We start from the raw sequence: 55,724 nt of genomic DNA on the forward strand, positions 1-55,724 counted from the left end.
ACCGGTCCACGGTCTCCCAAGGGGAAGCGTGGCAGGGCGTCCACCGCCTGTTCCAGCCGCAGCAGATGCAGCAGGTCTTCCGCGCCGTGGCCGAAGCGCTGGGCTGATGCCCGGTAGTGCCGGCCGCTGGCCGGCATCCCTGTGTGGCGGGATCAATGCGGTTGCCGGCCAGCGGCCGGCACTACCGTTCGGCAGTTTCCCAGGGGAAGCGTGGCAGGGCGCCCATCGCCTGTTCCAGCCGCTGCAGATGCAGCTGGTCTTCCGCGCAGCGGCCGAAGCGCAGGGCTGATGCCAGGTAGTGCCGGCCGCTGGCCGGCATCCCAGTGTGGTGGAATCAATGCGGTTGCCGGCCAGCGGCCGGCACTACCGCTCGGCAGTTTCCCAGGGGAAGCGTGGCAGCGCCTGCTCCAGCCGCTGCAGATGCAGCTGGTCTTCCGCGCCGTGGCCGAGGCGCTGGGCTGATGCCCCGGTAGTGCCGGCCGCTGGCCGGCATCCCAGTGTGGTGGAATCAATGCGGTTGCCGGCCAGCGGCCGGCACTACCGTTCGGCAGTTTCCCAGGGGAAGCGTGGCAGGGCGTCCACCGCCTGTTCCAGGCGCCGTGACCAGTTCTGGTGGATGTCCGCATACAACGTTGAATCCGCGCCGAGCCGCAGCTGCTGCCCGATGCGCAGTTCACCATCACGCAGCAGCGCCAGGTCGATCGGCAGGCCTACCGACAGATTGGAGCGAATGGTCGAATCCAGCGACACGATTGCCGTGCGCGCCGCGTCCTCCAGGCGTGTGGCCGGGCTGAGGATGCGGTCCAGGATGGGCTTGCCGTACTTGGACTCACCGATCTGAAGATAGGGCGTCTCCGGCGAAGCGGCGATGGCGTTGCCGAGCGGATAGATCATGTACAGCCCGGGCCGCTCGCCAGCGATCTGGCCACCGAAAATCAGCGTCGCCTGGGTGTTGACCCCGTCATGGCCGTGCTCGCTGTGGCTGCTGTGCACCTGGCTGTCCACCAGCAGCTGGCCGACGTACTCGGCAGCTTCGAACAGATGGGTCATGTCGCGCAGGTTGGGCGTGCGCCGTTCACCGGCGTCGCGCCCCAGGCGTGACACCAGCAGCTGGGTGGTGGCCAGGTTGCCAGCCGCCATCAGCACGTAGGCTGCCTGGCCGGGGTACTCGAACACGTGCAGCTTGCGGTGCACGCGCACATCGTCCAGCGAGGCATTGGTCCGGGTGTCGGCAGCGAAGACCAGGCCTTCGTCCACCTCGATTCCAACGCAATAGGTCATGTCGGTGCCCTATCATGTGCGTCCCGGATTGTAGGCAGGCCGCCGTGACGACGGCATGTCCACGCCCCCCAAGTGCCGTCACCTGAACCGCATGACCACCGTGCTCCTGAGCCTGGGCAGCAACGTCCAGCCCCGCCGCTACCTCCACGCCGCGGTGACGGCCCTGCGCGAGCGCTTTGGCGCACTGCAGGTGTCACCCGCCTACCGTACTGCCGCGGTCGGCTTCGATGGCCCGGCCTTCCTCAACAATGCGGTGGCGATCGAGACCGATCTGCCGCTGCAGGAACTGGACGACTGGCTGCATGCGCTGGAAGACGCGCACGGCCGCGATCGCAGCGGGCCGCGCTTCTCCGACCGGACCCTGGACATCGACGTGGTGTTCTACGGCGACCTGGTGGTGGAAGGCCCCGGCCACCTGCGCATTCCGCGCCCGGAACTGAAGCATGCCTTCGTGCTGAAGCCGCTGGCGGACATCGCGCCGGGCTTCATCGACCCGGTCAGCGGGCAGGACCTGGCCACGCTGTGGCGGGCGCACGCGCAGTTTGGCGAAGCGTTCGAGGTGGTGGACCTGGAATGATGGCGGTTGCCGGCCAGCGGCCGGCACTACCTCAACTGACCGTGCGCCCACCATCCACGCGCAGGGTGTGGCCGGTGACGAAGCTGGCTTCGGCCACCAGCCAGTAGACCGCTTCGGCGATCTCCTCGACCGTGCCGATCCGTGCCAGCGGCGTGCGAGCCAGCAACGCCTCGCGGGCGAAATCGTCCTTGCCCTGCTCCGGCCACAGGATCGCACCCGGGGCCACCGCATTCACACGCACCTTCGGTGCCAGCTCCAGCGCCAGCGCGCGGGTGGCCATCTCCAGCGCGGCCTTGGCCATGGTGTAGGCGATGTGGTCGCGCATCGGGTCGGTGCCGTGCAGGTCGGTCAAATTGACGATGCAGCCCTGCTGGCGGCGCAGGTAGGGCGCCGCCGCCTGTGACAGCAGCAGCGGCGCGCGCGCGTTGACCGCGTACAGCTCGTCCATTGCCTCGGCGGTGACCTGGCCGAGCGGGGTGGGGAAGAAGTTGGAGGCGTTGTTGACCAGCGCGTCCAGTCGGCCGAAGTGGGTGACCGCCTGTTCCACCAGGTCGGCCAGGGCGTCGGCGTCACGCAGGTCGGCCTGCAGGGCCAGCACGCTGCCCGGGCGCACGTTGTCAAAATCGAACGCGGCCTGCTGCAGCTCGGCGCTGGAGGTATTGGCGTGCAGCACCACCGACCAGCCACAGGCGTGGAACTGGCGGGCGATGGCCGCACCGATCCGGCGCGCGCTGCCGGTGATCAGGACCACGGGGTGGGTATCGCTCATCGAGGGTCCTCCAAGGCTCGGCTATCCTGTGCACCATTGTCACCGCATTCGAAGACGCCATGCAGCCCACCTTTCCCCTGCCCGAAGCCGATGCCCTGGCCCATAGCGACCAGCTGGCGGCCGCCCTGCGCGCCGAGATCCTTGCCCAGGGCGGGGCGATGCCGTTCTCGCGCTTCATGGAGCTCTGCCTGTATGCCCCCGGCTGGGGCTATTACAGCGCCGGCGCCAGCAAGTTCGGTGGCAGTGGCGACTTCACCACCGCGCCCGAGCTCGGCAGCCTGTTCGCCGGCAGCGTCGCCAATGCGCTGGCGCCCGTGTTCGCCCAGCTGGGTGCGCAGGCGCGCATGCTGGAACTGGGCGGCGGCACCGGCGCCTTCGCCGAGGCGGTGCTGCTGCGCCTGGCCGAGCTGGACGCGCTGCCGTCGCGCTACGCCATCCTGGAACCCAGCGCCGACCTGCGCGAGCGCCAGCAGCAGCGCCTGCAGCAGAACCTGCCGGCGGAGCTGGCCGCGCGGGTGGACTGGGTCGACCGCCCGTTCGAGGAGGACTGGGAAGGCGTGGTGTTCGCCAACGAGGTGATCGACGCGCTGCCGACCCCGCGCTTCCTGATCCGGGACGGCGAGGTCTACGAGGAAACCGTCGAGCTGGACGCCGAGGGCAACTTCATCCGTGGCGCGCAGCCGGCCGACATCCTGCTCAACGGTGCGGTGCGCCATATCGAGCGCTACCTGGAAAAGCCTTTCGCCGAAGGCTACCGTTCTGAAGTGCTGCCGCAGCTGCCGTACTGGCTGCAGGCGGTGGCCGGTGGCATGCAGCGTGGTGCGATGCTGTTCGTCGACTACGGCTACAGCCGCGGCGAGTTCTACCAGCACGACCGCGACGATGGCACCGTGCGTGCGTTCTACCGCCACCACGTGCACAACGACGTGCACCGCTGGCCGGGGTTGCAGGACATCACCGCGTCGGTGGATTTCACCGCGATGGCCGAGGCCGGCATGCACGGCGGATTCGAGCTGGCCGGCTACTGCAGCCAGGCCAGCTTCCTGCTCGGCAACGGCCTGGACCAGGTGCTGCTGCTGGCCGAGGAACGCACCGATGAGGTCGGCCGCATCCAGCTGCGCGACCAGGTGAAGAAGCTGACCCTGCCGACCGAGATGGGCGAGCGCTTCCAGGCCATCGGCCTGCAGCGTGGCGTCGACTTCGAACCGGCCTTCGAGCTGGGTGACCTGAGCTGGCGCCTGTGAGCGAGGTGTTGCCGGCGATCAAGCCGCTGCGGCGGCCGCGGTTGTGGGCCGGGCTGTGGGCGGCGGCAGTACTGCTGGTGATCGTGGTCTGCCTGATTCCACCGCCGCCGATTCCGTTGCCGGAAAACAGCGACAAGGGCGAGCACTTCCTCGCCTACTTCATCCTGGCCGGCAGCGCGGTGCAGCTGTTCCGTCGGGGCCGCCCGCTGCTGTGGGTGGGCGTGGGCCTGGTGTTGATGGGCATCGGCATCGAATTTGCCCAGGGTGCGCTGACCAGCAACCGCATGGCCGACCCGATGGATGCCATCGCCAACACGGTCGGTGTGCTCGCCGGCATGGCCACCGCACTGACCCCGCTGCGCGACCTGCTGCTGCGCTGGCGCGGGTAAAGGCGTGCCAACCCAGGTTGGCACCTACCCGTAGATCCACGCCATGCGTGGATGCTTTGCCCGAGGTGCCGGCCAAGGCCGGCACCCACCCGGACAGGCCTGCCGTCATTTCCCCAGGGTCATCTCATCCAGCACCCACATCGCCGGGCGCGTGTCGCCGGTGAAGTTGATGCACAGGTCACCGCTGCCCTGCGTGCCCTTCGGCAGCGTTGCCTTCAGCATCACGAAGCCATCGGCATCCGGCTTGGCCGGCAACGGCACTTCCGCCAACACCTTGCCGCTGCAGTCGCCACGACGCACCAGCATCTCACCGTGCGGCCGCTTGGCCTTCTCGAAGCGACGCTTGGATTCATCGTGGGCAAGCTGGAAGTAGTACGGAATACGCCCCGCGCGGACTTCCAGGCTGCCAATGCCGTCCAGCTGCGCCTGCGGCCAGCGCCAGCACGGCTGGAAGATGTCCACGTTGAACACCGCACGGTTGCCTTCGCGTGGGCCATCGTCTTCCAGGCGCAGCACCAGGCCCTTCTTGCCCACGCAGCTGAGCAGCTCATCGCTGCGGCGGCTGAGCAACGACTGTGCGGTGAACGCGGTGATGGTCGGCTTCGCCGCCAGCATCTGGCCCTGGTAGAACGCGGCGGCCTGCACGGTGGTCGGCAGCGTCGCGGTCAGCGGCTGCTGGTACAACGGCGATTGCGCGGTCACCGGCTGGCCATCGGTGCTGTAGCGCACTTCATAGCCCAGCGGGTTGGCCAGCGACACCGTCACCGTGTTGGCCGCGCGATTGTCGGTGTAGTCCACGCCCACTTCGAACGGGGTCTGCGCATAGGCCAGGCCCCAGGCACGGTAGCGCTGCAGCTGGGACGGCAGGCGCGCGAGGAAATCGCGGAAATCGCGATGTTCCGGCGTGCTCCAGCCGGTCTCGGCCACGGCGGCCAGGCGTGGGAACAGGTTGTGCTGCAGGCGTGCGTAGCTGCGCGTGTGCTCGGTGAACATGTTGGCCTGCAGGCCGAGGATGTGCCCGCGCTTGTCAGCGGCCAGCTCGGCCGGCACCGGCTCGAAGTTGTACAGCTTGCCGAGGTTGACCTGGGTCGGGCGGCCGGGCGGTTCGTTCGGCGAGGCCGTCTGCAGGTAATCCAGATAGAGGTAGCCGACCGGCGACATGATCACGTCATGGCCGGCGCTGGCCGCAGCCAGGCCGCCTTCGGTGCCCTGCCAGGACATCACCGTGGCCTGCGGCGGCAGCCCGCCTTCGAGGATCTCATCCCAGCCGATCAGGCGCCGGTCGTGCTCCTCCAGGAAGGTCTCCAGGCGCTTGATGATGTGGCTCTGCATGGCCATTTCATCCTTGATGCCCAGCGCACGCATGCGCTGCTGCACCTGCTTCGACGCTTCCCACTGGTCCTTCACCGCCTCGTCGCCACCGACGTGCACGTACTTGGCCGGGAACAGGTCGATCACTTCTTCCAGCACGTTCTCGAGGAAGGTGACGGTGCTGTCCTCAGTGTTGAACAGGTTGGGGAACACGCCCCATTCGCTGATCGGCTTCAACGGCGTATCGATGGTGCCCAGCTCCGGATACGCAGCAATCGCGGCAGTCGCGTGGCCCGGCACATCGATTTCCGGAATCACCTGGATATGCAGCTTCGCCGCATAGGCGATCACCTCGCGAATCTGGTCCTGCGTGTAGAAGCCGCAATACGGATGCTCCTTGCCAGTGACCGGATCGATGCCACCGTCGCCGGCCGGCAGGCGGCAGCTGCCCACGTCGGTCAGCTTCGGATAGCGCTTGATCTCCATGCGCCAACCCTGGTCATCGGTCAGGTGCCAGTGGAAGGTGTTGAGCTTGTGCGCGGCCATCGCATCGAGCACGCGCTTGATCTCGTCCAGGCTCTGGAAGTGACGTGCGGAATCGAGCATGAAACCGCGCCAGCTGAAGCGCGGCGCGTCCTGGATCTGCACCGCCGGCAGCACGCCATTGCTGCCGCCGGTGGCGAGCTGGGCGAGGGTGGTCGCGCCGTAGAACAGGCCGGTTTCGTTGCCGGCCTGGATCAGCACGCCCTGCGCGGTGCTCTCCAGCGTGTAGCTTTCGCCGCTGTCGCGGAAGGTGGGCACGATCTGGAAGCGGATGCTGCCCGACGTGCCTGCCGCCTTGCCCCTGGCTGGTGCAAGGCGCGGACCACCGCTGCGGGCCAGCAGATCGGCGAACTGGCTGGCGACGCGCTGCGCGGCTTCGCCTTCGGCCTGCAGCACGGTGTCGGCGCGGACGGTGATGCCGCTGCCCTGGCCGCGCTGCACGGTGGCCGGGGCAGGAATCAGCATCAGGTTGCCGGCGCGCAGCAGGGGGCCGGGTGCTTCAGTGGCGGGCGTGGGGTCGGCGGCAAGTGCCGGCAGTGCCGGCAACAGGGCGAGCAGGCTGCCCAGCAGCGCTGCGCTGCGCATCCGGGCGCGGGAAGGCTTGACCATCGGTACGACTCCTTGGATCGGTGCGATGAACGCTATACATGAAAAACGCCGGGCCCGGAATGACCCAGGCCCGGCGTGCGTGCACGACTCGGCGATGTTGCCGCCGCTGGATCAGTACTTGAAGCGGAAGTTGAGGTAGTACTGGCGACCGTTGCTGTAGAACGAGGTCGGGATGGCCGCGGTCTGGTAGTACTTGTAGGTCGGGTTGTTGAGGTTGAGCGCATCGAAGCTGATGCTCAGCCAGTCGGTGGCCTTGTAGCTCAGCGACGCCGACAGGGTGCCGAAGTCATCCTGGTAGTACGGGTTGGCGCCGGACAGGCCGATCAGGAACGACGAACGGCGGGTATAGCTGACGCGTGCACCGAAGGTATCGTTCTCGAAGTAGGCACCGACGTTGTAGGTGTTCTTCGAAGTACCCAGCAGGTTGTCGCTGCCATCGGCCCAGGTGTGGTCGGTGCTGCCATCGGCGTAGGTGTAGTTGGCATTGACACCGAAGTACTCGCCGATCGGCTGCTCATAGGCCACTTCGATACCGCGCACCTTGCCGTCGGCATTGCGCGGGCGGGAGATGTTGTATTCCTCGAGACGGTTGGTCAGCTCGCTGAACAGCATTTCCTTCTCGGTGCTGAAGGCGACGTAGTCCTTCAGGCGCATCGAGTAGGCACCGATCGACAACATGCCGCGCGGCATGAAATACCACTCCAGGTTGGCGTCGAAGTTGGTCGACACCACCGGCTTCAACTTCGGATTGCCGCCACCGCCGGTCCGGTTCAGGTCCGAACCGTACGACGAGGCACCCAGTGCCGAGAAGTCCGGCAGGGTCTGGGTCTGCGATGCGGCCACGCGCAGCACCAGGTCGTCACGCAGGTCGTACTTGAAGTTGGCGCTCGGCAGCACACGGTTGTGCTTGTTCTCGAAAGCTTCGCGGGTCCACGCGCCGAACAGGCTGCTCACGTCCGGCACGGTCGAGCCGGTGGCGGCGGCGTAGGTATCGATATCCTGCTTGATGTTGACGTAGCGCAGGCCGACGTTGCCGCTCCAGCGGTCGCCGCTGAAGTTGCCCTGTACGTAGGCAGCAAAGTTCTTCTCGGACACCTTCCACTCGGCGCCGTAGTTGTGGCGGCCGGTCGGGCCGTCATTGCCGGACAGCCAGGTGGAGTTGTTGGTCACTGCTTCCTTCAGTGCGCCCGGGGTGAAGTACCACAGGTCACGCGGGAAGCTGCCACCGATGCCGTTGGCGAAGCCACCGGGGAAGTTGGCGGTGGCGCCGTTCTTCAGCGCATTCCAGATCGCGCCCGGGGTTGCGCCTTCCGGCGACTTGGCCTCGCGCTTGTGGTCGCCGAAGCGGGCGCCGAAATCAATCGAGTTCAGTACGCCAGCGTCGGCGAAGTACTGGTTGAAATCGAGCGTGGCCCACTTTTCCTTGTCGATCGCGGTGACCTGCTGGTTGCCCCAGGTGCCGAAGTCGGTCACGCCGCTCGGGCCGATGTTGCCCCCGACGTTCCAGTCGATCGGCGAGCCGTTGCCGTGGGTTGCCCAGGTGGCGCCACCACCACGGGCCAGGTTGACTTCGGCGATGTACTGGCGCGGCGTTTCGCCGGTGCCCTTGGTGCTGCCAGCCTGGAATTTCATGCCCAGGTTGTCGCTGATCTGCCAGTCGGCATCGAAGGTGATGTAGTTGGTCTTGGCCTTCGACTCGCGGTAGATCATGTCGTACACCGCGTAGTCGCGGTCGGCCTGGCCGGCGAAGGTGGCGTTGGACAGTACGCCATCCTTGATGACGTAACCCGGATTCGGGGCCTGGCCCGGAATCAGGATCTTGTTGCCATTGGCATCTTCAACGGTGCGGTCATTGAGGATGCGGCCACCCCACAGCATGAAGTTGCGGTTGTAGTTGTTCGCCTTCAGTTCCGAGCTGAAGCCTTCCAGGCCCAGGGTCAGGTTGTCCATCGGCTTGAACTGCAGCGACACCAGGCCGCCCTTGCGCTCGCGGGTCTGTTCGAACAGGGTCGAGCCGAGCAGGCCCGGCGCGTATACACCGGCCAGGTCCGGGTTGGACTTGGCCACGGTGCCATTCGGATCGATCTGGAAGAAACCGCCCGGGATTTCCTGCGCTTCGCGGCGCAGCTCGCGCTTCTGGCTGAAGGCCTGCACCATCACGCCGAAGTTGCCTTCGTCGTTCTTGTAGTTGAACAGTGCCGACAGCTGCGGGTCGTTGGACTTGGCCTGGTCCGAACGCACCATGCCGATGGAGCCTTCCGCAGTGAGCTGCTTGGAGAATTCCAGCGGCTTGCGGGTGAGGATGTTGACGGTACCGGTGGTGCCGCCGTCCTGCAGCTTGGCCTGCGAGGACTTGTTCACTTCCACCGAGCGCACCAGTTCCGACGGCAGCAACGAGTAGCTCACGCTGCGGCCGACGTTGTTGCCCTGGCTGAGCACGAACCAGTCGGCGGTGCCGACGGTGTGGCCGTTGATCAGGGTCTGGGTCAGGCTCGGGCTGGTACCACGCAGGCTGACGCGGTCGGCTTCGTCGAAGCCGCCTTCGTCGGCGCTGGACGAGCTGATGTTCACGCCCGGCAGGCGCTGCAGGGTGTCGGCGACGTTGTGCGCGGGCAGCTTGCCCACGTCTTCGGCGGTGACCACTTCCACGCGCGCATTGGCTTCGCGCTTGGTGTCCAGCGATTTTTCCATCGACCCACGGATGCCGGTGACCTGCACGGTATCCAGGTCGGTGGCGGTCTGGGCGGCCTGCTGCGCATGTGCACTGAAGGCGATGCAGCTGACGATGGCGGCCGAAAGCAGGGTCTTGCGGGTGTTCATGATGTCTCTCCTCATCACTCGATTGGATGCCGGCGGCGGTGTTCGATTACGGTTGCGATGACATGCGCGGGGCGGCGGCGAAGTCCCGTGCGTTGGCGTGCCACGTACTGCGTGCTGCGATTGCGTTGAAGCCTGTTGCGGTGTCAGGCGGCCGACTGCTGCTGCAGGTACCAGCTGGCAGCGCCGACCACGCCCAGCTGGCCGTGCTCGACGACCTTCACCGGGATGCGTGCCAGCGCTTCGCCCATCGGCCCCTTCTGCAGGTAGCGTTCGACGAAGGTGCTGGCGTGCAGGTATTCGCGGATCTGCGGCAGGATGCCGCCGGCCAGGTAGACGCCACCATGGGCGCCGTAGAACAGCGCCATGTCGCCGATGGTGCTGCCGAGCAGGCCGCAGAACACATCCAGCGCTTGGCGCGCATGTGCATCGCTGTCGGCCATGGCCGCAGCGGTGACCGCGTCGGGGCTGGCCAGGGTCGGCGCCTGGCCCTGCAGTGCGCACACCGCGCGGTACAGGTTCATCAGGCCCGGGCCGGAGATCGCATGTTCGATCGACACATGCGCGCGGTCGCGCTGCATGTGGCGGACGATGGCCATTTCCAGTTCGGTGCTGGCGGCCAGGGTCGGTTGGCCGGCTTCGGTCGGGAGCACCACCGGGCCGTGCGCGGTGGGGATCCACAGCGCGGCGCCGAGGCCGGTACCGGGGCCGACCACCAGGGTCGGGCCGCGGGCGGCGGTTTCCGGTCCGCACAGGTGCAGCACGCCACTGGCGTCAACCTGCGCAGCGGCATAGGCCACGGCTTCGAAGTCGTTGACGATGAAGACCCGCTGCAGGCCGACGTCGGCTTCCACCTGGCGCGCCGACAGCGGCCACGGCAGGTTGGCGGTGATCACCGTGCCGTCCTCGCGGGCGTAGCCGGCACTGGCGACCACGCAGTGCGTGGGCCGCGGGCCTTCGCCGAGGAAGTCGGACAGGATCGCGCTGAGGCCTGCATGGTCGGCGTTGCGGTACTTGCGGTACTCCAGCACCTGCACCGGATGGGCGGCATCACCGCTGGCCTGGACCCGGGCCACACGCACATGGGTGCCACCGACGTCGGCGGCCAGGAACGAGGGCGCGATTCGGGACAGGACATGGGCCGGGGCGGGGTGGCTGGCGGTCACGCGGGCTCCTGCTGCAGGTGGGGCCGTCCCCAAGGCTCGAGGGCGGCGATTGGGGCGGAGTCTGTAACCGCGCTGACAACGATGTCAACGAGTTCGTGACACTTTCGTTGCTGCGTCGCAACGAATGCGGCGTGCAGTAAACGTTTACATGGCGTGAGCATGGGTTTCACGCTGGAGCCGTTGCTGCACGGGGCTCAAGGGCTGCGGCGCATTCAGCACGATCCGCTGCCATCGGGTTGCGCAGTGCAGCACGAGGTTCACGCGGCCTCGCGGGGAAGTTGACAAACCGCGGTTGTCCATCGAAAGAATGTGACAACGTTGTTCCCAGCCACTCTCCGACGCCGCGTTCTGCGGCCGTCGCCGCAGGAGCCCTTCCCGATGTCCGCCGTCTCCGCTGCAAGCGTGCGCCCGAACGTGGCCACCTCCATCGCCATCGTCGGCGTGCTGTTCTTCCTGATCGGCTTCTTCACCTGGCTCAACGGCCCGCTGATCACCTTCGTCAGGCTCGCCTTCGAACTCAGCGAGGTCGGCGCCTTCCTGGTGCTGATGGTGTTCTACCTGTCCTACTTCTTCCTGGCCCTGCCGTCATCGTGGATCCTGCGCCGCACCGGCATGAAGAAGGGCCTGAGCCTGAGCCTGCTGGTGATGGCCGGGGGCGCCGCGCTGTTCGGCGAATTCGCCACCCAGCGCTGGTATCCGGGCGCGCTCGGCGGCCTGTTCGTGATCGGCAGCGGCCTGGCCCTGCTGCAGACCGCGATCAACCCCTACATCTCCATCCTTGGGCCCATCGAGACGGCGGCACGCCGCATCGCGTTGATGGGCATCTGCAACAAGATCGCCGGCATGCTCGCGCCGGTGCTGATCGGTACCGTGGTGCTGCATGGCATCGGTGATCTGTCGGCCACGGTGGCCGCTGCCGATGAAGCGACCAAGGCGCAGCTGCTCAACGAATTCGCCGCCAAGATCCATGTGCCGTACCTGGCCATGGCCGGCCTGCTGGTGCTGCTGGCGGTGGCCGTGCTGTTCTCGCCGCTGCCGGAAATCAAGTCGTCCGAAGCCAATGCCACGCCGGTTGCGGCCGGTGCCGCCGAGCGTCGCAGCATCTTCCAGTTCCCGCATCTGTGGCTGGGCGTGCTGTGCCTGTTCGTCTACGTGGGCGTGGAGGTGATGGCCGGCGATGCCATCGGTACCTACGGCCACGGCTTCGACCTGCCGCTGGACCAGACCAAGATGTTCACCTCGCTTACCCTGGGCGCAATGCTGGTCGGTTACGTGGTCGGCCTGCTGCTGATCCCCAAGGTTGTCTCGCAGTCGCGCTACCTGACCATTTCGGCGGTGCTGGGCGTGGTGTTCTGTCTTGGCGCCTGGGCCACCCACGGCTACGTGTCGGTGGCTTTCGTGGCCCTGCTGGGTTTTGCCAACGCCATGATGTGGCCGGCGATCTTCCCGCTGGCGATCCGTGGCCTGGGCCGCTTCACCGAGACCGGTTCGGCGCTGCTGGTGATGGGCATTGCCGGTGGCGCGATCATTCCGCAGCTGTTCGCCGTGCTCAAGCAGCACATCGACTTCCAGCTGGTGTTCGTGCTGCTGATGGTGCCCTGCTACCTGTACATCCTGTTCTATTCGGTGGTCGGGCATCGCGCCGGCCTGCCGCAGGACAAGGCCTGATCGGCGATGATGGACGGCAGCCAACCCCAGGGAAAACCCATGCGCAGAGCGACCATCAAGGACGTTGCGGAGAAGGCCAAGGTCTCGCTGAAGACGGTCTCGCGGGTGATCAACAACGAGCCCTCGGTGATGCAGGCCACCCGTGCGCGGGTGCTGCGTGCCATCGCCGAACTCGATTACGAGCCCGATCCGTCCGCGCGCAACCTGCGCAGCGGCACCACCTTCGTGATCGGGCTGGTCTACGACAACCCGAACCCGTACCACATCATCGGTGTGCAGAACGGCGTGCTGGCCGCATGCCGCGAGACCGGTTTCGGCCTGCAGATCCATCCCTGCGACTCCAGCTCGCCGCTGTTGGCCGATGAGCTGGCCGACTGGGTGCAGCGTTCGCGGCTGGCCGGGCTGGTGCTGACCGCACCGATGTCCGAGCGCCGCGACCTGATCCAGGCGCTGACCGCGCGCGGCATCAAGCTGGTGCGCATCATCGCTGCCACCGAAGACCCGGCCGATGGCGCCTGCGTATTCGTCGACGATCGCGAAGCGGCCTATGAGATCACCGAGCACCTGATCCAGCTGGGTCACCAGCGCATCGGCTTCCTCTGGGGCGGCATCTCGCACCGCTCCTCTGGCGAACGCTATGCCGGTTACGAAGCCGCGCTGAAGGACTACGGCATGACCGTGGACAAGCATCTGGTGGTGCAGGGCGACTACACCTTCGATGACGGTTTCCGCGGTGCGCGCCGCCTGCTGGCGCTGCGCGAGCCACCTACCGCCATCTTCGGTTCCAACGACGAAATCGCCGCCGGCGTACTGGCCGCCGCCAAGTCGGCCGGCATGAACGTGCCCTACGACCTGTCCATTGCCGGGTTCGAGGACAGCCCGTTCTCGCGCCAGTCGTGGCCGCCGCTGACCACCGCCAAGCAGGCCACCGAGGACATCGCCCGCCACGCCGCGCGCCTGCTGATCGCGCAACTGCGCAGCGATGCCTACGACGATGCGCCGGCGCCGCTGCACAACCAGGGCTTCGTGCCGCAGCTGGTGGTGCGTGGTTCGACCGCGCCGATGCGCCCCGCCGGCGCACGCCCCCTTCCTTCCGATCCTGCCTGAGCCTGCCATGTCGCTGTCAGACCCCACGTCCACCCTGATGTTCGCCGAGGCCGCTGAAGCGGCCGACGTGGTCGCGCGCCAGTTCTCGCGCAACCACGCCACCATGGAAACCCTGGCCGCCAGCCTGCGTGCTGAACCGCCGCCGTTCGTGGTCACCTGTGCACGCGGCAGCTCCGACCACGCCGCCACCTATGGCAAGTATCTGCTGGAAACCCAGCTGGGCCTGGTGGTCGCGTCGGCCTCGCCATCGGTGGGGTCGGTCTACGCCGCACCATTGCAGCTGCGCGGCGCACTGTTCATCGTCATCTCGCAGTCGGGCAAGAGCCCGGACCTGCTGCGCAACGCCGAGGCCGCCAAGGCGGCCGGTGCGCGCGTGATCGCGCTGGTCAACGTCGAGGATTCACCGCTGGCGCAGCTGGCCGATACGGTCATTCCGCTCCACGCGGGTGCCGAAAAGAGCGTGGCGGCGACCAAGAGCTACCTGGCGTCGCTGGCCGCGCTGCTGCAGCTGGCCGCGTACTGGAAGCAGGACAGCAGCCTGCGCGCTGCGCTGGACCTGCTGCCCGACGCGTTGCGTGAGGCGTGGCAGTGCGACTGGAGCGCGGTGACCGAAGGCCTGGTCGAGGCCACCAACCTGTTCGTGCTCGGCCGTGGCCTGGGCCTGGGGGCGGCGCAGGAAGCGGCGCTGAAGTTCAAGGAAACCTGCAGCCTGCATGCCGAAGCCTACAGCTCGGCTGAAGTGAAGCACGGCCCGATGGCGCTGGTCGACCGCGGCTTCCCGGTGCTGGCCTTTGCCCAGCCGGATGAAACCGGCGCCGGCACCCGTGCCGTCGTCGAGGAATTCACCGCGCGTGGCGCACAGGTATGGATGGCCGGTGCTGGCGGCAACCTGCCGGTGGCTGCTGCGCCGCACCCGCTGTGCGCACCGCTGCTGACCGTGCAGAGCTTCTACCGCGCGATCAATGCGCTGGCGCTGCGTCGTGGCTTCAACCCGGACCTGCCGCCGCACCTGAACAAGGTGACGGAGACCGTGTAATGGCGACCGTCCTGCGCAATGCCCGCATCCTGGCGGGCGACGACTTCCGTGATGATCTGGCGCTGGTAATCGAGAACGGTCGCATCAGCGCGCTGTTGCCCGACGCCGCACCGCAGCTCGGCCATGCCGCCGAGCAGGTGGACCTGGGTGGCGGCTGGCTGCTGCCCGGCTTCATCGATGTGCAGGTCAATGGTGGCGGTGGTGCACTGTTCAACAACACGCCGGACGTGGCGGCACTGCGCACCATCGCGCAGGCGCACCGCCGTTTCGGCACCACGGCGATGCTGCCGACCCTGATCAGTGATGACGTGGCAGTGATGCGCGAAGCGATCGCTGCGATGCGCGAGGCGATCACGCAGGGTGTACCAGGCGTGATCGGCATCCACCTGGAAGGCCCGTACATCGCACCGGCGCGCAAGGGCACGCACGATGCCAGCAAGTTCCGCGTGCCGGACGAGGGAGAAATCGCGCTGGCGGCATCGCTGGACAACGGTGTGACCGTGCTGACGCTGGCGCCGGAGCGCGTGCCGCTGGAGACCATCCGTGCGCTGGTCGAGCGTGGCGTGATCGTTGCCGCCGGGCACACCGCAGGTACCTACGAAGAGATCCGTGCCGGCCTGGATGCCGGTGTGCGTGGCTTCACCCACCTGTACAACGCGATGTCGCCGCTGCAGGGCCGTGAGCCCGGTGCGGTGGGCGCCGCATTGGAGGACCGCGACAGCTGGATCGGCATCATCGTTGATGGCGTTCACGTGCACCCCGCCAGCCTGCGCGTGGCGCTGGCGGCCAAGCCGCGAGGCCGCCTGCTGCTGGTGACCGATGCGATGCCGCCGGTCGGTGCCGACGATCCCAGCTACGTGCTGTACGGCGAAACCATTACCGCCGTCGACGGCGTGGTGCGCAATGCTGCCGGTTCGCTGGCCGGCTCGGCGCTGGACATGGCCACCGCGGTGCGCAACACCGTGCAGCTGCTTGGCCAGCCGCTGGCCGAAGCGGCGCGCATGGCATCGACGTACCCAGCGCAGTTCCTCAATGTCGATGATCGCCTGGGCCACATCGCCGAGGGCTACCAGGCCGACCTGGTGCTGCTGGACGACGCCCTGCAGGTGCGGGGCACCTGGATTGCCGGGCAGTACGAGGCCGCCTGATGAACAGTTCGCCGCCACGCCGGCTGGGCTCGATCGATGCCCTGCGCGGCATCACCGTGGCGGCGATGCTGCTGGTCAATAACCCGGGTGACTGGAGTGCGGTGTTTGCGCCGCTGCGTCACTCGGAATGGCATGGCTGCACGCCCACCGACCTGGTGTTCCCGTTCTTCCTGTTCCTGGTGGGCGTGTCGATGGCCTTCAGCGTGGCACCGCGCGCGCAGGATGCGGCGGCGCGACCCGCGTTGGCGCGCGGCGTGCTGGAGCGCGCGCTGCGCATCCTGGTGGCCGGTGCGCTGCTGCACCTGCTGATCTGGTGGGCACTGGATACGCATCACTTCCGCATCTGGGGCGTGCTGCAACGCATCGCGGTGTGTGCGGCGTTGGTGGGCGTACTGGCGGTCTACGTGCGACCACGCGTGCAGGTGGGCGCTTTGATCGCGCTGCTGGTGGGGTACACCGTGTTGCTGCTGGGCATCGGCGACCTGGCGCCGTGGACCAACCCGGCCAGCCGCCTGGATACCGCGCTGTTCGCACCGTGGATCTACCAGTGGCATGCCGATACCGGACTGGGCCATGACCCGGAAGGATTGCTGAGCACGCTGGGGGCGCTGGCCAGTACCGTGCTCGGCCTGCTTGCCGGTGGCCTGCTGCGCAACGGGCGTTCGGCGGCATTGGCAGGGCTGGGCATGGCGACCGCTGTGCTGGGCCTGCTGCTGGCCGTGGTTCTGCCGTTGAACAAGCAGCTGTGGACGCCCAGCTACGTGCTGTGGACCGGCGGCCTGGCCGCGCTGGCGCTGTGGCTGGGCCACGTGCTGATCGACCAGAAGGGTTGGCCGGCACTCGGCCGGCGCTTCGGGGTCAATGCGATCACCGCGTACCTGGGGGCATCGGTGATGTCGGTGGTGCTGATGGCCACCGGGATCTGGGGGTGGATCTGGCAGCAGCTGGCCACCGCGATGCCGCAGGCGCTGGAGCTGGCGTCGATGCTGCAGGCGCTGGTGTTCGTCGCACTGTGGTGGGGCGTGGCGTGGTGGCTGGATAAGCGGAAGATCTACCTGAAGATCTGACCCCATCCGCCAACGGCATCCAGGCATGACGTAGATTTACCAGGTGCCATGAGCGAATCGATTGGCGATCCAGGATCAGTAGATCCACGCCATGCATGGATGCTTTGCGCGTGATTCCGGATGCCGGAAAAAATGAACGATTTCAGCCACATCACATCGGCGTGAGGGCTGGGCGATTTCACATCTGAACTGTGATTTCCCGCACGCAAGTTCACCTATCGAAATGGTTCACCACACGGCAGACTGCAAGCGCCGTGCCGCACATACGCAGTTCCTGATTGCCCGCCCAGGAGTGCCCCATGTACCGTGCCGTTCCGCGTGCGTTCCGTCCGCGCCGCCTTGCTGTTTCCGTGTTGCAGGCCCTCGCCGTTCCCTCCCTGCTTCTGACGACCGCCAGCGTTGCCTGGGCCGGCTGCAACAGCCCGGCACCGACTGCCGGCCAGACGGTCACCTGTGATACCAACGCGCCGAATCCGCAGACCACTCCCGTTACCGCAAATGGTGCGGCCGGCATCACCGTCAATGTCGCCGCCGGTGCACAGCTGCAGCAGAGTGGTGGTGGATCGGCCATCGCGCTGGTCGGCGCCGGTGGTCACCTGCTGTCAAACCAGGGCGCGATCAGTTCGGTCGGCGGTGTAACCGTGCAGCTTGGGGGTGGCAGCCGCGTCGACAACACCGGCAGCATCAGCACCGGCAACAACACCGCCCTGCAGTTCGTCGGTGCGGGCGACAGCGTGCTGGTCAATCGAGGAACGATCAGCGGGCGCACCGGCGTACAGTTCGATGCGGGCAATGATCGCCTCGAGATGCAGAGCGGCAGCATCAGCGGCGGCATCCTGCAGGGCGATGGAAACGATGTGCTGCTGCTCAGCGATGGCACGATCGACAGCGTCGACCAGGGCGGCGGCGATGACCAGATGACCGTCACCGGCGGCGCCGTCACCGGCGTGGTGGCGCAGGGCAGTGGCCGCGATGATTTCATCATGAGTGGCGGCACGATAGGCGCGCTGCAGCAGGGCGACAACATCGATACCTTCCGCATGAGCGGTGGCCGCATCATCGGCGCGTTCGAAGATGGCGACCAGGCCTGGATGACCGCTGGCCGCATCGGCCGCGTCAACATGAAGCTGGACAAGAACCTGTGGGACCAGTCTGGCGGTACGGTGGACGGCAACGTGGTGACCGGCTTCGACACCGATACCATCATCATCTCGGGCACGGCCTACATCGGCGGCAACATCAGTGTCAGTGGCGGCAACGACAGCGTGACCATCACCGATGGCACCGTGCGCGGGCAGGTGCTGCTCAGTACCGGCAGCGACACCTTCAACTGGAGTGGCGGTGGCATCGTCTACGGCGCGATCGACATGGGGCCGGACAACGATGTGGCCAACCTCAGCAGCCTCAACCAGGGCAACCTCGGTGCGGTGCCGCTGTTCGACGGCGGCAGTGGCATCGACCAGCTCAACTTCAACAACGTCAAGACCACGGGCGTGGGCCGCTTCCAGAACTGGGAGGCGATCAGCCTGGCCAACAGCACCGAGCTGACCTTTGATGGCGATCTGGTGCTGGGCGACAGCGGAACCGGCACCGGCACGCTCACGGTGGATGACACCAGCACCGTCTACGCGGGCAGTGGCAGCCATGCCGTCCGTCCGTTCAACAGTGGTGGACTGGTGGAGATGGTCAATGCCGGGCGCATCGACCTGACCGGTACTGGCGCCGGCGACGTGTTCACCGTGCGTGGCAACTACCGCGGTGACGGTGGTGGTCTGTACCTGCGCACCGTTCTGGGGGCGGATAATTCAACCAGCGACCGCCTGGTGATCGATGGTGGTGCCGTCACCGGCACGACCGGCATCGGCGTGCTCAATGCCGGCGGCAGCGGCGCTGCCACGTTGGCCGATGGCATCCTGGTGGTGCAGGCCTTGAATGGTGGCCGCACCGCGCCGGGTGCGTTCTCGCTGTTCGCGCCGGTGGCGGCCGGCGCCTACGAGTACTTCCTGTTCAAGGGTGGTGTCAGTGCCGGTACCAGCGAGAACTGGTACCTGCGCTCGACCCTGGTGGCCGGCCCGGCACCAGCGCCAAACGGAAGCGGTATCAATGGCGTGCCGCCGCCGCCGACGCCACCCGTCGCACCACCGCCACCGATCACCCCGGCACCGCCGCCGCCGCCCGAAGGCGCCACCGATCCAGACCTGACTGCCGGCGAGACCGCGCCGCCGCCGCCGCCGCCGGAACCGGCACCTGTGGCGCCGCCCAGTGATCCCGCGGTGCCGGACGTGCCGATGGCCGGCGGTGCGCTGCCCGGAACCGGTACGCCGCCGACGCCGGGCGCACGCCCCGCCGAAGGCGCGGTGGTGCCGCTGTACCGCGTGGAGACTGCTGCCTATGCCGTGGTGCCGCCGCTGCTGCGCGAGACCTCGCTGGCCAGCCTGGGTACCTTCCACGAGCGGCAGGGCGAGCAGCGCCTGCTGTACAGCCAGGGTGCGTTCCGCACCGCCTGGGGCCGTCTGGTGGGGCAGAGCAGCGAGATCCATTGGGAGGGCGATGCGCAGCCCGGCTTCGATGGCGACGTGATTGGCCTGCAGGCCGGCATCGACGTGTGGGCTGCTGCTTCTGACAACCACCGCAACCAGATCGGCGTGTTCGTCGGCCGCACCCGCGCGCAGGGCAAGACCACCGGCCTGGCACTGGGCTGGGAGAACGTGCAGGTAGGCCAGAACCGCCTGGACGACAAGCACGTGGGCCTGTACTGGACCTTCACCGACAGCAGTGGCGGCTACATCGACGCCGTGGCGATGCAGAGCCGCTACGACGGCCGCGTGCGTTCCTCGCGCGGGCTCGGCTTCGGGATCAAGGGTGATGGCACCAGCGTGTCGGTGGAGGCGGGCAAACCGCTGCTGCACTTCGGTCAGTCCGCATGGTGGCTGGAACCGCAGGTGCAGGTGATCTGGCAACGCACCTCGCTGGACGACCGCCGCGATGCGGTGTCGAGCGTACGCTTCGACAACGACAACGCCTGGACCGGCCGCGTCGGCCTGCGCCTTGCCGGCGACTATCAGCTGGCCGACAACGGCTGGCAGCCGTACTTCAAGCTCAACTACTGGCACGGCCGTTCCGGCGAAGACCGTATCCGCTTCGACGATGACGTGATCTTCAATTCGCAGCGCTCGCGTGCACTCGAAGCCGGTGTCGGCGCGGTAGGGCGCTTCAACCGCACCATCAGCGCGTACGCGGTGGCCGACTACACCCGTGAACTGGGTGGCGACCGCAACGAGAAGCGCCGCATCATCGAAGGCAACATCGGCCTGCGCGCGGACTGGTAGCGCGCGGTACGGGTGTCATGACCCGCTCTGGTGGGTGTCGGCCTTGGTCGACACAGGGCCAATCGACGCCATGATCCGCTCTGGTGGGTGCCGACCTTGGTCGGCACGATGCTTTCCACTGCCATGACCTGCTCTGGTAGGTGCCGACCTTGGTCGGCACGAATCCCACCGATGCCATGACCTCCGCGCAGCCCAGCAACGGCTCGGCTCTACAGCAGCGGTGCGCACGCATCCGTTTCCACCAGCGCGCCGGCATGATCGGCCAACACCACCATTGCATGCAGCAGGCCTTCCTCCACCTGCGGCGGACACTGCGCCTGCGCATCGTCCGTCTCGCGCGCAGACTGTGCAGCCAGCAGTACCCCGCCGCACGCAGACAACGCCGCCAGGCAACGCGTCGCCTCGGCCAGTTCCCGACCGCGCCCCTCGCTGAGTTGCCGCTCGCGCCACGCCTGGCCGTCGGCTGCGTGGCTGTGAGCGATGCCGCGCAACCGCGCGAAGAATGCGGAGGGCGGCGCCTGTTCGTTGGCTTCGGCGAGTGCATCTTCCAACGCTTCGGCGGCGGTAGTGGGCAGCTGCAGGCCGGGCAGTGCAGCGCCGAGCAATGCCTGCAGGCGTGGATAGGTGGGGTGGGGCGTGTTCATGGCGGCAACCTCACGAGGCAAGGCCACCTGCGGCGTGCAAGGTGGCGGGCGGTGCGGGTTGGCGTGCCGGTCAAAATCGAAACGAAAAAAAGCCGACGGATCACGAGGATCCCCACGCACCGCCCGCCATGGGCAAGCCGGTGCATTGTCGCGATTGCCGCTGAGGCGGCAACTCGATCGTTTCGATGTTTGATTCAGGACGCCAATCCCGGCCAGCGCAGGAGGCGCCGACGGAGGCAACCTTCTCGCGTTCTACGTGGCAATGACATGGGCAAAGTTGCAATTTACTGATCGCGTGCACGCTGTCTTGCTGCAACCCGCGGCGGGGCCAGATACGACAGTTCGCGCATGGCGAAAGCCATCACCTGCGGGCTATGCTGTGCGCCTGCCTCAACGACAAGGAAACGTCACATGCAGGTTCGCAAGGGAGTGCGTCGCATCGGCGCGCTGATGCTCGTGTTGCTGGCGACCGGCGCCATGGCCGATACGCCAGGCGCGGTCGAGGTGCCCTCGCCGGAGGCCCAGGCCGAGATCCTCAATCTGCTTGAACGCCAGGCGCTGTATCGCGATCGGGTGGACTGGGCCGCCACCCGCGTACGCCTGCAATCGGCGCAGGGCGACCCGGCGCAACGGCTGGCCGTTCTGCGCGAAGCCATTGCGGTCAGCACGGGCAATCATGGCGGATGGACGACGACCCAGCGCCAGAGCGAATCCCTTGCGCGCGCGCAGCAGGCCGGCGCCGCCGCCGTGGACCGGGCCAAGGCGGCCGATGCGGTGGATATGCGCATCGGCTGGGTGGTCATCGAGGGCTATGCCTCCACGCCGGGCGCGACGCCGCAGGAAAAGTTCCGCCAGGACATCCAGCGTGCCGCGCGGTGGCAGCAGGTCATCCGCAGCAAGGACGACGGCGCGCGCTGTGGCTGGATCGTCGACCTGCGTGACAACAGCGGTGGCAACATGTGGCCGATGCTGCTGGGCATGGCACCGCTGCTGCGCACCTCGGTAGTGAACAACGAAGATGTGGGGTCGTTCGAAACTGCACAGGGGCCGGAGCGCTGGACGTTGACCGCGACCGCCGTGCAGCGTGCAGGCAAGTCGGTGCTGGACTTCGGCCAGTCCGGCTATGTGCTGCGGCAGCCCGGCGCGCCGGTGGCGGTGCTGTTCGGGCCGCGCACCGGCAGTTCGGGCGAGGCCTCGGTGCTGGCGTGGCGTGGTCGTCCGCAGACGCGGAGTTTCGGTCAGCCCACTGCGGGTGTCTCCACTGGCAATGTCGTGCAGACGCTTGCCGATGGCAGTCGCCTGCTGCTGACCACCACCGTGATGCGCGACCGCAATGATCGTGGTGATGGCTTGAAGATCGAGCCCGACCAGCGTATCGAGGGTGATGCCGCCACTTTGGCCGCTGCCGAAGCCTGGCTGCTGGCCCAACCCGCCTGCCAGGGCCGCTGATCCATGATCCTGATCGGCCAGCAGGAGCGGGTGGTGGTGGTCGGCCCAACCGAAGCCCACCATTGCCTGCGCTGCCAGACGGAAACCGAGTTCGCCCCGCAACTGCGCTACAAAATGGCGCGCATCGACCTGCTGTTTGGCCTCACCTACCAGCGCCGCTACGAGCTGGCCTGCACCCGGTGCGGGCACGGCTGGGTGCTGGATACCGAGACCATGGACCAGCAGCTGGGCGGGGTGCCGATCCCGTGGCGGCACCGCTTCGGCCTGCCGTTGATGCTGGTCGGCGTGGCCGGGCTGGCCGCGCTGGGCTGGCTGTGGCGGCACGGATTCCTCGGTTGAGGAGCGGGCCTGTTAAAGTCTGCCCTGCAACCACGTACCGGAACCGACCATGGACCACGACACCCCGTTCGAACCCCTCAACGACCTCGAGGTGCGCCTGCTGCAGGCCCAGGACGGCACGCTGACCGCATCGCAGTTCCTCGATGGCCTGCTGACCTCGACGGCGTTCGTGCTGCTGGACAAGGCCATCGGCGAAGACGGTGCCTGGGACGAGAGCATCTCGCCGCTGGTGCTGACCAGCGAGAGCGGCGAGCCGATGTTCGCGGTGTTCACCGCGCCTGAGCGCGCTGGCCTGTGGCATGAGCAGCTGCCGCAGTTCGCCCACGCCATGCCGATCGCGGTGCACGCGCTGCTGGCCGGGATCGGCGACGGCGTCGGCCTGGTGCTGAACCCCGGCCTGGACGTGGGCATGGAGATGATTCCCGATGCCGTGGCCCAGCTGAAGCAGCGGGCGGCGGCGATCACCCGCGGGATGGCGCATTGAAGCCAGCGATATAGGGTTGCCGGCCAGCGGCCGGCACTACCCATGGGAGTCGGTGCGCGGCCGCCACGGCGGTTGCGGATCAGCGGGCGGCGGCGATGGCTTTTACGCGCGCCTTGGCCAACGCTTCACCGATGGCCGGGCCCTTCAGATGGGTGGTATCCAGGTCCCGCGCCTGTACTGACAGTGCCGCCTGGTGCAGGCGCTTGAGCGTTTCGCCCTGCGGGTAGTCGGCGTCCTCGAAGCCGAGCCGGCCGCGTTTGTCGGCCTCGCAGCACAGTGCGATGCGGGCCACGCGCTCCGGCCGGCGCAGCGCATCACAGCGGCCCAGTAGTTCCAACACGGTGGCATCGCGGAGTTCGTCGATGCGGTGCACGTTCAAGTGCTCCCGGCAGACCGCTTCGGCCAGCTGCTGGTGCTCGGAGGGAATCTTCAACCGCGCGCACAGTGCCTTCAGGGGTTTGATGCCGCGCTGTTCGTGCATGATGTGGCGCGGCCACTCCGCCGGCGGGGTCAGGCCCTTGCCGAGATCGTGGGTAAGCGCGGCAAAGCCGACCAGGTCATCGCCGGGGGCCAGCTTCGCCGCCATGTCGCTGACCATTTCCTGGTGGATGCCGGTATCGACTTCCGGGTGGAATTCGGCACGCTGCGGCACGCCATACAGTGCTTCGAGCTCGGGCAAGATCGGGCCCAGTGCATGTGCATCGTGCAGCGTGCGCAGGAAGGCGGAGGGCTGCTCACTGACCAGCGCCTTGCGCAGTTCCTGCCACACTCGCTCCGGCACCAGTGCATCCAGTTCGCCACTGGCGGCGATCTCGCGCATCAGCGCCATGGTCTCTTCGGCGACGGTGAAGCCCAGCGGCGCGAAGCGCGCCATGAAGCGCGCCGCGCGCAGCACGCGCAACGGATCTTCCACGAACGCAGGGCCGACATGGCGCAGCACGCGCTGCTCGATATCACGCACGCCGCCGTAAGGATCGACCAGCGTGCCGGTCTCCTCATCGCAGGCAATCGCATTGATGGTGAAGTCGCGGCGCTGCAGGTCTTCTTCCAGCGTCACTCCCGGGTCGGCATCGACCACAAAGCCGCGATAGCCGCGGCCGGATTTGCGTTCGGTGCGCGCCAGTGCGTACTCCTCACCGGTCTTTGGATGCAGGAATACCGGGAAATCGCGGCCGACCGCGGTGTAGCCCTGCGCTTCCATCTGCGCGGGCGTGGCGCCAACCACCACCCAGTCGTGGTCGCCGGCGGGGCGCTGCAGCAGGCGATCACGTACGGCGCCGCCGACAAGATAGATCTTCATGACTGGAATCATCGCATGCCCGGCGCAGATGCACCGGTAGTGCCGGCCGCTGGCCGGCAACCGCAGTCACCCCGAAGCTGCCGGCCAGCGGCCGGCGCTACCGATACAGCGGCCAGCCTGATCCAGGCCAGCAGGCTCATCGTTTCACTCCCCAGGGCGTGGATACCGGGGAATGCCGACCAGCGGCCGGCACTACCGCAGTGCGATCAATCCCCGCCCTGCTCGGCGTTGGCGGCGCAGCTGAAGTTCTTGCGCTTGTCCACCAGGCGGCCCATCAGGCGGTCGCTCAGCGGCAGCGCATCGCCGTTGAGGCGCCAGTCGTAGATCACGCTGAAGGCCAGCACGCGCGCCACGTACTCGCGGGTTTCCTTGTAGCTGATGGTTTCGATCCACAGGTCCGGGTCAAAGCCCGGGCGCTGGCTCTGCCAGCGCGCGGTCGGGGTCGGGCCGGCGTTGTAGGCGGCGATGGTCACGTACGGCAGGCCGTCGTACTTGTTCATCAGCTGGCGCAGGTAGGCGGTGCCGATGGCGATGTTGGTGTCCGGGTCGTACAGGCTGTCGGCGCCGCCGTAGCCGGTCAGGCCGATCGACTTGGCCACACCGGCACCGGTGGCCGGGAGCACCTGCATCAGGCCCATGGCGTTTGCAGGCGAGCGCGCACGCGGGGTGAACGTGCTCTCGGCGCGGATTTCCGCCGCCACCCAGGCCGGATCGATCGCGTTGCGTGCCGATTCGCGGCGGATGGTGGCGTCGTGGTGCAGCGGGAAGCGCAGGTCGTACAGGCGCTGTTCCTGCGGCTGCTTGCCGAGCGCGAACACGGCGCGGTCGAACCAGCCGTTGTCCTGCGCGACGCGTACCGCGAGGCGGCGCTGGGTGTCATCGAAGCGCGACAGCGCGCTGTTCCATTCGGCCACGGCCCAGCCGGTGCGGTCGATCTGGTACAGCGCCATCGCGCGCTGGATGGCCGGGTCGCGCGCGATCACCGCCTGTGCCTGCGCGCTGTCGTTCGGCTTCCAGGGGCACAGGGTATAGCCCTGCTGCAGCTTGTCGGCAGCCAGGAAACCGTGGAAGGTCGGTGCGCGCGCCGCATCGCGGAACAACGGCTGCGCCTGCTGGGCCTGGCCGGTCTTCTCCAGCATGCGGCCTTCGAAGTAGCGCCAGCGCGGGTCGCTGCGCTGCTTGCTGGCCATCTTGCGGATCGCGGTCAGTGCCGCCGGCCAGTCACCGCGCGACATCGCCTCGCGCACGCGCCATTCATGCAGGCGTTCGTCATACGCCGATTCAGGCACTGCGTTGAGGCGGCGTGCCGAATCGGGCAGGTAGGAAGCCACCGTCCACAGCGCGATCTGGTACAGCACCTGGCCCTGTTGCTCGGCACTCAGGCCGAGCGCCTGGGCGTACTGCGGCAACTGCTGTTCGGTGGCGGCCGGGTCGGCCTTGGCCAGCTTGGCCAGGCCGTCGGTGGCGATGCGCCGGCTGCGCTCGTTGCGCGGCCAGTTCAACGCGCTGGCATTGGGCTTGTCGACGAAGGCGGCGTAGCTGTTGGCCTGCGCCAGGTCCGCGGCGGGCAGGCCGCGTGCGGCGCTGCGCATCACGGCCGGCTGCTGTGCGTCGGCGGCGGCATCGATACGCTCCCAGCGCAGGGCGTCGCTCAGGCCGCCTTGTGCCTGCAGCACTGCGAATACCGCGTCGCAGCCGTCCGGCAGCGACTTGCCGTTCTTGCGCCACAGGTCCTGTGCCTCGCTGATCCACTGCGGATCGACCTTGCCCGTCATCTGGCGCGCGGTCAGCTGCGCACAGCGCAGCCCGACGTTGTCGGTGGGCGCCCAGTTGGCGAGCAGCGTGGGCCAGTCCTGGCGGCGCGCGACCGAGGGCAGCCACACGCTGCGGAAGGTGGCAGCCACGGCCTGGCCGTCATAGCGCTTGAGGAAGGCCTGCGCCTGCGCGGTATCGACGGTGTCGATGTTGCGGCGCAGGTTGGCGTACTCCAGCCAGCCGTAAGCCGGATGGCGGCTGAGTGCGGCGGCCTGGCCGGGATCGAACTGGCCGCGTTCGGCGGCAGCGATCGCGGCCTTCAGCTGCGCGTTCTGGGCGTCGAGGGACTGGGCATTGGCGCAGCCGATCAGCAGCGTGGTGGCCAAGGGCAGCAGGGACAGGGCGGTCGAAGAGCGTCGGGTCATGGCGTCCAGCATAGCGGGGACTGGCTGAATTCAGTTTCGCATTGCGTGCACGCCGGGCGTCGGCAACGACAGCTGAACGAACCCGTACAGGCACTGCCGCAGGTGACGGAAGGCGACGTACTGTCGGCCTTGGGCGAACGGCCCGGCTGCACGGAGCGGCACATGGCGTTCAGTAGCGCAGGAAGAAGCGGCCCGCTGGCGGACATCAATGTCACGCCACTGGTGGATGTGATGCTGGTGCTGTTGATCATCTTCATCGTGACCGCGCCGATCGTGGCCCGGCCGATTGCCGTGCAGCTGCCACAGGCCACCGATCGCACGATCGATCGCCCCGAACCGCCACCGCCGATCGAGCTGAGCCTGGACGCTGGCAACCAGCTCAGCTGGAATGGCCAGCCGATGGCCATTGGCGATCTGCAGGTGCGCCTGCAGGCACAGGTGGGCGAACATGCCGGCAACCTGCCGGAGCTGCGCATCGCCACCGATCCGGCGGCCGAGTACGAAGGCATGGCGCGGATTCTGGCCGCTGCCGAGGCCACCGGTATGGAGCGCATTGCGTTCGTGCGGTAGGGCTATCTAAACCGCCGCTCATGGGGAGATTGCGACATGAGCGGCGGATGTGGGTGTCAGTATTGCTGGCAGTAGACTGTGCGACCATCCCAACTGCACGAGATGCGGCTGCTGCTTCCGCGCTGGACGGGGACTCCATACATCTGTGCGGATCTGACCCAGTTGTCCAGGTCACGATGCTGGCCGAAATAGTATTGTCCGGCGTACGAAGGGGCGGAGATCGGGTCGGCGATGGAGTCGTCAGGAACCTTGTTGCCTGTGCTGTCGCGACTTTCGCCCTTCTGATACTTGGCTTCGGCCACGTTGTCGGGTGTTACTCGATAAAGCGTCTTTGACCCGTCACGCCATGTGATCATTATTGCTATGGATCCGCCACCTTTGAGACCTGCCCAGTTCAGGGCCGCTTGTTGAATCGAGAGCGCAATGCTGTTCCAGGTTGGGCTTCCCGTATTGGCTCCTGCCAGTTCTGTGGCTAGATACTGGCCAAGTCTGGTTCTCAGTGTGGCTGAGGCGACGATGTCGAAGGTATTGGAGGACTTGTAAGACTCGGGAAACCTCACTCCATTGGTGTTTCCGGGGTTGTCTGGATGCAGCACGACTACTGATCCGCCTCCTGCCATCGCGTGGGCCTCTTCAGGTGACGCTCGAAAGGCTGACGTCGCATCCAGAATTCGTAGGAAGGCCATTTGAATCTGTGCGGGAACCGGTGTCGAAAGTGCGCGCCACTTTCTGATCTCGCGATCATATTCAACTTCGAAGGCGCTCAGTCGGGCTTTTTCGAAGTCCATTACAACCGCCAACCCGGAGCCTGACATCAGGGCTGCATCCTTGGGAGATGCACAGTTGTTGCATTCAATCAGGCCCCCCGCTCTCGATTCGCTTGCCGGGGACAGAAGCAATGCCGTGACAATCGCGACATGGATCATGACGGTGATTGTTTTCACAATTGAGCCTCATGAGAATGACTGGGGTTCTCAGTCTCACCTTGGTCGGCCCCGAAAATCCGTTTGACGGGCAGTTTTCAAACTGTTCCTAAATGTTGTCTGAATTTGCTCCGTAGGTTCAAGCTAGTCGATGCATTTAGCTCTGTCATCGAGATGGCAGGATCCGAAAGAGCAGACATTGAGTGCCTCACGTTCGCACGGTGATCCCGGCGATCTGCAGTCCATCATTGCAAGAGCTCCTCCCTACGGGTTACTCACCATCTTGGTATGAGTTCCAGCTAGAAAGCGATCTGATCGAGACCGTCAACCGACGGCAACGGCGATCATCATGCTGCCGATGGCGAAGGCGCATTGTCGTTGGACGGATCGGCAAGAGCACTTGCCCAATTGCGGGAAAGCCGGGAAACGGCTGTCGCACCCGGCATTAACGACGTTCACAGCGAACAGTATCGTCCGGTCATAACCTGCAGCTATCTGACGTAATCGGCCTGCAATTGCGTCAATTCCGCGTGAAAGAGTGTCGATCATCACGCCGTGGCTTTTACTGTTTGTTTACAAAGGAGACGCTGCCGCCACGCAGGGGGGAGCGCGGCAGTCCATGTCCCGACATTCCTTTGGAGAGAGAGCGAATGATTCACCTGCATCACCGCCCGTTGGCGGTTGCCGTTGCGCTGTGCGTGACGGCCCTGGCACCGTTGGGTGCCGCTGCGCAGTCCACCACCAACCTTGATGCGGTGGAAGTGACCGGTACCCGCATCAAGCGCGCTGAAGTCGAAGGCCAGGTGCCGATCCAGACATTGACGCGCGGTGACATCGAACGCACCGGCCTGACCTCGATCGGCGAAGTGCTGCAGCAGCTCACCGGTTCCGGTTCGGCGCTCAACGCCAAGTTCAACTCGTCCGGCAACTTCGGTTTCCCGCCCGATGGCAGTGGCGTGGGTGCCGGCTCGGCGCAGGTCGATCTGCGCCATCTGGGGGCCAAGCGCGTGCTGGTGCTGGTCGATGGCATCCGCTGGGTCAATGAGTCGTCCGCCTCCGGCGTCGGCTCGGCCACCGATCTCAATACCATTCCGCTGGCCATCGTCGAGCGCATCGAGGTGCTGGAAGATGGCGCGTCGTCGCTGTACGGCTCCGATGCCATTGCCGGCGTGGTCAACATCATCACCCGCCGTGACTTCGATGGTGGGCAGGTGACGCTGAACTACGGCGAGTACAGCAAGGGCGATGGCACGCAGAAGGGCGTGGACCTGGCCTGGGGCAAGAGTGGCGACCGCTTCAGCCTGTTCCTGGGCGCCAGCTGGACAAAGCAGGATCCTGTATTTGCCAAGGACCGCGAGCAGTCGCGCTTCCCGATTCCCGGCACCGGCCTGGCGTTCGGCAGCGGTGGCATTCCGCAGGGCCGTTTCATGTTCACCGACCCGAACACCGGTGCGGTGCAGAACATCGTGCCCAATACCGGCGTGAGCAATCCGCGCTACGACGGCAGCGCCGGCTGCAGCCGCACGGATGACTACCACTGCTTCACCACCGCCGACCGCTTCAACTTCGCCGAACACAACATGGTGCTGACGCCGTCGGAGCGCAAAGGCCTGTTCGGTCAATTCCGCTTCGACATCACCGACAACGTGCAGTGGTACGTCAAGGCACTGGGCAACCGTCGTGAGTCGACCAACCAGGCCGGCCCGGAGCCGCTGTTCTTCGGCCCCGATGGCGCGACCGGCAATCCGCTGGCCGACAACATCGTGGTCTCGCGCCTGAATCCGTACAACCCGTTCGGCTTCGATCTGGTTTCCGGTGACAACATGAGCCTGATCGGTCGTCGCCCGGTGGAAGGCGGTGCGCGCGTGTTCAAGCAGAAAGTGGACACCACTTACTTCGCCACCGGCCTGGTCGGTGACTTCCATGCCGCCGACCGCAGCTGGTACTGGGATGTCAACGGCATGTACAGCAAGAACAAGGCCGAACAGACCAACTACGGCAGCTATGACATCTACAAGGTGAACATGGCGCTGGGCGATCCGTCCATCTGTGCGGCCACGCCGGGCTGCGTGCCGCTGAACATCTTCGGCGGCGTCGGTTCGATCACCCCGGACATGCTGAAGTGGATCCAGCCGGTGGTGCGCGACCGCAGCCAGAACGAACTGAGCCTGTTCACCGCCAACCTGTCCAGCGAGCTGTTCTCGCTGCCGGCCGGTCCGGTATCGTTCGCCACCGGCTTCGAGTACCGCAAGTACAAGGGCTCCTACCAGCCCGATCCGCTGACGGTGATCGGCCACTACAACGGCGTACCGTCGCAGCCGACCTCCGGTTCCTACGACGTCAACGAGGCCTACCTGGAGTTGAGCGTGCCGATCTTCGCCGATTCCTCGTTCGGCAAGAAGCTGGACCTGAGCCTGGCCGGCCGCTATTCGGACTACTCCACCTTTGGTGGTGAATTCACGCCCAAGTACGGCCTGCGCTGGCAGGTGACCGATGACTTCGTGCTGCGCACCACCTACGCCGAGGGCTTCCGCGCACCGTCGATCGGTGAACTGTACGGCTCGGCGGCGCGTGCCGACCTGCAGCTGTTCGACCCGTGCTCGGTGGGTCTGGGCGGCACTCCGCCGCGTGGCAGCGCCGCCAACTGTGCCGCGCTGGGCGTGCCGGCCGGCTTCCAGCAGGCCAACTCGCAGATCTCGGTGACCACCGGCGGCAACCGTGAGCTGGAGCCGGAACGCTCGCGCAGCTTCAGCGCCGGCTTCGTGTGGAGCCCATGGTTCGGCAACAATGCGTCGTGGTCGGAACGCTTCGATGTGGAGGTGACCTTCTACCGCCATGCCATCGATGGTGCGATCCAGGCGATCAACGCGCAGACCCAGCTGGACCTGTGCGTGGATACGCTGGACCCGATCTACTGCGATGGCATCACCCGTGCCAGCACCGGTGCGGTCAGCAGCTTCAACAACCGCCTGACCAACCTGGGTTCGATCAAGACCGACGGCTGGGACGTGGATCTGTTCTGGACCCTGCCGCAGACCTCCATCGGCCAGTTCAAGCTGGCGTGGAAGAACACCTTCGTCGGCCGTTACGAGGCCACCGGCGCGGCCGGGCAGAAGCAGCCGCAGAAGCCGGGCGTGGAAGTGGCCGACAGCTCGATTCCGGAGTGGACCAGCAATGCCAGCATCGGCTGGACGATGGACCGCTGGAGCGCCAACTGGACGGTGCGGCACATCTCCGAGCTGACCGAGAACTGTGGCGATGCCGCGGCCTTCCCGGTGTGCAGCAACCAGGCAGCGGGCACCAACACGCTGTCGGCCACCACCTTCCACGACATGCAGGTGGGCTACAAGATCGACTGGATGAAGGGGTTGCAGCTGACCGCCGGCCTGAACAACGTGTTCGACAAGGATCCGCCGATCTGCCTGTCGTGCTCGTTGAACGGCTACGACGCTTCGACCTACGACATCCCGCGTGGCCGCTACTGGTACCTGCGCGCGGATCTGCGGTTCTGATGTGAGAGCGGCGCCGGGCTCAGCCCGGCGCCGTTGTAGCGTCGAGCCATGCTCGACTGTCCTGGATGATCGAGTCGAGCATGGCTCGACGCTACAACGCCGGTTGGATCAGAACGACCAGGTGAACGTCAGCGAGCCGTTGCGGCCATCGCCATACGCACCGTAGCCGTTGATCTGCGACAGGTACTTCTTGTCCAGCAGGTTGTTGAGGTTGGCCTGCACGCTGAACTCCGGCGAGATGCGGTAGCGCACGAAGGCGCTGACCAGTGCATAGCCACTCTGCTTGATGCGGCCGTAGGCAGGTACCGGGTAGTAGATGCGGTTCTGCCAGTTGGCGCCGCCACCGACGGTCAGTTCCTGCAGCGACTGCGGGGTGTAGCTGGTGAAAAGCTTCAGGGCGGTTTGCGGCAGGTTGGTGTTGATGTCGGCGTCGTTGATGTCCTTGGCCACGTAGCGCGAGGCGCCGAAGGTGGCATTCCAGCCCGGTGCCAGTTCACCGTTCACCTCGAACTCGAAGCCACGGCTGACGGTGCCGCGTGCGGCGCGATAGGCGAACTCGTTCGGGCTGCCCTGCACCGGCTCGCCGGTGGCTTGGCCGACGTTGTCCTGTTCGATGCGGAACACCGCCAGCGAGGCATTCAGGCGGTTGTCGAACCATGCCCCCTTGACGCCCACCTCGTAGTTCTTGCCATCGACCGGATCGAGATAGCTGCCGTCGCGATCCTTCAGCGTCTGCGGCTGGAAGATCTCGGTGTAGCTGGCGTAGGTCGAGTACGTATCGTTGATGTCGAACACCAGCCCTGCATACGGCGTGGTGACCTTGTGTGCGCGGTCGGCGCCTTCGCCTTCGCTCTTCCAGTCGGTGTAGCGGGCGCCGATGATCAGCTTCAACGGATCGGCCAGTGACAGGCGTGCGGCGGCGTAACCGGCCTTCTGGGTGATGGTGCCCTGGCTGGCCAGTGCCAGCGGGTTCCAGTTCGGCTCGCTGATGTTGCCGGTCCAGTGCAGGTAGCTGGTGAACGGGTCCCAGGTCTTGCCGGCGCCACCGACCTGGTAGTCGCCATAGTTGGCATAGTCTCGCTTGTTGTAGCTCAGTCCGGCCATGAACTGGTGCTCGCGGCCGAACAGCTGGAACGGACCGTCAACGTAGCCATCAACACCGGTGACCTTGCGCTCGGTGTTGTAGAAACCCGCGGAAGGCGAGATGCCCGTGCCGTTGGTTCTGTCGAAGTTCGATGCGCCCGTGGTCCAGTCGTTGTATGCCGGGTAGAACAGCTTGTCGTCGGCCTTGGTCTCATCGTGCGTGGCACCGACCTTGAACTTCCAGCCATTGCTGAAGGCGTGCTGCAGGGTGGCGAACGCGCGCTTGCTGGTGGTGTCCCAGTAGGTCCAGTTCGGGCTGGCGTTGAACGATTCGTCATAGCCGGTGCGCGAGCCATCGGAGTACAGCATCGGGAAGCCGCCCCAGGTCGCGCCGTTGGCGCGCTTCTGCTGGTAGTCGTAGCCCACGCTCAGCTGGGTGTCCGGGGTCAGGTCGGCGTCGATGACCGCATAGCCCAGCGTCTTGCGCTGGTTGTAGCGGTCCATCTGGCCGTCGGTGTCCAGGTAGCTGCCGATCACGCGGCCGCGCACGGTGCCGCTGGCGTTGAGCGCGCTACCCACGTCAACGGTGGTGCGGGTACGGCCCCAGCTGCCGACGTTCACCGACACGCTGCCGGTCAGTTCGGCGCTGTCGGCATGCTTGCGGATCAGGTTCACCGACGCGGACGGATTGCCGGCACCACTGAGCAGGCCGGTGGCACCACGCACCACTTCCACGCGGTCGTACAGCGCCAGGTCCAGGCCGGAATCACCGTAGCTCCAGTTCTGCACCATCTGCGTCGGCAGGCCATCGAACTGGTAGGCATCGATGTAGAAACCGCGCGCGTAGAACTCGGTGCGTTCGCTGTCGGACTGGGTGCTGGTCACGCCGGTGGTGTTGGCCAGCACGTCGATGATGTCGTCCAGGTTCTGATCTTCGATGCGCTGGTGGCTGATGATGCTGATCGACTGCGGGATCTCGCGCGGGGCCAGGTCAAAGCGGGTACCGGCCGAGGTGCGGCGCACCGAATAGCCTTCGGCGCGTTCACCCTTCACCACCACCTTGTCGAGGTTGGTCGGATCGGCGGCGGTTTCGGCGAAGGCGGCCGGGGCCACGGCGCAGAGAACGGCGAGCACGGCAACGGACAGCCGTTGTGGCTGCGGCGTACGGAAGACGGAACGGGTCATGGGGGTCCTGGACGAGCACGCGCGCTCGGCCGGCATCCAGAGGCGAGGCGCTACGGGTGGGAAACGGACGGGCAGGCCGTCCTGGCACCACCGGAAACGAAAGAAATGGTAATACGAACTATTCCTATTTACAAATCATGAACAGATCGGTCTGCGGGTGTGCAGTGGCAGTCAGCGCAGCAATGGCAGCGGGTTTCGCGCGCCGTCGGTGCCGTAGACGCCCCAGTGCAGGTGCGGCGGCGTGCCCTTGGCGTTGCCGCTGTCGCCGACATGGCCGAGCAGATCGCCAGGCTGCACCACCTGGCCGCGTGCCAGGCCGTCGGCCCAGTCCTCTAGATGCGCGTAGTAGTAGCGTTCGCGCCCAGGCCCGATCACCCAGACCTGACGCCCGCCGAGCCCGCGTTCGCTGACATCCGCGACGACACCGGCCGTGGCGCTGCGCACTGGGGTGCCGCGTTTGGCGAAGATGTCGATGCCGGCGTGGGAGCGGTCACGGCCACGTGGCGCGCCGAAGGTATCGGCGATCTGGCGTGGCCGCACGCCGTCCACCGGCACCGGTAGTTGCGTGGCCGGCGGCATCCGCGAGAGCGCCCACAGCATCTTCGGTGCGACCGCCCATGGGCTGTTCCACAGCGTCATCGCCGCGACGAGCGCAATGGCCAGCCACAGGCCACGCAGCAACCAGCGGCGCAGGCGGTGGGCGTGGGAGGACGGTGTATTCATGGCTCGACGCTACAGAACCGGTGTCAGCGGGACCTCGAAACTCCGCTTCAACGTGCCCAGTGCCACCGAGGTGCGGAAGCGCTCGATGTTGTCATCGCCGCCGAACAACCGCTCGGTGATGGCCTCGTACTCTTCCATCGACGCCGCCGAAAGCAGCAGCAGGAAATCGCCATCGCCGGTGATGGAGTAGCACTGCTGCACCGCAGGGTCGTCCTGCACGCGGCGCCTGAACGGCGCCACGCGGTCGCGCTGCTCGCTGACCACGCGCACCTCGACGATGATGGTCAGCGGCCGACCGATCTTGGCTGCGGCGACCACCGCCACGTTGGCCGCGATCACGCCACTGTCCTGCAGGCGCTTGATGCGCCGTTGCACGGCCGGGGTGGACAGGTGCACGGACTCGGCGATTTCGCGCTGCGGCAGGGTGTTGTCCCGCTGCAGGAGGTCGAGGATGGCGCGGTCGAAACTGTCGAGCACGGGAGCGATGGCCATGGCGAGCAGAAGTTGCACGAACAGGCTGTCAATTGAGCCAAGTGCTCGGCGCCGACGCAATAGACTTTGCGGATGCAGACCTCACGACTTGCGCCGATGTTGCCGGCGCTGGCGGTGCTCGGCTCGGTCACCTCGCTGGCCATCGGCACTTCCTACGCAAAACACCTGTTCCCGCTGATCGGTGCGCAGGGCACCAGCGCGCTGCGCGTGGGCTTTTCAGCGCTGTTGCTGCTGCTGTTCTGGCGACCATGGCGCTGGAAGACCAGCCGCGTGGATGCAATCACCATCCTGCGCTACGGGCTCACCCTGGGGCTGATGAACCTGCTGTTCTACATGGCCCTGCGCACGATTCCCTTCGGCATCGCGGTGGCCATCGAGTTCACCGGGCCGCTGACGGTGGCGATGCTGTCATCACGACGCCCGATCGATTTCCTCTGGGTAGGCTGCGCGGCGGTGGGGCTGCTGTTGCTGCTGCCGATCGGCGGTGGCCCCGCGCTGGACCCGGCCGGCGTGCTGTACGCGATGGGCGCTGCGGCCTGCTGGGGCCTGTACATCGTGTTCGGCAAGCGTGCCGGTCATCTGCATGCCGGGCACTCGGTCTCGCTGGGGCTGCTGGCGGCGTCTCTGGTGGTGGTACCGGTGGGCGTGGTGCATGCCGGTGCCGCGCTGCTCGACCCGAAGATCCTGGCGGCGGGCCTGCTGGTGGCACTGGTGTCCAGCGCGATCCCGATGTCGCTGGAAATGATGGCGCTCAAGCGCCTGCCGAAGGAGACCTTCGGCATCCTGATCAGCATGGAGCCGGCGGTGGCCGCGCTGTGGGCGATGCTGTTGCTGCACGAGCACCTGCACGGGCTGCAGTGGCTGGCGATCGGCTGCACGGTGTTGGCCTCGGTGGGCAGCACGATGACCGCGCGGCGCCTGAAGGCACCCGTCACCGCCTGAAAAAAAGGGGACGGAGGGGATTAAGTCGTTTATGCCCCGATTTAGGGGGCGCCGGGCGGCGCCCGGCGCAGAGCGTGCGGACCAACGGTCCGCACCTACCGTAACGGCGAGTCAGCGCAGGGCGTCGGCCGGGACGTCGATCTGCATCGCCAGGGCGAGGTGATCGGAGAACGCGGCCGGTACGGCTTCCACGGTGCGGGTCTGCAGGCCGCTGCTGACCAGGATGTGGTCGATGGCGCGATCGGGGCGCCAGCTGGGGAAGGTCGGCACGATGCAGCCCGGGGGCTGCAGCCGGGTCTTCTGGTACAGCACCTGCATTTCCGGGCGCTCGGCCAGGCAGTTGAAGTCGCCCATCAGTACTGCGTTGGGGTGGTCGGACAACAGCTCGGCGATGAAGCCCAGCTGCGACATCCGCGATCCCGCGCCCAGCGACAGATGCGCCACTGCCACCGCCAGGCCATCGGCGCCGTCGCCGAACTTGGCCAGCAGCACGCCGCGCCCGCCGATGCGGCCGGGCAGGGCGTGATCCTGCACTTCAACCGGTTCCAGTTTGCTCAACAGGCCGTTGGCGCTGGAGGCGACCCCACCCATGCGCCGGTTCGGCTGGTGGCTCCAGTAATTGAAGCCGGCGCGCTGGGCCAAATAGTGGGTCTGGTTGGTGAAGCCCGAGCGCAGGCTGCCCGGGTCGGCCTCCTGCAGGCCGACGATGTCATGGTCGCGCGCCAAGGTGGCGATCGCGTCAAGGCTGCTGCGCTTGCGACCCGCCGGCAGCGCATGTGACCAGCTGCGGGTCACATAGTCGCTGTAGCGGCGGGTACTTGAGCCGGCCTGGATGTTGGCCGTCAGCAAGCGCAGGGTCCGTGTACGGGGGGAATTCACGGCCGGGAAACGCTTCTCTTGGATCAGTGAGCCTGAGCCGCACCGCGTTCGCGGGCGATCAGGTGGTCGGCGATGCGCAGCATGTCCGGGAAGCTCTTGCCCTTCACCAGGTACTTGCCGTTGACGATGATCGACGGGGTGCCGCTGATCTGGCTGCGCTGCGCGAACTGCTTGGCCGAGTTGGTCTTGGCATTCACCGCGAAGCTGCCCATGGTGGCGGCGAACTGCTTCGGATCCACGCCGTAGGCACCGTAGAACTTGGCGATGTCTTCCACCGAATCACGGCCGCGCTCGCCCTTCAGGGTCTTCTGCGAGTGGATGGCGGCGTACAGCGCTTCGTGGGTCTTCTCCTGCACGCCCAGGGTCTGCGCGGCGTAGAAGGCACGGGCGTAGTCATCCCAGGTGCCGCCGAACATGGCCGGCACGTAGACGAAGTTCACGTCGCTCGGCAGGCCGGCCTTCCATGGGCCGACCAGCGGCTGGAATGCGGCGCAGGCCGGGCAGACGTAGCCGAAGATCTCGGTCACTTCGATCTTGCCGGTGGCCGGCTGGAACGGCTGGCCGTTCGGGATCACCTGGTAGTCGGCACCTTCCACCGGGGCCGGGCCGGTCAGTGCGGCGGTGGTCGGGGCCGGTGCGGTGGCCGGAGCAGTTTCGGCCGGGGCCTTCTCGCCTTCAGCGGCAGCCGGCGCGGCGCCTTCGCTGCCCGCCGCCGGCGCAGCAGCCGGTTCGGTGGTGGCTGCCGGTGCTGCAGCCGGTTCGGCCGGGGCCGCAGTGGTGTTGGTGCTGCCGTCATCAGCCTTGCAGGCAACCAGGATCGGCAGCAGCGCTGCGAGGGCGAGGGCGTAACGGATCTTCATGGAAACGTCTCCAGCATCTGGAATGGTGGGGCCGGCGCCAGGCGCCGGCCAGAGGGAAATGATGACATGCGGCGGCGACAGCGCCGTGTCGGTGGTGGGTGTTGGTTCAGCGGCCGCGGGCAGCGCGGGCCTGGGCGATCAGCGCCGAGGCGATGCGCAGCTGGTCGTCGAAGCTGTTGCCACGCACCAGGTACTGGCCGTTGATGATCAGCGCCGGGGTCCCCGGGATCCTGGTGCGCTGGGCGAACGCGCGCGCGGCATCGACCTTCTTCTGTACGGCGTCGCCGCGCAGGGCCTGCAGGTAACGGTCCGGGGTCACGCCATACGCCTTGTAGAAGGTGGCGAGCTCATCGGCCGAGACGTTCTGCATCGGCAGCGATCCCTGCTCGTGCAGGGCCTTGAACACGGCAGCGTGGCTGCGCTTGGCCACGCCGACCTCGTCGGCGGCGTAGTAGGCCAGTGCCCAGGCATCCCAGGCGCCACCGAAGGCAGCCGGGACCGGGGTGAAGCGCACGTCGGCCGGCAGCTTGGCCGCCCAGGCTTCCAGCTGCGGTTCGAAGTGGGCGCAATGCGGGCAGGTATAGCCGAAGACCTCGACCACCTCGATCTTGCCGGCCAGCGGCTGGAACGGGCCCGGCTGGGCGATGCGCTCGTAGTCTTTGCCCTCGACCAGCGGGGCATTGGCGGGGGTAGCGGCGCAGGCTACCAGCGGCAGCAGCACCAGCACGGACAACAGCAGGCGGGAAATCAACCTCATCGACACGCATCTCCGTTGAAAAAAGCAACGCCGGCGCGGTCGCCGGCGTGAAGGAAACATACCGCAGGCGCGGGCCGTGGTGGCGGCCCGGGCCGACCAGTGGTGGTCAGGGGGCGGCAGCCGGTTGCGCCGACGGGGGGGCAGTGGCCACATCGTCGGCCTTGTTGTGCAGGCCCTGCAGGTAGCTCGACAGCGCCTGCACCTCCTGCTCGCTCAGCTTCTGCGCGACTGTCGCCATGATCTGGAAGTGGGCCTTGTCGGTCTCGTTGGTCTGGCCGGCCTGGTATTCCTGCAGGCGGCGCGCGACATAGCTGGCGTGCTGACCACCGATGTGCGGATAGGCCGGACCCGGATTACCGGCACCGCTGGGGCCGTGGCACGCCATGCAGGCCGGCAGGCCGCGCTTGGCGTCGCCGCCACGGTACAGCTGCTGGCCAATCTCGTAGAACTTCATGCCCTTGTACGGGCCGTCGGTGACTGCCGTGTCATCGGCGATGCCGGCGGTGGCCTTCTGCGTGGCGAAGAACGCGCCGATATCGCGCATGTCCTGCGGGGTGAGGTTCTGTACGAATGGCACCATCGCCACCGCCGCGCCGGAACTGCGTTGCCCATTGGCGATCAGGGCCATCTGCTGGGCGACGTAGCGTTCGCTCTGGCCGGCGATGGACGGGTACATCTCCACCGTGGAATTGCCGTCGGCGCCATGGCAGGCCGCGCAGGCCGAGGCCTTGGTCTGGCCGGCCTTGGCATCGCCCCAGTGGGTCTTGCTGAAATCCACCTCCAGCGAGGCGGTGTTGATCGGCCCGTTGTCGGGCAGCGGGGTCAACGTAGTCTGCGCGAACGCAGCAGCGGCAACGACTACAGCAGTGGCAAGGGCGGATACGGCAAGAACGCGAGCGTGGCGCATGCTGAAGCTCCGTATGGACCGGGCCGGGCGGTGGCCGCCGGCATCGCCCGGATTATCAACGCCGTTTCCGCGCACGGTCAACGCAGCAGTGCAGCAAAATGCCCGCAGAGGCCGCCGGCACGGGCGCGCGGCGCCGCAACATGCGATCCTAGGCACATGTCATTGCTCATCGAACGCGCCCGTTACCACCTTTCGGCCCACAACGTGCGGCAGCTGCCGCCCGACGAAGGGGCCGAAGTGGCCTTCGCCGGCCGCTCCAACGCCGGCAAGTCCAGTGCGCTCAACGCGCTGACCCGCCAGAACGCCCTGGCCCGTGTCTCCAAGACCCCTGGCCGTACCCAGCAGCTGGTGTTCTTCCAGGTCACCCCGGAAGCGCATCTGGTCGACCTGCCAGGTTATGGCTATGCAAAGGTGCCGCTGGACCTGCAGGCGCACTGGCAGGCCTTCATCGACAAGTATTTCCGCACCCGCGAAGCCCTGAAGGGGCTGGTGGTGGTGATGGACATCCGCCATCCGCTGAAGGACTACGACCGGCAGATGCTGTCCTACGCCGTGCAGCGCGGCCTGCCGGCGCACGCCCTGCTGACCAAGGCCGACAAGCTCAGCCGCAGCCAGCAGATGCAGTCCCTGCAGAAGGTGCGCAAGGAACTGCAATCGGCCTACGGCGACAGCGTCAGCGTGCAGGTGTTCTCCGGCGAAGACCGTACCGGCGTGGACGAGGCCCGCGGCGTGATCGGCGGCTGGCTGGGGCTGGAGTAAGGCATTTCCGGTCGCCCGGCTGGCACCCGGGCGCTACCCGATCGGTGGGTGCCGACCTTGATCGGCACACCCTCACAACGGCGAATACTCCGCCGGCACCCACGCATAGGCCTTACCCTCGCCACGCACATGGCCCAGGCCGGGGAACGGCAGGTGCGCACCGGCCACCCACCAGCCGTTGGCGGTGGCCTGCTGCAGCAGCCCGCGACGGCTGGCGATGGCCGCTGTGCGGTCCGAATCGGCCTCGAATGCCGCCTCCGGGTGCGCGAACTGCACCGCATGGAAGTGCAGCACATCACCCCATACCAGCAGTGACTGGCCCTGGCTGTCGAACCGGTAAGAGACATGGCCGGGCGTATGGCCATGGGTGTCCATCGCCACCGCGCCGCCGGGCAGGGCGTCGCCGGGGCTGAAGGTGCGCAGGTGGCCGCTGGCCTGGTATGGCGCGACCGCATTGCGTGCCAGCGGGAAGGCGAAGCGCACGCCCGTCGGCGCGGTGGCCTCGCTGGCCGGGTTGAGCCAGTAATCGGCATCCGCCTTGGACAGCCACACCGTGGCATTGGGGTAGGCCGGCTTGCCCTGCGCGTCGAGTACGCCGCACAGGTGGTCCGGATGGGCGTGGGTCAGCAGCACCCCATCCACCTCGGCCGGGTCCACGCCGGAGGCGCGCAGATTGCCCAGCACCTGGCCCAGGCCGGGGCCGAAGCACTGCGCGGTGCCGGTGTCGACCAGGGTCAGGTGGTTGCCCTGGCGGATCAGGAACGCATTGATCGCGGTCTGCAGGCCCTTCTTGTCTTCCGGCACGTAGCGGCCTTCCAGCAGGCGGCTGACCAGCGTCGGCGGCACGTCCACCACTTCCTGCCGGCCGAGCGCGACCACGCCGTCGAACAGGGCGGTGACCTGCAGCGCACCGATGCGCTGGTGATAGACGCCGGGCACCTGCTGGGTGGGGGCGGGCGAAGTGGCCTTGGCCAGCGCGACCAGCGGCAGGGACGACAGGGCCAGCAGCAGGGCGCCGCGCAGCGGCAGGGGACGCAGGGTCATGGCGGTTCTCGGTGGATGACGGGCGGTTCCGTTGTGCCCAGAGTGCCGTGGCCGGCGTGTGCACGGCGCTCAAACCACTGCGCGGAATGCTCAGGGAAGGGGTGTTGTCTGCAGGGCTGCGCCCTGCACCCGCAGAGGCAACGGCCGCAGCCAAAGCAACGTCAAAAACTGGTTTCCTGTGGGATGGCGGGGTGGGTCCGGTTGCGGGGGACGCTGCAAGTACATCCATGTAAGCTCGGTCGCCGCATCCATGCGGCTCACGCCCCCGCAACCGGACCCACCCCGCCTTCGACAGTTTTCCGCGATCTGTTGGAACGACGTATTGCCCCGGTGGGTGTCGACCTTGGTCGATACAGTAGATCCACGCCATGCGTGGATGACTCATTCGATATGTGACAGATGTGTCGACCAAGGTCGACACCTACCAACAGCCGCGCGGAACAAAGCCGCAGTTGCCAACAGCCGAGTGAACCTGTCGAAGGTGGGGCGGTGTGGGTGGGCAGGACCGTTGGCGCCATGGATGGCGCCATCGAGCCCCCAGGGACGGGTTTACGGCGTGTCCTGCCCACCCACACCGCCCCGCCATCCCACGGAATGCACGCTGTTGCTGTTGCTGTTGCTCCGGCTCTTGCTCTCGCTTCGGCGGGTGCAGGGCTGCAAGCCCTGCCGAACCCCTCAAATGTCTGTGGGAGCCAGTCCGTACTGCTCGGCGAAGCGCTTGCTGAAACTCGCCGCAGACCAGTAGCCCGCGCGCGCTGCCACGGTCTTCAACGGCAGGTCCGTGGTGTAGAGCAGCTGCATGCCATGCGCCAGCCGTGCCTCGGTGAGCAGCTGGCGCAGGCTGGTGTCCTCGGCGGCAAGACGGCGGCGCAGTGTCGCGCCGCTCAACGCGAACTGTTCTTCCACATCGCGCGATTGCCAGTCGCGTGCTGGTTCGGCGGCGATGCGGTCGCGGATCTGTTCGCCCAGGCTCGGTGCCTGCGGCAGCAGCAGGTTGCCGTGGCCCTGCCGGCACAAGGTCAGTACCAGCGAGGCCAGGGCCAGCCGCGCTTCGCTGTAACGACCGTCCTGCAGCGATTGCCGCCACTGGCGCAGCACCGCGCCATGATCGATCAACGGCAGTCGCGCCATCACCTGGCCTGGCGCGGGAAGCTCCTCGCTCCACAGCGTGCGAGCGGCCGCCAGCACTTCGGCACACAGCGGCACGATGGCGCTGAGGTAGCGGCCACTGCGTGGGTCGGGGGTGTTGACTACATCGATGCGGCAGCGCTGGGTCAGCAGCAGGATGTCGCCGGGGATGAACTCCAGCGACTGGTGCGCGGTACGCACCTGCTTGCGGCCTTCCAGCAGGATCGCGAACTGCGGTTGCGGAATCTCCACCGAGCTGGCGCCATGTTCGCGCCGAGCGGTGATGCACGCATAACCTTCGGCGCGTGCGCAGCCGGCCAGACTGGCCATCTCGGCCAGCAGTGCGGTAACTGGCGGCAGCATGCCGGTCATGTCACCGGGGCGCCGAACAGGCGACCGACGCCTGCAGCGGCGGCCATTGCCAGTGCACCCCAGAACATCACGCGGATCGCGCCGCGTACCGGCGGGGCGCCGCCGGCCTGGGCTGCCACCGCGCCGGTCAGGCACAGGCCGAGCAGGGTACTGGCCGTGGTCATCAGTGCGACCTTGTCGACCGGCGCCAGCAGGGCGGTCAGCACTGGCAGCGCCGCACCGCAGGTGAACGCACCGGCCGAGGCCAGCGCTGCCTGCAGCGGGCGGGCGCGCAGGGTATCGGTGATGCCCAGTTCGTCGCGGGCGTGGGCACCCAGCGCATCGTGGGCGGTGAGCTGTTCGGCCACCTGCCGCGCCAGCGCAGGCTCCAGGCCGCGGTGGCGGTAGATCGCGGCCAGCTCCTCCAGTTCGCTGTGCGGATCGTCGCGCAGCTCGCGCTTTTCCATTGCCAGGTCGGCCGCTTCGGTGTCGGCCTGGGTCTGCACCGAGACATATTCGCCCGCCGCCATCGACATCGCGCCGGCCACGGTACCTGCCACGCCGGTGGCCAGGATGGTCGCAGCCGAGGCGCCGCTGGCGGCCACGCCGACCACCAGGCCAGCCACCGAGACGATGCCATCGTTGGCGCCCAGCACGGCGGCTCGCAGCCAGCCGACGCGCTCGGAGCGATGCAGTTCGGGGTGTCGCGAATGGCGGCTCATGGCTCTGAGTGTACGAGGGTCAAGAGGGCGTCGGTAGGATGCTGAAACCCGTCACCGTCGCATGACGCAACGGGGTGCCACGCTATAGTGCGCCCTTGCGATGGAAGGCCGCGAGCCCCACATCCCCCGCCACCGTCCAGCGAGCCTTTCCCTTGTCGAGCCCCAGCCACGTCGCCGATACCCCCATTACCGACCGCTCGCAGCTGGTGGAGGTGATCGCCTCCGGCGAGAAGCCCCGCGCGCAGTGGCGCATCGGCACCGAGCACGAGAAGTTCGGGTTCCGCCTGGATGACCTGCGCCCGCCGACCTTCGAAGGCGAGCGCGGCATCGAAGCGCTGCTCAACGGCCTGGTCCGCTTCGGCTGGGAGCCGGTGCAGGAGAACGGCAACACGATCGCCCTGCTGCGCGATGGCGCCTCGGTGACGCTGGAACCGGCCGGTCAGCTGGAACTGTCCGGCGCGGCGCTGGAGACCATCCACCAGACCTGCGTGGAGACCGGCACCCACCTCAACGAAGTGGCACAGGTGGCCGGCGAACTGCAGCTGGGTTTCCTCGGCATGGGCTTCCAGCCGAAGTGGAAGCGCGACGAGATGCCCTGGATGCCCAAGGGCCGCTACAAGATCATGCGTTCGTACATGCCCAAGGTCGGTTCGCTCGGCCTGGACATGATGACCCGCACCTGCACGGTACAGGTGAACCTGGACTACGCCACCGAAGCGGACATGGTGAAGAAGTTCCGCGTATCGCTGGCGCTGCAGCCGATCGCCACCGCGCTGTTCGCCGATTCGCCGTTCACCGAAGGCAAGCCCAACGGCTACCTGAGCTACCGCTCGCACATCTGGACCGACACCGACGCTGACCGCACCGGCATGCTCGACTTCGTGTTCGAGGATGGCTTCGGTTACGAGCGCTATGTCGATTACCTGCTCGACGTGCCGATGTATTTCTCCTACCGCGATGGCATCTACCACGACGCCAGCGGGCAGAGCTTCCGCGATTTCATGCAGGCCAGGCTGCCGGTGCTGCCGGGCGCGCTGCCGACGCTGCGCGACTGGTCGGACCACATGACCACCGCGTTCCCGGAAGTGCGCCTGAAGAAGTACCTGGAAATGCGCGGCGCCGATGGTGGTCCGTGGAGCCGCCTGTGTGCGCTGCCGGCATTCTGGGTCGGCCTGCTGTACGACGACGCTGCGCTGGACGCTGCGTGGGACCTGGTGCGTGACTTCACCCTGGCCGAGCGCCATGCACTGCGCGACGGCGTGCCGAAGCATGCGATGAGCCTGCCGTTCCGCAATGGCACGGTGCGCGACCTGGCCCGCGAAGCCGTGAAGATTTCCGTCGAAGGCCTCAAGCGCCGCGCGGCGCGCAATGCCGACGGCCAGGACGAGAGCAAGTTCCTGGACGTGCTGCAGGAGATCGTCGAATCCGGGCTGACCCCGGCCGAGCGCAAGCTGGCGCTGTTCCATGGCCGCTGGCACGGCGACGTCGATCCGGTGTTCCGCGAATTCGCGTACTGAGTGGATTGCGGTAGTGCCGGCCGCTGGCCGGCAGCCAGGCGGGGGTGCCGGCCAGCGGCCGGCACTACCAGAAAAAAACCCCGGCATTGCCGGGGTTTTTCTTTTTCGCATCTGCCCTGGATCAGGCCGCGTCCTTCATCGTCGCCATGTCGATCACGAAGCGGTAGCGCACATCGTTCTTCGTCATGCGTTCCCAGGCTTCGTTGACGTTCTTGATGTCGATCATCTCCACATCGCTGACGATGCCGTGCTCGGCACAGAAGTCCATCATTTCCTGGGTTTCAGCCATGCCTCCAATCGCCGATCCGGTCAGGTGCTTGCGGCCGAAGATCACGCTGCCACCGGTCAACGGCGGGTCCAGTTCGGTCAGCACGCCGACCAGGCACATGGTGGCTTCACGCTTGAGCAGGCCCATGTACGGATTGGTGTCATGGCCAACAGGGATGGTGTTGAGCAGGAAGTCGAAGCTGCCCGCGTGCGCCTTCATCTGCGCGGCATCGCGCGAGACCAGCACCTCATCGGCGCCCAGGCGCTTGGCGTCGGCACCCTTTTCCGGCGTGGTGGTGATCATCACCACGTGCGCGCCGAGTGCCTTGGCGAACTTCACGCCCATGTGGCCGAGGCCACCGAGGCCGATCACGCCGACCTTCTGGCCCGGGCCGACCTTCCAGTGGCGCAGCGGCGACCAGGTGGTGATGCCGGCGCACAGCAGCGGCGCGGCGGCCTTCAGGTCGAGGGTGTCGGACACCTTCACCACGAAGCGCTGTTCGACCACCACGTGGTCGGAATAGCCGCCGTAGGTCGGCGCGCCGCTTTCGCGTTCACGGCCGTTGTAGGTCCAGGTCGCGCCCTCTGCGCAGTACTGCTCCAGGTCGTGCTCGCAGGCATCGCAGTGGCGGCAGGAGTCGACCATGCAGCCGACGCCGGCGTGGTCGCCGACCTTGAAGCGGGTGACGTTGCTGCCGACTTCGGTCACCCGGCCGATGATCTCGTGGCCCGGCACCATCGGGTAGATCGAGCCACCCCAGTCGTCGCGGGCCTGGTGCAGGTCGGAGTGGCAGATGCCGCTGTAGAGAATCTCGATGCGCACATCGTCCGGGCCGACCGCGCGGCGTTCGAACTCGAAGGGCACCAGCGGGTCGGTATGGGAGTGGGCGGCGTAACCACGGGCGAGGGACATGGGGAATCCTTGGCAGGGTTTGTCGAAAGGCGTTTTACAATACGCCCCGTACCCAGCCGCAAGAAGCACGGATATCGGCATGATTCATCAAGTGAAACTGCACAATCATGGCCACTGACAATCTCACCCACCTGGCCGCGTTCGCGGCGGTCGCCCGTCACCGCAGCTTCCGCCGTGCCGGCGCCGAGCTGGCGCTGTCGACCTCGGCGGTGAGCTATGCCATCCGCGCGCTGGAGGAACGGTTGGGCGTGGGCCTGTTCCATCGCACCACCCGCAGCGTGGCCCTGACCGAGGCCGGGCAGCGCCTGCTGGAACGCCTGCAGCCCGCGCTGGGCCAGGTGAATGACGCGCTGGAGGAGATGAACCAGTTCCGCGCCGCGCCGGCGGGCCTGCTGCGTATCAATGCTACCCGCGCCGCAGTGCCGACCCAGTTGGGGCCACGGCTGGCGCGCTTCCTGCACGCCCATCCCGACGTGCGGGTGGAGCTGACCGAGAACGATGGCCTGGTCGATATCGTTGCCGAAGGCTACGACGCCGGCGTGCGCCTGCACGAGTTCGTACCCGAGGACATGGTGGCGGTGCCGATGGGCCCACCGCTGCGTGGCTTGATTGTCGGCTCGCCGGACTACCTGCGGCGGCGCCCGGCGCCACAGCATCCGCGCGACCTGGCCACACACGAATGCATCCGCTTCCGCTTCGCCAGCGGGCATCTGTACAAGTGGCAGTTCGAGCGCGGTGGGCAGGCGCTGGAGATCGATGTACCGGGGCGGCTGACGCTGTGCGAGCAGGGCACCGTGGTCAGAGCGGTACTCGATGGCATCGGCCTGGCCTATGTGCTGGAAGACACCGCCCGCCCGTACATCGAATCCGGCCAGATGGTGGCAGTGCTGGAAGACTGGAGCGAACCGTTCGCCGGCTTCGCGCTGTACTACCCGAAGCAGCGGCAGATGCCCGGTGCGTTGCGCGCGTTCGTGGACATGCTGCGCGAGTGAGTTACTGCAGGAGTGCCGACCAACGGTCGGCACCCACCGTGGAAGGCCAGTGCCGACCAACGGTCGGCACCCACCGGGCAAGGCCATTGCCGACCAACGAATCGGGACCGGCCGGTAGATCCACGCCACGCGTGGATGGAACAACCTTACGGCGCCTGCAACACCGGCGCCAACAACGCCACGCAGTCGCGCAGGTGCACGTCCACCGGCGCATCCTCGGCCACCACACCGATCACGCGTTCGCGCAGCGGCTCGGCCACGGCCATCGCCAGCAGCAATCGCGCCATGCGAACAGGATCTCCCTCGCGCAGCAGCCCACGCTGTTGCTGGCGCGCCAGCCAGTCGGCCAGCAGCGCACGGCCGCGTTCGATGCCGTTGTCCAGATAGGCCTGCAGCAGCGCGTCCTTGCCGGGAAAGTCGGTGGCCAGCAGGCGGAATACCTGCACCGCCTGCGCCGACAGCGCCTGCGCGCACACCGCGTGCAGGATGTCCTGCAGCAACGGCACGACCTCTTGGGCATTGCGCGCATCGCGCTGCAGTTGTGGCGCGAAGCCGTCGGTCCACTCACGCACCGCCAACCCAACCAGTTCCTCGCGGTTGCTGGCGTGGCGGTAGACGGTCTTCTTCGCCACCCCGGCGTGCGCCGCCACCGCTTCGATGGTGGTGGCCTCGTAGCCCTGCGCCAGCAGCAGTTCCAGCGTGGCCTGCAGCACGGCGTGGCGGACTTCGGCTTCCGGCCGCGCAGGGCGGCCGCGGCGGCGGGTCGGTGATGTGGGCTCGGGCACGGTGGTGCTGTTCATTGCGCCCATCTTACCGCATCCGGACAATTGCGAAACGAATATCGTTTCCGTATTGTCGGGACTCCCAACACCGCAGGAGACCCCGATGGATACCGCTGTGAACGCCCGCGCCTGGCTGGACCACCACGATCTGCTCGACCCGGCGCCGATGCATCTGGAGACCGGCATCCAGCGCCGCGAAGACGGCACCCTGCTGGTGGCGGTGCGCACCGATCTGCACGGCTGCAAGGGCCGCATGCTCGACTGGTGGTTCACCTTCTTCGAGACCACCCAGCACATCCGCTGGTGGCATCCGGTCGATCATGTCGAGCATCGCGGCTGGGACGCGGCCTGGCAGCGCGGGCGCAGCTACCACGGCGCCAGCATCCATGCGGTGGAATCGCTGGCCGACATTCCGCCGGTGGCGGCGCGCCTGAAGTTCCATGACCCGCGCACGTTGCTGGTGCCCGAGCGCCTGCAGGCGGCACAGGATGCAGGCGATGTATCGGCGGTGATCGCCGCGCGCATCGGCTTCGGCGACCAGGTCCGCCTGGATGCAAACGCTGACCCCTGCGACGGGCAGATGCTGCACGTCGCACGCGATACGCCGTTTGGCTGTGTGCTGCGCAGCCGCTTCGTGCTCGGCCTGGACAGCACCGATCCGCACCGCGATGCCGGCGATGCGGTCGGGCTGGGCCTGCTCAAGCACTGCTACACGGAGTTCAGTTTCCTCTCGCGCCTGCTGCCGTCGCTGTACTACGGTGAGCGCGCCAACGGCGAAGCGGTGCCGTTGCCGTGGTGAGCGGTGCAGCGGTCATTCGACCAGTGCGTCGTAGCCTTCGCCGCTGAACTGGATCAGGCAGAAGCCGTGGCCGAACGGATCGGCCAGCACGGCGATGTGCCCCCAGCGACGCTCGCGCACGGATTGCTCGAGCGTCGCTCCGGCTGCGACTGCACGTACCAGCGCGGCTTCGATGTCATCCACCACCCAATCCAGGTGCAGCGGCGTCCAATGGCGCTCGTAGTCGCGCACGTCGCCGTCTTCGGTGGCGGCGCTGCCGGCGTCGTTGTGCAGCAGGTAGAGCGGCGTTGGCCCACCGAGCAGCTCCACGGCGCCCGGGCCGAGACGGCGGCCGATGCGCAGGCCGAAGGCCCGGATGTAGAAGTCTTCGGCGGCGGCCAGGTCGGGCACGTCGAGGTTGACGATGAAGCTGTGGGCAGTGGGGTTCATGGCAGCGATGGGCGGCATCCGGTGGTCGCAGTCTAGTCCTGCCGCGTGCTGCGGCCGGTTCATCTCCTGCGCGGATTCGGGCAAGCTGGGCGGTCTCCATCGACAAGGACATCCATGAGCGCGCTATCCGGCATCGAGCAGGCCACCGGCCAGTCCTTCCCGCCCCTGTTCAAGCAGCTGCATGCAGCGGATCGGTTGAGTTGGGGTGCCCCACATCCGGAATGGTCCGAGGTGGTATTCCCGACGCTGCAGGCGGATCCGCCGGTGCTGCTGTATGCCCAGGACTATGAGCCGTTGGAACACGATGAACTGCTCGAGGCGTGGCAGGAGCTGACCGCGGAGGATCATTACAATCCCCTGCGCACTGACCTGCAGTTGCTGCCCTTTGCGCGGACCGGCGGCGGCGACAGCTACTGCTTCTGGAGCAACGCGCCCGGCTTTGCCGAGCCCCCCGTCGTGCTGGCGTGGCATGACGATGATCGTGCCGATGTGCTGGCCGCCAGCTATCAGGATTTCCTGTTCCGCAAGATGGTCGAAGCCGTTGCTGACTACCAGGGGCCGTACACGCTGCTGTCGCACGGCGAGCTGGCCAGCAACCTGCGGCGCTGGCTGCAGAGCCACCAGCCGTTCCTGCGCGATGACCAGTACGCAGCCCTGCAGCGGCTGTTCGCCCGCGTTGACGATATCGCTGAAGGAAACATCAGCGACGAGGATGCACAGGCCATCGTCGCTGAGGTGATCGGCTTCGAGCGGTTGGACGAGTCGTTCGCCTACGTGCGCGAGGACGCCTGAAGGCCGGGGTCGGATCCGCGCGCAGCGTGGCTCTGACGCCTTGTGCGCCGAACAGGGGTCAGAGCCCTTTCCGTTGGAAAGGGCTCCGACCCCGTGGGGGATCAGCCCGCGGCCGGGTAGTCGAGGTAGCCTGCTTCGCCGCCACCGTAATAGGTGCTGCGGTCGGGCGTGGCCAACGCGATGTTGCGCTGCAGGCGTTCGACCAGATCCGGGTTGGCGATGAACGGCTGGCCGAACGCGGCCAGGTCGATGGTGCCCGCTTCGACCAGCTGCAGGGCGCGTTCGCGGGTCATGCCACCTGCCAGGATGACGGTGCCACCGTAGGCCTGCCTGAACTGCCGCAGAAACGCCTCGCCCAGCACCGACCGGCCCGCCTGCAGGTTGTCGTTGAGGTGCACGTAGGCCAGCCCACGCTTGCCCAGTTCCTCGGCCAGGTACAGATAGGTGGCTTCGTTGTCGGGGTAGAACGGCATGTCGAAGGTGAGGTTGTTCGGTGCCAGGCGCACGCCGATGCGATGCGCACCGATACGCTGCGCCATCGCATCGACGGTTTCCAGGATCAAGCGCGCACGATTGGGCAGCGAGCCGCCGTAGCGATCATCACGCTGGTTGATGAGCGGGTTGAGGAACTGCTCGAACAGGTAACCGTTGGCGGCATGCAGTTCGATGCCGTCGAAGCCGGCCGCAATGGCGTTGTCTGCCCCGCGCACGAAGTCGTCGACGATACCGGGGATCTCCGCAGTCTCCAGTGCACGTGCCGGAGTGGGATCGGCGTGGCCGCGGCTGCCATCGTCCAGGTACACGAACGAGGTGTTCTTCGGTGCGCTGGCCACCGGGCGGGTACCGGCGCTGACCGGTTGCCCACCGCCGGGCTGCAGCGAGGAATGCGACATGCGGCCGACGTGCCAGAGCTGGGCGAAGATCGTGCCCTGTGCGGCATGCACCGCCTCGGTGACACGCTTCCACCCGGCCACCTGCTCGGCCGACCAGATGCCCGGCACGTCGATGTAGCCCTGGCCCTGCGGCGAGACAGGCGTGCCTTCGCTGATGATCAGGCCGGCGCTGGCGCGCTGCCGGTAGTACTGCGCGGTGAGTTCGTTGGCGACCGCTCCGGGGTTGCGGGCACGGGTCATCGGCGCCATCGCGATGCGGTTGCGCAGGGAAGTGCCTGCAAGGTCGAAGGGGCGGAACAGGGCGGCGGTCATGTCGGTCATCTCGGTGCGGGGGAAGGCGCCAGCGGCGCGATGCACACAGGATGGAGTTGACATGCGGGCGCATAAAGCGCTTCGATCTCCCTGGGTGCGGGACTATTTGTCCCCAATGGAGCGCGATAGATGCTGCCGCTGGAATCGTTGAATGGCCTGGTCACGTTCGTCACCACGGCCCGCTCAGGCAGCTTCACCGAGGCCGCCGACGCGCTGGGCATCTCGCGCTCGGCGGTGGGCAAGGCCATCGCCCGGCTGGAAGCGCGGCTGGGGGTGCGCCTGTTCCACCGCACCACGCGGCGCATCGCGCTGACCACCGATGGCGAGGCGTACTACGCATCGTGCGCGGCGGCGCTGGAAGAAATCTCCGCCGCCGAGGCCTGCCTGGGTTCGGCCGGCCTGCCCAGCGGGCGGCTGCGCATCGACATGCCATCCTCGTTCGGGCGCCTGGTGGTGCTGCCGGTGCTGTTGCGGCTGTGCCGGCAGTACCCGGACCTGCAGTTGACGATGACCTTCACCGATCATTTCGTCGATCCCATCGAGGAAGGCATCGACCTGCTGATCCGCTTCGGCGGGCTGCACCAGGCCGAGCATCTGGTGGCGCGGCGGCTGGGGCGCCAGCGACTGGTCACCTGCGCATCGCCGGAGTACCTGCAGGCGCACGGCGTGCCGCGCACGGTGGAGGAACTGGCGCGGCACCGCAGCATTGTTGGCTTCCGCCACGGGCAACCGGTGTGGTGGCGGATCGGTAGCGAGGAGGACGAAGGGACATTCATCCCGAATGCGCCGTATCAACTCAATGACGGCGACGCGGTGATCGAGGCGGCCATCGCCGGGCTTGGTATCTGCCAGATGCCGGTTTCACTGGTACGGCGCCACCTGGATTCCGGCGCGTTGCGGTCGGTGCTGGATGCGCACATGCAACGGCACATCGATATCCACGCGCTGTGGCCACCGACGCGCCACCTGCGGCCGAAGGTGCGCTACGTGGTGGATGAGCTGACCCGGTTGGCGGGTGAGGGATTGTTTGACTGAGCCGGCCGGGATTGAGTCCGTGGCTCCGGTTTGTATACTATCCCCCAGTATAGTTCCGAGGTGGCCCGCCATGCCGCACTCCCCCGAAGAGAAGAAAAAGGTCCTGGCCCGCGTGCGCCGCATCCGCGGCCAGTGCGATGCGCTGGACCGCGCGCTGGAAGCCGGCGCCGACTGCGGGCCGGTGCTGCAGCAGATCGCCGCCATCCGTGGCGCGGTCAACGGCCTGATGTCCGAGGTGATGGAGGCTCATCTGCGCGAGGAGTTCGGGCAACCCGCAGCCTCCGATGAACAACGCGCCGAACGCGTGCGCGACATGAGCGCGTTGATCCGCTCGTACCTGAAATAAACGATGGCGCAACATGGCGCCGCCCATCCTGTCATTGCCTGTCTCTGGAGAGTCCACCCATGAAATCCCGTGCCGCCGTCGCCTTTGGTCCCGGCCAGCCGCTGCAGATCGTCGAGATCGACGTCGCCCCGCCGAAGGCAGGCGAGGTGCTGGTGAAGATCACCCATACCGGTGTCTGCCACACCGATGCGTTCACCCTGTCCGGCGATGACCCGGAAGGCCTGTTCCCGGTGGTGCTGGGCCATGAAGGTGCCGGCATCGTGGTGGAGGTCGGCGAGGGCGTGACCAGCGTCAAGCCCGGCGACCACGTGATTCCGCTGTACACCGCCGAGTGCGGCGAGTGCCTGTTCTGCAAGAGCGGCAAGACCAACCTGTGCGTGGCCGTGCGCGCCACCCAGGGCAAGGGTGTGATGCCCGATGGCACCAGCCGCTTCAGCTACAACGGTGAGCCGCTGTACCACTACATGGGGTGCTCGACCTTCAGCGAGTACACCGTCGTTGCCGAAGTCTCGCTGGCGAAGATCAACCCGGACGCCAACCCGGAACATGTCTGCCTGCTCGGCTGCGGCGTCACCACCGGCATCGGCGCGGTACACAACACCGCCAAGGTGCAGGAAGGCGACAGCGTGGCCGTGTTCGGCCTCGGTGGCATCGGCCTGGCGGTGATCCAGGGTGCGCGCCAGGCCAAGGCCGGCCGCATCATCGCGGTGGACACCAACCCGTCCAAGTTCGAGCTGGCGCGCGAATTCGGTGCCACCGACTGCATCAATCCGAAGGATTTCGACAAGCCGATCCAGCAGGTCATCGTTGAAATGACCACCTGGGGCGTGGACCACAGCTTCGAGTGCATCGGCAACGTCAACGTGATGCGCGCGGCGCTGGAATGCGCGCACCGTGGCTGGGGCCAGAGCGTGGTGATCGGCGTGGCCGGTTCGGGCCAGGAGATCTCCACCCGTCCGTTCCAGCTGGTGACCGGGCGCAAGTGGATGGGCACCGCCTTCGGCGGCGTGAAGGGCCGCAGCCAGCTGCCGGGCATGGTCGAGGATGCGATGAAGGGCGATATCGAACTGGCCCCGTTCGTCACCCACACCATGGACCTGGACAAGATCAACGACGCCTTCGACCTGATGCATGAAGGCAAGTCGATCCGTTCGGTGGTCCACTACTGAGCCGCGTCATGGGCTGGTTCGATGCCCTGCGCCGGCCGCGTGCGGAAGACCCGCGCGCGGCCCTGGTGGCGCCGATCGAGCAGGCGTTGCGTGCGCTGGGCTGGGTCGACGGCGAGGTGGGACCACCGCGTGCGGTGACTTCGGCCTTCGGCAGTGACGATGGCATGCCGTTCGAGCAGTGGCTTGCGCAGGTATTCCTGCCGCGCCTCTACGAGGCCCGCGCCGACGGCCAGTGGCCACCGCGCAGCGACGTGGCGGTGGCGGCGTATCGCAACCTTGACGGCCAGCCTGGCGTCGAATCGTTGCTGCGCCTGCTGGCACAGCTGGATGAACGGATCAACCAAGGCATCCACGCCGGGCGTGGATAAGCCGACCAAGGTCGGCATCTACCGGAAGCACGCGTGCGCTGACGCGCCGCGCAGGAGAGCACCATGGAACGCATTGAACACCGCGCCTGTTTTGGCGGCTGGCAGGACGTCTACCGCCATCATTCGACCACGCTGGGCTGCGACATGCAGTTCGCCGTGTACCTGCCACCGCAGGTGGAAACACAGAAGCTGCCGGTGCTGTACTGGCTGAGCGGCCTGACCTGCACCGAGCAGAACTTCATCACCAAGGCCGGCGCGCAGCGTTATGCGACCGAGCACGGTGTGATCATCGTCGCGCCCGACACCAGCCCGCGCGGTGATGACGTAGCCGATGCCGAGGGCTACGACCTGGGCAAGGGGGCAGGGTTCTACCTCAATGCCACCCGCGCACCGTGGGCGAAGCACTACCGCATGCATGACTACGTGGCGCAGGAGCTGCCGGCGCTGATCGAGGCGAACTTCGCGGTGACCAACGCGCGCGCGATCAGTGGCCATTCGATGGGCGGCCATGGCGCGCTGGTGATCGCGCTGCGCAACCCCAGGCGCTATCGCAGCGTGTCGGCGTTTTCGCCGATCGTCGCGCCCAGCCACGTGCCGTGGGGGCAGAAGGCCTTCCATGCCTATCTGGGCGACAACCCGGCCGACTGGGCGCAATGGGATGCCTGCGAGCTGATCGCTATGGCTGACGAGCGCCTGCCGCTGCTGGTCGACCAGGGCGAGGCGGACGAGTTCCTGCAGACCCAGTTGCAGCCGCAGCGCCTGCAGCAGGCCTGCGATGCCGCCGGCCATCCGCTGACCCTGCGCCTGCAGCCCGGCTACGACCACAGCTACTACTTCATCGCCAGCTTCATCGGCGAGCACATCGCCCACCACGCCCGCGCCCTGCACGGCTGAGGGCTTTCCGGTAGCGCCGGCCGCTGGCTGGCAACCTGCAGCCCTGTGATTCATTGGGTTTGCCGGCCAGCGGCCGGCACTACCATCGCGGTGCACTCGGAGTGTCGTTTTGCCGCAGTGGATCACGCCGCTGTGGCGTGCCGGCGCGCTATCGTGCGCGTAGACGGCCTTGCGGATCGGGGGGATGCATGCCGGTAGTGCTGGCGCTGCTGTATGTGCTGTGCCATGGCCTGGTGCTGGCCCTGTGGCCTGGCCCCGCCGGGGTAGGCTCCTTCGTTTTCCTGACCGGCGCACCGCTGCTGGCCGCCGCCGCGTGCCTGGTGCGGGCGCAACGTGACCGCGCCGCTCTGGGCTGGCGTTCTACCGCGATGGCACTGCTGCTGTGGGCCGGCGGCATGACGTTCAACATGGTGGATGCGCTGGGTGCCGGCCGGGCTGACTTCACCCCACGCGTCAGCCTGTTGTTGTACGTGCTGTATGGCGTGCCCCTGGTGTTCATCCTGGCGCGGGCACGCCGCGAGCGCCTGAGCATCAGCCTGATCGACGCGGCGATGGCGGCGCTGCTGGGTGTGCTGTTCTTCGTGCACACCGCATCGTTCGCCGCCCGTGTCGAGGTCGACGCCCATGCGATGTCCAACATGCAACGCATGTTCGATATCCAGAACCTGTGTATCGCCGCGTTCGCCGTGGTGCGATGGCTGGCCGGCGACGTGCCCGAACGGCGCAGGTTCTTCCGCGCACTGGCGCTGTACGCACTGACCTATCTGCTGGTGGCCTATTACATCAACCACTACACCTTCGATGATGCATTCGGTGCGTTCAACGATCTGCTGATTGACGTACCTTTCCTGCTGATCGCCTGCCTGGCGCTGGACGCGGCGCCGGACACAGGCACCACGGCACACCCGCGGCTGGCGAGGAC

At 66.9% G+C, this 55,724-nt stretch carries 49 protein-coding genes (1 of these 49 running past the window's edge); 26 read left to right on the forward strand and 23 right to left on the reverse strand.

Going from position 1 to position 55,724, the window contains the following annotated elements; genetic code table 11:
* Nucleotides 1-537 precede the first annotated feature (537 nt).
* A complete protein-coding gene (locus AC5P5S_RS04155; protein ID WP_012481280.1) occupies nt 538-1,281 on the reverse strand; it encodes a proteasome-type protease in 744 nt (247 codons plus the stop codon).
* A 91-nt stretch (nt 1,282-1,372) separates the two neighbouring features.
* Here AC5P5S_RS04155 and folK point away from each other — a divergent pair, with 91 nt between their 5' ends.
* A complete protein-coding gene (gene folK / locus AC5P5S_RS04160) occupies nt 1,373-1,858 on the forward strand; it encodes a 2-amino-4-hydroxy-6-hydroxymethyldihydropteridine diphosphokinase (protein WP_012481279.1) in 486 nt (161 codons plus the stop codon).
* 31 nt (nt 1,859-1,889) lie between these two features.
* Here the strand turns inward: folK and AC5P5S_RS04165 are convergent, their stop codons facing one another.
* A complete protein-coding gene (locus AC5P5S_RS04165) occupies nt 1,890-2,627 on the reverse strand; it encodes a pteridine reductase (protein WP_005411052.1) in 738 nt (245 codons plus the stop codon).
* Nucleotides 2,628-2,686: 59 nt separating this feature from the next.
* Between AC5P5S_RS04165 and AC5P5S_RS04170 the strand changes: the two genes are divergently transcribed.
* Entirely contained in the window at nt 2,687-3,871 is a 1,185-nt protein-coding gene (locus AC5P5S_RS04170) for a class I SAM-dependent methyltransferase (RefSeq protein ID WP_062605625.1), read from the forward strand.
* Complete coding sequence (locus AC5P5S_RS04175; RefSeq protein ID WP_049402429.1) at nt 3,868-4,260, forward strand: VanZ family protein; 393 nt, start codon at nt 3,868-3,870, stop codon at nt 4,258-4,260. Before AC5P5S_RS04170 ends, AC5P5S_RS04175 begins: the two co-directional genes overlap by 4 nt.
* A 105-nt stretch (nt 4,261-4,365) precedes the next feature.
* Here the strand turns inward: AC5P5S_RS04175 and AC5P5S_RS04180 are convergent, their stop codons facing one another.
* From AC5P5S_RS04180 to AC5P5S_RS04190, 3 genes are all read right to left on the reverse strand, one after another.
* The gene (locus tag AC5P5S_RS04180) at nt 4,366-6,723 is read right to left on the reverse strand and encodes a beta-N-acetylhexosaminidase (RefSeq protein ID WP_062605627.1); all 2,358 of its coding nucleotides are present in this window, start codon (nt 6,721-6,723) and stop codon (nt 4,366-4,368) included.
* Nucleotides 6,724-6,834: 111 nt separating this feature from the next.
* On the reverse strand, nt 6,835-9,543 hold the full coding sequence (locus tag AC5P5S_RS04185; protein WP_005411048.1) for a TonB-dependent receptor: 2,709 nt from the start codon (nt 9,541-9,543) through the stop codon (nt 6,835-6,837).
* Nucleotides 9,544-9,686: 143 nt separating this feature from the next.
* Complete coding sequence (locus AC5P5S_RS04190) at nt 9,687-10,706, reverse strand: glucokinase family protein (RefSeq protein WP_024957032.1); 1,020 nt, start codon at nt 10,704-10,706, stop codon at nt 9,687-9,689.
* A 378-nt stretch (nt 10,707-11,084) separates the two neighbouring features.
* On the opposite strand from AC5P5S_RS04190, the gene AC5P5S_RS04195 reads away from it, so the two are divergent.
* The 6 genes from AC5P5S_RS04195 to AC5P5S_RS04220 all read left to right on the forward strand — a co-directional run bounded on the left by AC5P5S_RS04195 (nt 11,085) and on the right by AC5P5S_RS04220 (nt 20,061).
* Nucleotides 11,085-12,374: a sugar MFS transporter gene (locus AC5P5S_RS04195; protein WP_062605629.1), complete on the forward strand. Its 1,290-nt coding sequence runs from the start codon at nt 11,085-11,087 to the stop codon at nt 12,372-12,374.
* 39 nt (nt 12,375-12,413) lie between these two features.
* Nucleotides 12,414-13,481 (forward strand): LacI family DNA-binding transcriptional regulator, encoded by a 1,068-nt coding sequence (locus AC5P5S_RS04200; RefSeq protein ID WP_006391719.1) that lies wholly within the window; start codon nt 12,414-12,416, stop codon nt 13,479-13,481.
* A gap of 7 nt (nt 13,482-13,488) precedes the next feature.
* Nucleotides 13,489-14,517: an SIS domain-containing protein gene (locus AC5P5S_RS04205; protein ID WP_049450606.1), complete on the forward strand. Its 1,029-nt coding sequence runs from the start codon at nt 13,489-13,491 to the stop codon at nt 14,515-14,517.
* On the forward strand, nt 14,517-15,665 hold the full coding sequence (nagA, locus tag AC5P5S_RS04210) for an N-acetylglucosamine-6-phosphate deacetylase (protein ID WP_062605631.1): 1,149 nt from the start codon (nt 14,517-14,519) through the stop codon (nt 15,663-15,665). Before AC5P5S_RS04205 ends, nagA begins: the two co-directional genes overlap by 1 nt.
* Nucleotides 15,665-16,732, forward strand: coding sequence for an acyltransferase family protein (locus AC5P5S_RS04215; protein ID WP_062605633.1), 1,068 nt, complete (start codon nt 15,665-15,667; stop codon nt 16,730-16,732). Before nagA ends, AC5P5S_RS04215 begins: the two co-directional genes overlap by 1 nt.
* 299 nt (nt 16,733-17,031) lie before the next feature.
* Nucleotides 17,032-20,061, forward strand: coding sequence for an autotransporter family protein (locus AC5P5S_RS04220; RefSeq protein ID WP_062605635.1), 3,030 nt, complete (start codon nt 17,032-17,034; stop codon nt 20,059-20,061).
* Nucleotides 20,062-20,270: 209 nt separating this feature from the next.
* Here the strand turns inward: AC5P5S_RS04220 and AC5P5S_RS04225 are convergent, their stop codons facing one another.
* Complete coding sequence (locus AC5P5S_RS04225) at nt 20,271-20,705, reverse strand: hypothetical protein (protein WP_062605636.1); 435 nt, start codon at nt 20,703-20,705, stop codon at nt 20,271-20,273.
* Nucleotides 20,706-21,116: 411 nt separating this feature from the next.
* Here AC5P5S_RS04225 and AC5P5S_RS04230 point away from each other — a divergent pair, with 411 nt between their 5' ends.
* From AC5P5S_RS04230 to AC5P5S_RS04240, 3 genes are read left to right on the forward strand one after another with little or no spacing between them, the layout of a single operon-like run.
* Nucleotides 21,117-22,154, forward strand: a complete 1,038-nt coding sequence (locus AC5P5S_RS04230; protein WP_062605638.1) for a S41 family peptidase — start codon at nt 21,117-21,119, stop codon at nt 22,152-22,154.
* A gap of 3 nt (nt 22,155-22,157) precedes the next feature.
* Nucleotides 22,158-22,493 (forward strand): hypothetical protein, encoded by a 336-nt coding sequence (locus AC5P5S_RS04235; RefSeq protein WP_043034012.1) that lies wholly within the window; start codon nt 22,158-22,160, stop codon nt 22,491-22,493.
* Between the two features lie 49 nt (nt 22,494-22,542).
* Entirely contained in the window at nt 22,543-22,977 is a 435-nt protein-coding gene (locus AC5P5S_RS04240) for an SseB family protein (protein ID WP_005411035.1), read from the forward strand.
* A gap of 79 nt (nt 22,978-23,056) precedes the next feature.
* Here AC5P5S_RS04240 and AC5P5S_RS04245 read toward each other — a convergent pair whose 3' ends face one another.
* Together AC5P5S_RS04245 and AC5P5S_RS04250 are read right to left on the reverse strand one after the other, a co-directional pair.
* On the reverse strand, nt 23,057-24,277 hold the full coding sequence (locus AC5P5S_RS04245) for a multifunctional CCA addition/repair protein (RefSeq protein WP_062605641.1): 1,221 nt from the start codon (nt 24,275-24,277) through the stop codon (nt 23,057-23,059).
* A gap of 206 nt (nt 24,278-24,483) precedes the next feature.
* Nucleotides 24,484-26,469 (reverse strand): transglycosylase SLT domain-containing protein, encoded by a 1,986-nt coding sequence (locus AC5P5S_RS04250; RefSeq protein WP_012481262.1) that lies wholly within the window; start codon nt 26,467-26,469, stop codon nt 24,484-24,486.
* A 150-nt stretch (nt 26,470-26,619) separates the two neighbouring features.
* Here AC5P5S_RS04250 and AC5P5S_RS04255 point away from each other — a divergent pair, with 150 nt between their 5' ends.
* Nucleotides 26,620-27,027, forward strand: a complete 408-nt coding sequence (locus AC5P5S_RS04255) for an ExbD/TolR family protein (RefSeq protein ID WP_024957020.1) — start codon at nt 26,620-26,622, stop codon at nt 27,025-27,027.
* Nucleotides 27,028-27,083: 56 nt separating this feature from the next.
* On the opposite strand, the gene AC5P5S_RS04260 is transcribed toward AC5P5S_RS04255, so the two are convergent.
* A complete protein-coding gene (locus AC5P5S_RS04260; RefSeq protein ID WP_140416072.1) occupies nt 27,084-27,971 on the reverse strand; it encodes a hypothetical protein in 888 nt (295 codons plus the stop codon).
* A gap of 629 nt (nt 27,972-28,600) precedes the next feature.
* Here AC5P5S_RS04260 and AC5P5S_RS04265 point away from each other — a divergent pair.
* Entirely contained in the window at nt 28,601-31,462 is a 2,862-nt protein-coding gene (locus AC5P5S_RS04265; protein ID WP_087802463.1) for a TonB-dependent receptor plug domain-containing protein, read from the forward strand.
* A gap of 108 nt (nt 31,463-31,570) precedes the next feature.
* Here the strand turns inward: AC5P5S_RS04265 and fhuE are convergent, their stop codons facing one another.
* The 3 genes from fhuE to AC5P5S_RS04280 all read right to left on the reverse strand — a co-directional run bounded on the left by fhuE (nt 31,571) and on the right by AC5P5S_RS04280 (nt 34,945).
* Nucleotides 31,571-33,730, reverse strand: coding sequence for a ferric-rhodotorulic acid/ferric-coprogen receptor FhuE (fhuE, locus tag AC5P5S_RS04270; protein ID WP_062605645.1), 2,160 nt, complete (start codon nt 33,728-33,730; stop codon nt 31,571-31,573).
* 171 nt (nt 33,731-33,901) lie between these two features.
* Nucleotides 33,902-34,453, reverse strand: coding sequence for a M23 family metallopeptidase (locus AC5P5S_RS04275; protein WP_043034019.1), 552 nt, complete (start codon nt 34,451-34,453; stop codon nt 33,902-33,904).
* A 9-nt stretch (nt 34,454-34,462) separates the two neighbouring features.
* On the reverse strand, nt 34,463-34,945 hold the full coding sequence (locus tag AC5P5S_RS04280) for an Lrp/AsnC family transcriptional regulator (RefSeq protein ID WP_005411028.1): 483 nt from the start codon (nt 34,943-34,945) through the stop codon (nt 34,463-34,465).
* Between the two features lie 72 nt (nt 34,946-35,017).
* Between AC5P5S_RS04280 and AC5P5S_RS04285 the strand changes: the two genes are divergently transcribed.
* Entirely contained in the window at nt 35,018-35,887 is an 870-nt protein-coding gene (locus tag AC5P5S_RS04285; RefSeq protein ID WP_012481254.1) for an EamA family transporter, read from the forward strand.
* Between the two features lie 111 nt (nt 35,888-35,998).
* Here AC5P5S_RS04285 and AC5P5S_RS04290 read toward each other — a convergent pair whose 3' ends face one another.
* The 4 genes from AC5P5S_RS04290 to AC5P5S_RS04305 all read right to left on the reverse strand — a co-directional run bounded on the left by AC5P5S_RS04290 (nt 35,999) and on the right by AC5P5S_RS04305 (nt 39,290).
* Complete coding sequence (locus tag AC5P5S_RS04290) at nt 35,999-36,736, reverse strand: endonuclease/exonuclease/phosphatase family protein (RefSeq protein ID WP_005411026.1); 738 nt, start codon at nt 36,734-36,736, stop codon at nt 35,999-36,001.
* Nucleotides 36,737-36,789: 53 nt separating this feature from the next.
* Complete coding sequence (locus AC5P5S_RS04295) at nt 36,790-37,626, reverse strand: thiol:disulfide interchange protein DsbA/DsbL (RefSeq protein WP_062605647.1); 837 nt, start codon at nt 37,624-37,626, stop codon at nt 36,790-36,792.
* Between the two features lie 106 nt (nt 37,627-37,732).
* Complete coding sequence (locus tag AC5P5S_RS04300; RefSeq protein ID WP_060380842.1) at nt 37,733-38,383, reverse strand: thiol:disulfide interchange protein DsbA/DsbL; 651 nt, start codon at nt 38,381-38,383, stop codon at nt 37,733-37,735.
* A gap of 106 nt (nt 38,384-38,489) precedes the next feature.
* Entirely contained in the window at nt 38,490-39,290 is an 801-nt protein-coding gene (locus tag AC5P5S_RS04305) for a c-type cytochrome (RefSeq protein WP_005411023.1), read from the reverse strand.
* A 156-nt stretch (nt 39,291-39,446) separates the two neighbouring features.
* On the opposite strand from AC5P5S_RS04305, the gene yihA reads away from it, so the two are divergent.
* Complete coding sequence (yihA, locus tag AC5P5S_RS04310; protein WP_005411022.1) at nt 39,447-40,049, forward strand: ribosome biogenesis GTP-binding protein YihA/YsxC; 603 nt, start codon at nt 39,447-39,449, stop codon at nt 40,047-40,049.
* A 72-nt stretch (nt 40,050-40,121) separates the two neighbouring features.
* Here the strand turns inward: yihA and AC5P5S_RS04315 are convergent, their stop codons facing one another.
* From AC5P5S_RS04315 to AC5P5S_RS04325, 3 genes are all read right to left on the reverse strand, one after another.
* Entirely contained in the window at nt 40,122-41,093 is a 972-nt protein-coding gene (locus tag AC5P5S_RS04315) for an MBL fold metallo-hydrolase (protein ID WP_049460192.1), read from the reverse strand.
* A gap of 675 nt (nt 41,094-41,768) precedes the next feature.
* Nucleotides 41,769-42,593: a helix-turn-helix transcriptional regulator gene (locus AC5P5S_RS04320; RefSeq protein WP_231336638.1), complete on the reverse strand. Its 825-nt coding sequence runs from the start codon at nt 42,591-42,593 to the stop codon at nt 41,769-41,771.
* A complete protein-coding gene (locus AC5P5S_RS04325; protein WP_062605649.1) occupies nt 42,590-43,294 on the reverse strand; it encodes a VIT1/CCC1 transporter family protein in 705 nt (234 codons plus the stop codon). The genes AC5P5S_RS04320 and AC5P5S_RS04325 overlap by 4 nt, the downstream gene beginning before the upstream one ends.
* Nucleotides 43,295-43,446: 152 nt before the next feature.
* Between AC5P5S_RS04325 and AC5P5S_RS04330 the strand changes: the two genes are divergently transcribed.
* A complete protein-coding gene (locus AC5P5S_RS04330; RefSeq protein ID WP_005414465.1) occupies nt 43,447-44,811 on the forward strand; it encodes a glutamate--cysteine ligase in 1,365 nt (454 codons plus the stop codon).
* Nucleotides 44,812-44,932: 121 nt separating this feature from the next.
* Here AC5P5S_RS04330 and AC5P5S_RS04335 read toward each other — a convergent pair whose 3' ends face one another.
* Nucleotides 44,933-45,991: an NAD(P)-dependent alcohol dehydrogenase gene (locus AC5P5S_RS04335; RefSeq protein ID WP_062605651.1), complete on the reverse strand. Its 1,059-nt coding sequence runs from the start codon at nt 45,989-45,991 to the stop codon at nt 44,933-44,935.
* Nucleotides 45,992-46,098: 107 nt separating this feature from the next.
* Here AC5P5S_RS04335 and AC5P5S_RS04340 point away from each other — a divergent pair, with 107 nt between their 5' ends.
* On the forward strand, nt 46,099-46,983 hold the full coding sequence (locus AC5P5S_RS04340; protein WP_005411016.1) for a LysR family transcriptional regulator: 885 nt from the start codon (nt 46,099-46,101) through the stop codon (nt 46,981-46,983).
* Between the two features lie 146 nt (nt 46,984-47,129).
* Here the strand turns inward: AC5P5S_RS04340 and AC5P5S_RS04345 are convergent, their stop codons facing one another.
* A complete protein-coding gene (locus AC5P5S_RS04345) occupies nt 47,130-47,792 on the reverse strand; it encodes a TetR/AcrR family transcriptional regulator (protein WP_005411015.1) in 663 nt (220 codons plus the stop codon).
* Between the two features lie 76 nt (nt 47,793-47,868).
* Between AC5P5S_RS04345 and AC5P5S_RS04350 the strand changes: the two genes are divergently transcribed.
* Nucleotides 47,869-48,564 (forward strand): DAPG hydrolase family protein, encoded by a 696-nt coding sequence (locus AC5P5S_RS04350; RefSeq protein ID WP_005411014.1) that lies wholly within the window; start codon nt 47,869-47,871, stop codon nt 48,562-48,564.
* Between the two features lie 12 nt (nt 48,565-48,576).
* On the opposite strand, the gene AC5P5S_RS04355 is transcribed toward AC5P5S_RS04350, so the two are convergent.
* On the reverse strand, nt 48,577-48,993 hold the full coding sequence (locus AC5P5S_RS04355) for a VOC family protein (protein ID WP_062605856.1): 417 nt from the start codon (nt 48,991-48,993) through the stop codon (nt 48,577-48,579).
* A 114-nt stretch (nt 48,994-49,107) separates the two neighbouring features.
* On the opposite strand from AC5P5S_RS04355, the gene AC5P5S_RS04360 reads away from it, so the two are divergent.
* Nucleotides 49,108-49,785, forward strand: a complete 678-nt coding sequence (locus tag AC5P5S_RS04360; protein ID WP_043034024.1) for an SMI1/KNR4 family protein — start codon at nt 49,108-49,110, stop codon at nt 49,783-49,785.
* A 101-nt stretch (nt 49,786-49,886) separates the two neighbouring features.
* Here the strand turns inward: AC5P5S_RS04360 and AC5P5S_RS04365 are convergent, their stop codons facing one another.
* Entirely contained in the window at nt 49,887-50,990 is a 1,104-nt protein-coding gene (locus tag AC5P5S_RS04365) for an alkene reductase (protein WP_049433583.1), read from the reverse strand.
* 129 nt (nt 50,991-51,119) lie between these two features.
* Here AC5P5S_RS04365 and AC5P5S_RS04370 point away from each other — a divergent pair, with 129 nt between their 5' ends.
* From AC5P5S_RS04370 to AC5P5S_RS04395, 6 genes are all read left to right on the forward strand, one after another.
* Nucleotides 51,120-52,025: a LysR family transcriptional regulator gene (locus tag AC5P5S_RS04370; protein ID WP_043034026.1), complete on the forward strand. Its 906-nt coding sequence runs from the start codon at nt 51,120-51,122 to the stop codon at nt 52,023-52,025.
* 70 nt (nt 52,026-52,095) lie between these two features.
* Nucleotides 52,096-52,371 carry a formaldehyde-responsive transcriptional repressor FrmR gene (frmR, locus tag AC5P5S_RS04375; RefSeq protein ID WP_005411009.1) on the forward strand — a complete coding sequence of 92 codons (276 nt, stop codon included), beginning with the start codon at nt 52,096-52,098 and terminating at the stop codon, nt 52,369-52,371.
* A gap of 59 nt (nt 52,372-52,430) precedes the next feature.
* A complete protein-coding gene (locus tag AC5P5S_RS04380) occupies nt 52,431-53,540 on the forward strand; it encodes an S-(hydroxymethyl)glutathione dehydrogenase/class III alcohol dehydrogenase (protein ID WP_005411008.1) in 1,110 nt (369 codons plus the stop codon).
* Nucleotides 53,541-53,548: 8 nt separating this feature from the next.
* Nucleotides 53,549-53,908: a YqcC family protein gene (locus AC5P5S_RS04385; protein WP_049450577.1), complete on the forward strand. Its 360-nt coding sequence runs from the start codon at nt 53,549-53,551 to the stop codon at nt 53,906-53,908.
* 63 nt (nt 53,909-53,971) lie between these two features.
* On the forward strand, nt 53,972-54,802 hold the full coding sequence (gene fghA / locus AC5P5S_RS04390) for an S-formylglutathione hydrolase (protein ID WP_062605653.1): 831 nt from the start codon (nt 53,972-53,974) through the stop codon (nt 54,800-54,802).
* 188 nt (nt 54,803-54,990) lie between these two features.
* Nucleotides 54,991-55,724, forward strand: the 5' portion of a protein-coding gene (locus tag AC5P5S_RS04395; RefSeq protein WP_062605655.1) for a GGDEF domain-containing protein. The gene runs 712 nt beyond the window's last position; the window shows 734 of its 1,446 coding nt (coding positions 1-734); the start codon lies at nt 54,991-54,993; its stop codon lies off the right edge, out of view.

The sequence above is a fragment of the Stenotrophomonas sp. YJH_SMC_54 genome (assembly GCF_059368435.1).

What these genes read in the sequence shown, in the direction of transcription:
- AC5P5S_RS04155 (WP_012481280.1), bottom strand. Translation starts at nt 1,281, where the DNA reads ATGACCTATTGCGTTGGAATCGAGGTGGACGAAGGCCTGGTCTTCGCT.
- folK (WP_012481279.1), top strand. Translation starts at nt 1,373, where the DNA reads ATGACCACCGTGCTCCTGAGCCTGGGCAGCAACGTCCAGCCCCGCCGC.
- AC5P5S_RS04165 (WP_005411052.1), bottom strand. Translation starts at nt 2,627, where the DNA reads ATGAGCGATACCCACCCCGTGGTCCTGATCACCGGCAGCGCGCGCCGG.
- AC5P5S_RS04170 (WP_062605625.1), top strand. Translation starts at nt 2,687, where the DNA reads ATGCAGCCCACCTTTCCCCTGCCCGAAGCCGATGCCCTGGCCCATAGC.
- AC5P5S_RS04180 (WP_062605627.1), bottom strand. Translation starts at nt 6,723, where the DNA reads ATGGTCAAGCCTTCCCGCGCCCGGATGCGCAGCGCAGCGCTGCTGGGC.
- AC5P5S_RS04185 (WP_005411048.1), bottom strand. Translation starts at nt 9,543, where the DNA reads ATGAACACCCGCAAGACCCTGCTTTCGGCCGCCATCGTCAGCTGCATC.
- AC5P5S_RS04195 (WP_062605629.1), top strand. Translation starts at nt 11,085, where the DNA reads ATGTCCGCCGTCTCCGCTGCAAGCGTGCGCCCGAACGTGGCCACCTCC.
- AC5P5S_RS04200 (WP_006391719.1), top strand. Translation starts at nt 12,414, where the DNA reads ATGCGCAGAGCGACCATCAAGGACGTTGCGGAGAAGGCCAAGGTCTCG.
- AC5P5S_RS04205 (WP_049450606.1), top strand. Translation starts at nt 13,489, where the DNA reads ATGTCGCTGTCAGACCCCACGTCCACCCTGATGTTCGCCGAGGCCGCT.
- nagA (WP_062605631.1), top strand. Translation starts at nt 14,517, where the DNA reads ATGGCGACCGTCCTGCGCAATGCCCGCATCCTGGCGGGCGACGACTTC.
- AC5P5S_RS04215 (WP_062605633.1), top strand. Translation starts at nt 15,665, where the DNA reads ATGAACAGTTCGCCGCCACGCCGGCTGGGCTCGATCGATGCCCTGCGC.
- AC5P5S_RS04220 (WP_062605635.1), top strand. Translation starts at nt 17,032, where the DNA reads ATGTACCGTGCCGTTCCGCGTGCGTTCCGTCCGCGCCGCCTTGCTGTT.
- AC5P5S_RS04225 (WP_062605636.1), bottom strand. Translation starts at nt 20,705, where the DNA reads ATGAACACGCCCCACCCCACCTATCCACGCCTGCAGGCATTGCTCGGC.
- AC5P5S_RS04230 (WP_062605638.1), top strand. Translation starts at nt 21,117, where the DNA reads ATGCAGGTTCGCAAGGGAGTGCGTCGCATCGGCGCGCTGATGCTCGTG.
- AC5P5S_RS04235 (WP_043034012.1), top strand. Translation starts at nt 22,158, where the DNA reads ATGATCCTGATCGGCCAGCAGGAGCGGGTGGTGGTGGTCGGCCCAACC.
- AC5P5S_RS04240 (WP_005411035.1), top strand. Translation starts at nt 22,543, where the DNA reads ATGGACCACGACACCCCGTTCGAACCCCTCAACGACCTCGAGGTGCGC.
- AC5P5S_RS04245 (WP_062605641.1), bottom strand. Translation starts at nt 24,277, where the DNA reads ATGAAGATCTATCTTGTCGGCGGCGCCGTACGTGATCGCCTGCTGCAG.
- AC5P5S_RS04250 (WP_012481262.1), bottom strand. Translation starts at nt 26,469, where the DNA reads ATGCTGGACGCCATGACCCGACGCTCTTCGACCGCCCTGTCCCTGCTG.
- AC5P5S_RS04255 (WP_024957020.1), top strand. Translation starts at nt 26,620, where the DNA reads ATGGCGTTCAGTAGCGCAGGAAGAAGCGGCCCGCTGGCGGACATCAAT.
- AC5P5S_RS04265 (WP_087802463.1), top strand. Translation starts at nt 28,601, where the DNA reads ATGATTCACCTGCATCACCGCCCGTTGGCGGTTGCCGTTGCGCTGTGC.
- fhuE (WP_062605645.1), bottom strand. Translation starts at nt 33,730, where the DNA reads ATGACCCGTTCCGTCTTCCGTACGCCGCAGCCACAACGGCTGTCCGTT.
- AC5P5S_RS04275 (WP_043034019.1), bottom strand. Translation starts at nt 34,453, where the DNA reads ATGAATACACCGTCCTCCCACGCCCACCGCCTGCGCCGCTGGTTGCTG.
- AC5P5S_RS04280 (WP_005411028.1), bottom strand. Translation starts at nt 34,945, where the DNA reads ATGGCCATCGCTCCCGTGCTCGACAGTTTCGACCGCGCCATCCTCGAC.
- AC5P5S_RS04285 (WP_012481254.1), top strand. Translation starts at nt 35,018, where the DNA reads ATGCAGACCTCACGACTTGCGCCGATGTTGCCGGCGCTGGCGGTGCTC.
- AC5P5S_RS04295 (WP_062605647.1), bottom strand. Translation starts at nt 37,626, where the DNA reads ATGAAGATCCGTTACGCCCTCGCCCTCGCAGCGCTGCTGCCGATCCTG.
- AC5P5S_RS04300 (WP_060380842.1), bottom strand. Translation starts at nt 38,383, where the DNA reads ATGAGGTTGATTTCCCGCCTGCTGTTGTCCGTGCTGGTGCTGCTGCCG.
- AC5P5S_RS04305 (WP_005411023.1), bottom strand. Translation starts at nt 39,290, where the DNA reads ATGCGCCACGCTCGCGTTCTTGCCGTATCCGCCCTTGCCACTGCTGTA.
- yihA (WP_005411022.1), top strand. Translation starts at nt 39,447, where the DNA reads ATGTCATTGCTCATCGAACGCGCCCGTTACCACCTTTCGGCCCACAAC.
- AC5P5S_RS04315 (WP_049460192.1), bottom strand. Translation starts at nt 41,093, where the DNA reads ATGACCCTGCGTCCCCTGCCGCTGCGCGGCGCCCTGCTGCTGGCCCTG.
- AC5P5S_RS04320 (WP_231336638.1), bottom strand. Translation starts at nt 42,593, where the DNA reads ATGACCGGCATGCTGCCGCCAGTTACCGCACTGCTGGCCGAGATGGCC.
- AC5P5S_RS04325 (WP_062605649.1), bottom strand. Translation starts at nt 43,294, where the DNA reads ATGAGCCGCCATTCGCGACACCCCGAACTGCATCGCTCCGAGCGCGTC.
- AC5P5S_RS04335 (WP_062605651.1), bottom strand. Translation starts at nt 45,991, where the DNA reads ATGTCCCTCGCCCGTGGTTACGCCGCCCACTCCCATACCGACCCGCTG.
- AC5P5S_RS04340 (WP_005411016.1), top strand. Translation starts at nt 46,099, where the DNA reads ATGGCCACTGACAATCTCACCCACCTGGCCGCGTTCGCGGCGGTCGCC.
- AC5P5S_RS04345 (WP_005411015.1), bottom strand. Translation starts at nt 47,792, where the DNA reads ATGGGCGCAATGAACAGCACCACCGTGCCCGAGCCCACATCACCGACC.
- AC5P5S_RS04350 (WP_005411014.1), top strand. Translation starts at nt 47,869, where the DNA reads ATGGATACCGCTGTGAACGCCCGCGCCTGGCTGGACCACCACGATCTG.
- AC5P5S_RS04355 (WP_062605856.1), bottom strand. Translation starts at nt 48,993, where the DNA reads ATGAACCCCACTGCCCACAGCTTCATCGTCAACCTCGACGTGCCCGAC.
- AC5P5S_RS04360 (WP_043034024.1), top strand. Translation starts at nt 49,108, where the DNA reads ATGAGCGCGCTATCCGGCATCGAGCAGGCCACCGGCCAGTCCTTCCCG.
- AC5P5S_RS04365 (WP_049433583.1), bottom strand. Translation starts at nt 50,990, where the DNA reads ATGACCGCCGCCCTGTTCCGCCCCTTCGACCTTGCAGGCACTTCCCTG.
- AC5P5S_RS04370 (WP_043034026.1), top strand. Translation starts at nt 51,120, where the DNA reads ATGCTGCCGCTGGAATCGTTGAATGGCCTGGTCACGTTCGTCACCACG.
- frmR (WP_005411009.1), top strand. Translation starts at nt 52,096, where the DNA reads ATGCCGCACTCCCCCGAAGAGAAGAAAAAGGTCCTGGCCCGCGTGCGC.
- AC5P5S_RS04380 (WP_005411008.1), top strand. Translation starts at nt 52,431, where the DNA reads ATGAAATCCCGTGCCGCCGTCGCCTTTGGTCCCGGCCAGCCGCTGCAG.
- AC5P5S_RS04385 (WP_049450577.1), top strand. Translation starts at nt 53,549, where the DNA reads ATGGGCTGGTTCGATGCCCTGCGCCGGCCGCGTGCGGAAGACCCGCGC.
- fghA (WP_062605653.1), top strand. Translation starts at nt 53,972, where the DNA reads ATGGAACGCATTGAACACCGCGCCTGTTTTGGCGGCTGGCAGGACGTC.